The following is a 41,519-nucleotide window of genomic DNA, read 5'->3' as shown; positions in this document are numbered from 1 at the left end:
GGTAGAACTGGCCGGTCGCCTCGTCCCACTCCCATACGGAGGGGCTGAAGCAAGAAATCCAGTTGTTCGGCGGAATCGGCTTGCCGTCCTCGTCGAATCCCTTGGGATCGCGCCAGATGTAGTAGTCGCGGTAGGGGTTGTCCTTGGAGGAGCGTGCCTGCTTGAACCATTCGTGCTCGTCGGAGCTGTGGTTGACGACCAGGTCCATCATGAGCTTGATGCCGTGCTTGTGCGCGGTTTCGAGCAGCTCATCGAAGTCTTCCATGGTGCCGAACTCGGTCATGATGGCGCGGTAGTCGGAGATGTCGTAGCCGTTGTCATCGTTCGGGGAAGCGTAGATGGGGGAGAGCCACAGCACCTGAATACCGAGCTTGGCGAGGTACGGAATCTTCTCGGTAATGCCGGGCAGGTCGCCGATGCCGTCGCCGTTGGAGTCGTTGAAGGAGCGGGGGTAAATCTGGTAGACAACGGGTTCCTGCCACCACTGGGTCTGGGTCGTCATTGTTCTTCCTTCCCTTGGTATGGATGAGTGTTGTGTGGTGCCGCTCTGCGGGCGGCTAACGTCTGATGCCCCTTTAGGACTGGCTGGTGAGGGGCGTAAGGAGGCTCTCCGGCGCCCAGCTGGAGGGGTCAATCTCTAGCAGCAGGCCGCTGTGGTCGGAGATCGCCTCGGGGGAGTTGTCACGGAAGACAACCGCGTGGGATACCACGTCGACCAGGCGGTCAGCGAAGACAAAGTCGATGCGCTTGGCATCCGTGCTACCTTCCCAGCCGGCGATTTCGCGGTGGACGGTGTTCTCGCCGTCGGTGTGCTCCGCTAGGGATCGGGTATCCACCATGCCGCTGGAGGTGACCAGCGCGTAGCCTTCATTGCTCAGATGTGCTGCGGAGTTGAAGTCGCCGCCGAGCAGTACCGGTGCGGTGCGGGCGCACTCGGCAAGCTCCTGCGAGAGGTGTGCGTATTCCTGCGCGAAGAGGGGCTCGCCGTCGAAGTCCCACCAGGACATGTGGGTGGTAGCGCACCAGAAGGTGCCCGTCTCAGTTTCGATGAGCGTTGCCTGTGCTGCGCGGCGCTGCACCTGGTGGTAGCCGTAGCCGGGGGACATATTGATGGGCTTGATACCGCGAATCGGCAGGCGCGAGAGGATAGCTACGCATTCGTCGTAACGGTCCCAACCGATGTGGGTTTCGGTGAGGGTCCACTCGTAAGTGGCACCCATTTCGTTGAGCGCCTGCACGAGCAGCAGGGCGTAGTTGTCTTCGCGGACCGGAACGCCGGCGCCGCCGCGGTAGTTGAGGGGCTCCTTCACCACGGGGGTGGAGGTGAGCTGGTTGACTTCCTGCAACGCAATGACGTCCACCTGCTGTTCAATAATGAACTTGGCGAGGGTACGGATCTTGGCAATCTGGTGGATTTCGCACCAGCTGTGCGTATTGAGGGTGAGGAAGCGCATGTATTAAGTCCGGGGTATGTGTGAGGTTGAAGAATGATATGCGCACCGCGTATTGAGGTGGTGAGTGTTTATGCACTCTGACCTCTATGGGCGCACTGTTTATGCTATCGATTCTGTGCGCTAGGTAATAGGGAAAAAGTCTCATCTGCAGCAAGTATTTTTAACCAGTGCCGGGATATGTTTCAGGTTCTGAAAAACTCTTTCAAAACTCACAGTTTTGGTACCTGTGGGCAGGTATGACCTGGCATTATTGTTTCTGTCTAAAACACATTCGGCATTTAGCGCACGCAGGATATGTGGCACCCGTCTCATATACTTTCGTTTGAGGGTATAAAGATACGGCGTTGCCACCGCAGACCGGCAACGATCGCCGGCACCTGCGTCCGCTCACTCGACAACCCGAAAGGGCGTATAGCCTCATGATGGAAAAAGTACAGAGGTTCGGCTCTGCCATGCTGGCACCCGTTCTTCTCTTCGCATTCGCTGGCCTCGCGGTCGGTATTGCGATCATTGCACAGAACGGCGACCTGATTCCCCTCGCTGCTGACAAGGAAAGCGCGTGGAACCACTTCTGGTCCGTTTGGGAGTCCGGCGCATGGACCGTCTTCAACCAGATGGAACTGCTCTTCGTGATCGGTCTGCCCATTGCACTGGCAAAGACCGCTAACGCACGTGCAGTGATGGAAGCTGCAATGGTCTACCTGACCTTCAACTACTTCGTCGGCGCCATGCTCAAGGTATGGGGCAAGGGCGGCACCGGTTTCTTCGACCTGGACTACACCACCGACATCTCTAAGAGCGCGGCAGGTACCGGTCTGAAGATGATCGCCGGTATCAAGACCATGGACACCGGTATCTTCGGTGCAATCATCATCTCTGCAATCGTGGTGTGGGTACACAACCGCTGGTTCGACAAGAAGCTGCCCGACTTCCTCGGTATCTTCCAGGGTTCCCAGTACGTCTACGGCGTCTGCTTCTTCCTGATGATGCCCGTGGCATTCCTGTTCTCCTGGCTGTGGCCCTACGCTCAGCACGGCATCTCCTCCCTGCAGGGCTTCTTCATCGCATCCGGCGCACTCGGCGTGTGGGTTTACACCTTCCTCGAGCGCTTCCTGATTCCGACCGGTCTGCACCACTTTATCTACTCCCCGTTCGTCTTCGGTAATGTTGTTACCCCGAACGGTATTGCTAAGGACTGGCCGAGCCACCTGACCGAGTTTGCTAAGAGCGACAAGCCCCTGAAGGAACTGTTCCCCGGCGGCGGCTTCGCACTGCACGGTAACTCCAAGGTCTTTGCACCCATCGGTATCGCAGCGGCGTTCTACACCACTGCTCGTCCCGAGAAGCGCAAGGAAGTTCTCGCTCTGATGATCCCCGTCTGCCTCACCGCGATCCTGATCGGTATCACCGAGCCCCTCGAGTTCACCTTCCTGTTCCTGGCACCCCCGCTGTTCCTGGTTCACGCAATCCTGGCAGCAACCATGGCTGCAATCATGTACCAGCTGGGTCTGGTTGGTTACATGGGTGGCGGTCTGCTCGACTTCCTGTTCCAGAACTGGATCCCGCTGTGGGCAAACCACTCCGGCACCTACCTCATGCAGATCGGTGTGGGCCTGTGCTTCACCGTCCTGTACTTCCTGGTCTTCCGCTTCATGATCCTGAAGTTCGACTTCAAGACCCCCGGTCGTGAAGAAGACGGCGGCGAGACCAAGCTCTACAGCAAGGCAGAGTACAAGGCTGCTAAGGCTGCTGAGAAGGACGGCGGCGCAGCAGCTCCCGCAGCTGACGGCGACCTCTACGCACCCCGCGCAGCAGGCTTCCTCGAACTGCTTGGTGGCGCAGAGAACATCACCACCGTGAACAACTGCGCAACCCGCCTGCGTGTCTCCGTTGCTGATGAGTCCCTCGTCAGCACCTCGGATGCAGACTTCAAGAATGCAGGTGCTCTGGGCCTCGTCCGCAAGGGCAAGGCATTCCAGGTCATCGTCGGCATGGACGTTCCCCAGGTTCGCGAGCGTTTCGAGACCATGGTGAACGAAGCTAAGACCCTCTCCTAAGAGACTTCAGCTTTCAACCGCCTGACGGCATAACGCCTCATAAGGTATAGACTTCGCCGGCGGTATCGGATAACACCGATGCCGCCGGCGAAGCTGTACCCGGACACGTACCAGGCGCATACCCAGCTCAAATCTGTTGGCATACACACTCAAAGTGAGAGATGACCGTCCTCACCCGCCCTGGCCGATGACTCTAGAGCGTGTACTATTTATATATTGCTCACCATCGGATTCAGGAGCTTTGAGTGGATTTACAAGACGTCGTGAATGCGAACCAGCACCGATTCAGTGAAACTGAACGGGAAATTTTGGCATTCATGCTAGAAAACGAAGAGTTCGTTGCAGAGTCAACGATCAACTCTCTGGCACATAAAACCTATACTTCGACCAGCTCAATTATCCGCCTGACGAAGAAGCTGAACTTCTCCGGATTTGCCGAGTTGAAGTACTTCATTAAGTCCTCTCTGAACCGCAGCGAACCCTTCAACCCGCGGTTCATTGAGAGCGGCCGCGAAGACATTCAGCGCACCTACGACTACCTCGAGCACATGGAACTGAGCGGACTGCTCAAGCGCATCCATGAGGCTCGCACTGTGTACTGCTTCGGTACCGGCTACGCGCAGCGCAATGCCGTGCAGGAATTTGCCAAGTCCATGCAGGTTTGCGGTAAGTTCTGCCACGTCATTCCGGCACGTAATGAGTTCGAAAGCGCCATGAACAATATGACCCAGGACGATGTGGTCATCATTGTGTCTTTCTCCGGTCAGACCGAGAACATGCGCGAACACATTAAGATGCTGGCGCTGCGCCGCATCCCCATGATTGCGGTGACCGCCATTGGTGTGAACTACATGTCCTCGCACGCTGAGTACTCCCTGCACTACCAGACCACCCCCACCCACATCAGCACCCAGCGTAAGCCCTACTACTCCTTCGTTGCGCTGTCGGTGCTGCTGGACTACATCGTGCGCCGCTACATTGAACACGTTGAACATGAGCGCCGCGAGTCCCTGCAGGACCAGGTGGAAGACGCTCTCAACAATGGTGGCGAAATCGACGCCTGACAAGGCATTTACCGTGCCCGCCTGCCCCTTCACTCACTCCTCCTGAATCCGACCGAATCCGCCTGAGATCATCTGAAAGAGACACCCTGTGACCGCAATTTTCGCGCTCATCGAAAACACCGAGAAGATGCGTAAGTACCTGTTCTGGTACCTCATGATCATCCCCGCGCTGCTACTGCTGTGGATTGCTCTGGGCGCAGCGAACTCCCAGATGGACTTCCAAGCAGCCCTGAAGATTCCCTTCTTCACCGTGGCTTTCCTGAACGCATGCCTCAGCCTGCTGTTAGGCGGCACCCTCAAGTTCGCAGGTGCAGAGAACGAACGCACCGAACGAGCCTACGCCCTGTACCTGACCGTGCTACTGGTCATTATCGGTAACCTGCCCGGCGCAATTCTGAGCTTCTTCCTCTTCCGCTCCCTGCGCTTCGGCAACCTGGAAGGCGAACTAGCACCCAAGTACCGTTGGGCGCTCCTGCCCGCCCTGGTCTTCTACATATTGGTGACCGTGGTGCTACTCGCCGTGAACATCGCAATGTGGTCGAAGTAAGCACAGAGGAACAGACAGCAAGCATGCAGGCACACTAAGCACGCAGGCGTACGCTGACACCCGCCCCGTTTGAGGCACCCGGGCAGAGGACCCCGGAAGAACCACCATCTTCGGTGTGTACGCGCAAACGTACACCGCACTGACCCACAAGGACACTCACGACGTGAACCAGATTCCCGAGCCTACCGACGCGCAACACGCAACCGGCACTCCGGCTGATACTGCTCAGCCCGCCGCAGCCGCCGCGACCTCAGCAGAGGAAACCCACGAAGTAGCCGACGAAATCAACATCGCCGAGCTGCCCGCACACCTGAACCCCGCCCACGAGGACTTCGACCCCTCGGCGGGGCTTGAGCGCTGGGCAGAACAGATGGACGTCTACACCGGCCCGGACGCGATGCTCGACTTCAACCAGGTCGACTACGTGCACATCGACCTGTCCGAAGCGAACCCCTCCGGTCTGGCTCAGCTACTCGCCGGACGCAAGACCCGCCTCTCCACGATTCTGCGCGACAAGTCGCAGCTCGAGGCGGGGATGCGCTCTGCCCGCACCCTGCGCACCAAGATCTACGAACTCGCCACCGACCACGGCCTGGACTCCGGCTACTTCGTTGCGGGTACCGCCTCCTGGCTGTCACACGACACCCGCGAGGACGCCGCCGCCTACGAGAAGCGTTTCATCGCGCCGATTCTTATGGCGCCGCTGAGCATCACCCCGCACCCGAAGGACGACGACTTCGAGCTGCGCCTCGCCGGTTCCGCACGCCTGAACCCGGCGATGGTCCGCCAGATCAAGCAGGAGTACGGCATCGACCTGGGCACCATGGACGTGGCGCAGCTGGCGAACTCCATGTCCCGCCTAGACCCCGAGCCGGTTATCGAGCGTATGCGCGCATCCGCCGGTCGTATTCCGGGCATGACCATTGAGTCGAAGTACTTCATCTCCACCTTTGCGGACCTGAAGGAAAGCCTGGGCGAGCTGCCGCACACCGCCATCACCCCGCTGGTTCGTGACCTGGCGGCACTGAAGGTTCCCGGCGTGAAGCCGCGCGAGCTCAACGCCCACAACTTGCAACAGCCCCTGGACCAGCGCGACCCGGCAGAAGAAATGCTCCTGCTGGACGCTGACGCGAACGCCCAGGAGATTATCGACACCGCGGTCAGCGGTTTCTCCTTCACTATCACTGCGGCACCCGGCACCGAGCCGTTGCGCACCGCCGTGAACATTGCATCCGCGCTGATGGGTCGCGGTAAGTCCGTGCTCGTGGTGGGCGAGAAGCGCTCCACCCTTGCCGAGTTCTCGGCGCTGCTCAAGCGCACCGGCATTGAGAGCCTGCGCTACGACCTGCTCGCCGAGCACGACTCCGAGGCTCAGCGCGCCGAGTTCATTCGCGCCATTGTGCGCAATGAGAGTGCCGAAGAACCGAACTCCGAGGACCTGAACGAAGAGCTCGTCGCGACCCGCGCCGCGCTGCTCGACCACACCCGCGCCCTGCTGAACAAGGACGCGAACTGGCAGATTTCCGTCTACTCGGCGTTACAGCGTCTGGCTGAGCTGACCGCCTCCGAGGACGGCCCGGCAACCCGCGTGCGTTTTGACCGACCCATGCTTGATGCGCTCATGGAGCGCGAGCATGTGCGTGCCGAGCTGGTGCGCCTGGGCGAGATTGATGGTTTTGCGGCGGCTTCGCGTACCTCCCCGTGGTACCGCGCCCGCCTAGTCAATGACGAGGAAGCCGCCGAGGCGTACGCCCTGGTCATTACCCTCAAGTCCTCCCTGCTGAACCTGCGCGAGGCAATGAACCGCACCAGCGCCATGCTGGGTCTGCGCACGGGTCGTACCATCGCCGAGTGGGAGTCGCAGCTGGCGATTCTGATGCGCATCCGTGAGACGCTCAAGCGTTTCCGCGCAGACGTCTACGACCGTCCAGTGACCGACCTGATTGCGGCGACTGCATCCGGTTCGTGGCGTCGTGAGAACGGCATCGAGATGAGCAGTATGCAGCGTTCCCGCCTGCGCCGCGCGGCGAAGGAGTACATCCTGCCCGGCGTGAATATTGGTGACCTGCACGAGCAGCTGAAGGTGGTTCAGGCGGAGCGTGCCGAGTGGATTCGCCACATTGAGGCGCCCCGCACCCCGCAGATCCCGGAGAACCTGGATCAGCTGGCTGCCGCCCTGAACTCCCTGGTTTCTGAGCTGGCGGGCCTGGGTATTGTCCTGGCTGACACCGTTGAGGGCACCGACTTTGTGCGCACCGACCTGGACGCGCTGGATGCGCGCCTGGACGCCCTCATGGCGGACCGCGTGCTGCTGATGACCCTGCCTGAGCGTGACGCCCTGACCCAGAAGCTGCGTGAGCGCGGCCTGTCGGAGCTGCTCGATGACCTGTACGCACGTCAGGTTCCGACCGAGGTTGTTTCCGCTGAGCTGGAGCTTGCCTGGTGGCAGTCTGCCCTGGAATTCTTGCTGCAGCATCACGAGGGTAAGCTGCTGGACGGTGATCGTCTGCGCGATACGGAGTCCCGTTTCCGCCGTGCCGACTACGCCCACATGACCAGCGCCCCGGCGCGTCTGCTGGCGAAGGTTGCTCGCGTGTGGACTGAGCGTATTGAGTCTGAGCACGACCAGGCGGCGTACCTGAAGAGTCAGCTGCGCGGCTACGAGTTCGTGCTCGAGGAGCTGCTGACTCACGCCCCGGTCATGGCGCGTACCCTGTTGCCGCTGTGGACTGCGAGCCCCTTCGCCCTGGCGCGTAAGGTTCCCGCCTCCATGCGTTTTGATACGGTGCTGCTGCTGGACTCCGAGTCGACCCCGCTGGCGGCGAACCTGCCAGCGATTACCCGCGCCGACCAGGTGATTGCCCTGGGCGACCCGCATTCGGGTTACCCCTCGCCGTTCATCGTGTCCGCGCCGACTTTCGGTGCACCCGAGCCGACCGACGAGCAGCTGGACAGCACCTTCGATGTGCTCGCTACCGTACTGCCCAACCGCACCCTGGCGATGCTGCACCGCAGCATGGACCCGGTGATTCTGGACTACCTGAACCGTGAGTTCTACGGTTCGCAGCTGCATGCGGCTCCGGTGAGCCGCGCCTCCTCTCAGCCTGCCGGTTCGCTGACCGTTGAGTACATTGATACTCGCGGTAAGGTCAGCGATAACGCGAACCTGGATTCGCCCGGTGTTGAGGTGGAGCGCGTGACGAACCTGGTGCTTGAGCACGCCTACCGTACCCCGGATCGTTCGCTGGCGGTGGTGACGGCAAGCCCGAAGCACGCTCAGCGGGTGGCTGAGTCGGTGCGTCACGCCCTGAGCCTGTACCCGCAGCTGGCGCCGTTCTTCGCCGCCGGTGAGGAGTCTTTCCGCGTGGTTGATCTGACCCGCGCTGAGAGCCTTGAGCGCGATACCGTGATTTTCTCCCTGGGTGTGGGCCGTGCCCGCCTGGGCCAGGCGTCGTACGATTTGGGTCAGCTGTCTGCCGAGCATGGTCGCCAGGGCTTTGTGGTTGCGTTGACTCGTGCTCGCCGTGCCCTGCGCATCGTTTCGTGCATTGACCCGTCGGAGCTGGACCCGCAGAAGCTGCATCATGGTGCGGTGGACTTCTACCACCTGCTGCGTGAGCACGCGGAACGTCAGGCGCGTGAAGAGGTGGAGGCGAAGGCACAGCGCGTACCGGAGGCCCTGCCGCGTAACGCATTCTTGGCAGCCGACGACGCGGACACCCCGGATTTGGGCGACTGGCTGCTGAACGATTTGGTGGCGCGTCTGCAGGCTCGCGGTGTGCGTGTGACCCGCGGTGAGGGCGATATCGCTCTGATTGCGCACGCCCCGGAGAAGCTGGCGGCTGAGCCGGTTCCCGCGCTGGGTGTGGCTCCCGTGGTCTCTTCGAACCCGAGTGTTCCGGCGGCTATGCCGCTGGTGGCGTGCTCCGATGGTGAGCCGAATTATGCGCGTGCTTCGGTGCGTGAGCGTACCCGCCTGCTGCCGGAGCGTCTGAGCCGCACGGGCTGGAACTACATTACGCTGGGCACCCTGGAGGTTTTCGCCGATCCGGACGCTGTGGTGGCGCGCGTGCTGCACTACCTGGATATGGATGAGGGCGCTGAGGTTCGTGGCTAGTTATTCGTCGACGCCGAAGCCTCGCCGCGGTCACCGTCGTGTGAGCGGCGGCGGCTCGGTGAGCGGGGCTGAGCCTCTGCTGGTGGGTGTGACGACGCCTCCGGTTGTGGCTTCGGGTACTTCCTCTGCCGCGGGGGCTTCCCCGAAGAAAGCTGATGCCCAGAAGCAGAACCCCCAGAAGGCGAGTTCTCAGAAGGCGGCTGCTTCTGCGCAGCCGCTGACCCCGGAGGAGCGTGAGCGTCTGGAATGGATGCGTCAGCAGCGTCCTCCGCACTGGGGTAACAATATCGTGTAGCGTCTTCCTGAGGGAGAGCACTTCTTAAAACGCCGAGGGGCGGGGCAACCTGTGTTGCCCCGCCCCTCTTTTGGGCTGGTGTGGGACCCCGTTTAGGAGTTGCCCTTGTCGGTGCTGTAGAAGCCGGAGCCCTTGAAGGTCACTCCGACGGTGTTGTAGCGCTTGCGCAGGGTTTCTTCGCCGCACTGCGGGCAGATGCGCAGTGCATCGTCGCTAAAGGACTGGCGCTGTTCAAAGACGTGGTTGCAATTCTTGCACTGGTAAACGTAGACCGGCATTTTGTCCTTCTGTATCCGTTTTCGCTGGGATGGTTTATTAACGTGGTTTGAGTGTACCGCTTTTGAAAGGTTGGGAGCTATTTGCGTTTTCTTCTCAAATAGCTATTTCTGTTTCTTTTTACCTTTTTCCTGAGTGATTTTGTTGGTGTGTTCCTGCATATCTTTGCGTTTTTGCATAAAGATTTGGGTGTCAATCAAGAGCGAATCGGGCGTGGGTGAGCCGGGTGCTTTTAGCCCTGCTGGTGAGCGAGGAAAATGCCCCGCTCGGTGAGAATCACCGGTAGAATAGCGTCCCACTGGTCGTAGGGAATGGCTTCGTAGATTTCGTCGCTGAAGACAATGCCGATGCTCCGGCCGGTGAGCTGCTGGTCGCTGAGCAGGGGGATAATGCGGTCGTAGTAGCCGCCTCCCTGACCGAGGCGGTGCCCGCCTGCATCAAAAGCAAGGGCGGGGATGAGGCGCAGGTCGGCGTCAATGAATGCTTGCGTGTCTTGTTCTTCGCCTTCGGGTTCGGGGATGCCCATGGGGCTGAGCGGATGCTCAACGGTGGGGTCCCAGTGCACCCAGGCGAGTTTGCGACCGGGGCGTACGACGGGCACGAGGATGCGGTGTCCCTGCTCATGGAGAGCGTTTAGTGCTTGGACAATGGGCGGCTCAGATTTGGTGGGCAGATACGCCGCAATGGTACCGGGGGAGTGGACCCGCTGTGCGACTGCTTCGAGGATGTGGGCGGTGAAGAGCTCCTGCATCTGCTGCTGGCCGTGTTCGCCGCGGTGGCTGCGTGCGGTGAGGCGGCGCGGGCGGATTTGGGAGCGGAGAATGTCTTTGTCTAGGGAGATATCGTCTGCGCTGGCACCGGCGTCAGAGTTGCTGGTGGCGGGGGTTGTGTTGAGGTGCATGGTGTGTCCCATCGTCGTTGCGGGTCTTGTGTGAAGGGTTGGGGAGTGGCGCGTCCCGTAGGAAGTAAGGTGCGTTCACTCTATGCTGAGAGGTATCCGTGCGCAGGGTAAAACTGCCCTGGTGGGTGGTGAAAATTGACCTATATCTGCGGGGACGTGGATTCCACTTTTTAGTATAGGGTTTGAGAAAAATAGTGCTGAGTTCTGTGGGGTGCATTTTCTTTGCACACCGAAGAATGGGCCGCTGTGGATATGTAGTTAGTCACGTTGAAGATTTTTTCATGTCATAGTGTCTATAAATCGCCTTAAGTACTTTACAACTTAGGGTATTCTTGTGGCATGGCTACTGAAATTAAGTCTGTTACTAAGGCAGTTATTCCTGCTGCTGGTCTGGGCACCCGATTCCTGCCCGCAACGAAGGCAACCCCCAAGGAAATGCTCCCCGTCGTTGATCGCCCCGCGATTCAGTACGTGGTGGAGGAAGCAATCCGTGCCGGTCTGAACGACGTTCTGATGATTACCGGCCGTAACAAGCGCGCTCTCGAGGATCACTTCGACCGCGTTCCCGTTCTGGAGCAGCAGCTCGCTGAGCAGGGTAAGGACGCCCTACTCGCATCCGTGGTAGCTACCAATGAGATGGGTGGCGACCTGCACTACGTGCGTCAGGGCGACCCCAAGGGTCTGGGCCACGCTGTTCTGCGCGCAAAGCGCCACGTTGGTGACGAAGCATTCGCTGTTCTGCTCGGCGATGACCTGATTGACGAGAAGGAAGACCTGCTCGCTCGTATGGTGGAGGTCCAGGAGCGCACCGGCGGTTCTGTCGTTGCTCTGATGGAGGTTCCCCGCGAGGCTATTTCTGCTTACGGCGCAGCTGCTATTGAGGCTGTTGAGGGCGAAGACGGTTTCGTTAAGATTACCGGTCTGGTTGAGAAGCCTGCGGCTGATGAGGCTCCCTCGAACTACGCTGTGATCGGCCGTTACGTTCTGAGCCCGAAGGTCTTCGAAGTTCTGGAGAACACCGCTCCGGGCCGCGGCGGCGAGATTCAGCTGACCGACGCTCTGCAGACCCTGGCTCAGGGTGAGGGCGAAGGCGAAGGCGTCTACGGCGTGGTCTTCTCCGGCCGCCGTTTCGACACCGGTGACAAGCTGTCCTACCTGAAGGCAAACGTTATTCTTGCTGCTGAGCGCCCCGAGTTCGGTGACGACCTGCGCGCATGGCTGAAGGACTTTGTCGCAGAGAACTGCTAATTACTCTGCATCCGCTCTCTAAAGAGGGCAACCGATAAATACCAACCACGCTGAGGAAGGCGTTCTTTCCGGTGGGGCGTTTTAGCCCCAAGGGAGGGCGCCTTCCTTTGCGTCGTATGTGTCTATTATGTGCTTGGGGTGCTACTTGGGTGAGGGCCCAAGGCGTGCCTTGTGCAGGGACGCGACGACGTTGTAGTGTGCATATTCCTTCTGGGGTATATGTTCATATCCAGCCCGATTCTTGCCGCTTATGGAAAGCATTGGGAATATAAGGGTATGATTAAAGTCTAGGGATAAAGGGACGATAGAGGGCGACCTGAATATGACGCTTTTGAACACCTCCGGCGTGTTGGTAATTCTGACCGTGATTTTGCTGCTGTGGTTTGTGCCCAGGAGCCTGCGTCGCGCGCCCGCTGGCCCTGTCATGGAGCCTGAACGTCCCCTGATTAGTGCTGAGCGTACCGCGGAGGATATTCTCGCCTCCGCCGGTGTGCTGCTGAACGAGTCGGAGGCATACCAGTCCTCCGATCACGCGGTGGCACCGGGTACTTCTCTGCCGTCTTCTGCTCTTCCGCAGGTTTCTTCCCGTTCCTCCCACGCGGTGGAGGAATCCGCCCAGCCTGCGCCCGATACGGCTTCTATTTCGCAGATTCGCGAATCTTCCCCGACTGCCCCGTACACGGACGAGATTCCGGTGGTGGAGGACGCAAAGTCCTCGCCGCTGTCCTACTTTGATACTTCGAGCCCGAGCGGTATTGCCCTGCTGGTTGCTGCCGGTTTGGGTGTTCTTGCCCTGGTCACCGGCCTGTTGGCGCTCTTTGGAGTTCTGGCGTGGGGCTGGGCTGTTCTCTTGCTGATTCTTGCCGGCGGTGCATGGGCTGTGAGCCGTTTTGGTCTGCTGGAGTCTGTTGCTAACCAGGTCAAGGCAAGCCGTGATGCACGCCAAGCTAAGGCAGAAAATGATGAGGATGACGAAGCTGAGGACGAAGCCTACGAAGAGTCCGATGAACATGAAGAAGCCGGCGATGATGCTTCTGAGCCTGTAGAGGACTCGGCGGCTGAGGGTGTGGAGCCTGAAGTTGCTGAAGAGCCTGCACATCATGCTCGCCCCGCCACCCGTGAGGCTACTACCCGCAAGTCTATACACGGTGTGAACCGCGAGGCGGCACGCTCGAGCCGCGCGCACATTGCGGTGGACTCCTCTGAAGAGGCGCACCAGGCAGAAGCACCTGTAGCATCTGAGTCTTCTCGCGCTGCCCGTCCCGTACCTGCCCGTTCTGCCCGCGCGGCGGAGGCGCCCGTCGCACACCGTCAGGAGCGTCGCCAGCAGCGTCCGAGTCGATTCCAACCGATTCGCCGCGGTAGCGTGCTCTTTGATCAGGAGAGCGGTTCCGCTACTTCCTCCGGTGCACCGCGTACTGCGGCACAGCCTCAGCGGGTAGAGCAGGCTCCGGTTGATCCGAGCCAGCCTGTCCAGCCTCAGCCTGCACAGCCCGCTCAGGCACCCGTACAGGCTCCCGCCAAGCCGGTAGCAGCTCAGCCTGCACCAGCCACCCAGGCACCTGCACAGCCGGTAGCAGCTCCTGCTCAGCAGCCAGCTATTCAGTCGGATCAGCCGGTGGCTCGCCAGGCTCTGCGCGACGGCTCGCCCGTCCGTCAGGCACCTGCGGCACCTGCTACTCAGGCTCCCGCTCAGCCGATTCCCGAAGAGATTCCTCTGCCGGATGTCCTGGACGATTCCGAGTTCGATGCGCTGGATATCGCCTCGCTGAACGATTCGGTTCTTTCGACCGGTGCTACTGCGACCGGCGGTGTTCGTTCGACGAACCGTCACCCCGGTGCCGGCTCCTCCTTTGAGGCGGTTAGCAACACCTGGAACCCGGTTCAGCTGCCTAAGCCGCTGAGTGCACTGCACCGCCAGGACAAGAACCAGGGTAAGAAGTAGACTTTGCTCCAGATACGCATAAAACCCCGACAGTTCACACTGTCGGGGTTTTTGTATGCCTGGGGATGATTGGGAAGAAGTTAAAAAGAAAAGGAACCCCGTCCATGGGGTTCCTTTTCTAGCATCACACACAGGAAGAAAGTCTTCTAGACCGATTAGGAAGGCCTTCCCACAAGGCCTGCCCTATTCGGTAATAAAAATATATCCTAATTCCCGTGCGGGTGACAAGCTGAAAATAGCGACACCCTGTCAATAAACTAAGGTTGCCCTAAGTAAAATCCGCGCCATTGCAGGCGACAAGGGGCAATAACCCCCGGCTGAAAAAATTTAAAAAAATTTTCTGACCCCTCCAAAAGTCGAATAAGAAGCCTCAAAGAACCTTCAATCAGGTTAATATCGCCCACTCATGAGAGAATAGCCGGGTGAAAGATTGGTTTGACGCACTCCCGATTGAGGTTGCCCTAGCTTTCATGTGGGTGGTCGGAATCGTCCGCACCAGCATCGTGTACGCTCTTGGCGCGCTTGCTGCTGAAGGCGGTGCCCGCCTCGACCGCATCCGCAAAGCCATGGACAGCCCGCTCTACCGTAAAGCGCGCCGCTTGATTAATCGGTGGGGCGTTATTGCTGTGCCCCTCTGCTTTCTCACCGTGGGTCTGCAAACCGCGGTCATCATCACGACCGGCTTCACGAAAATGCCTCTGCGTCGCTGGGTTCCCGCGATGCTGGTTGGAACCTTCATGTGGGCGTGTATTTACACCACCATCGGCTTCGCAATTCTTGCGGCCCTCGGCCTGGAGCCGTGGATGTTCCCGCTCGCCCTTGCCATTGTTATCACGGTGCTGGTCATTGTGACTCAGCTGCGCGAACGCCGCATTAACCGCGAAACCGTTGAGAACACTGCGGATAACATCGCCGAGAACTAGTCCTACTTTCAGCGGGGGATAGGTGCACTATCTCGCCGGGTTGAGGCCACTCACCTACCCTCAATGCCCCCGCCCAAGATGTGCTAGCGTGGAGGGATGAGTTCATCCGCATCCTCCACCGCAGGCACCCCCGAAGAGCAGCCCGTCAACGACTCTGCCCTCACCGCAATCGACCCCGAGCAGAGCGCGCCCGAAAACGCTACCGACCAGGTAGAAAGCGAAGCGCCCACCGAGGCCCCCGCCCGCGTGTACCTGCATCCCGAGCAGCTGGCGATGATCCAGACCCCGGAGGCTCTGCCCATCCCCGTGCTCCAGCGTTCTATGCTGCGCATTAGCTACGTGCCCGCGATTATGCCCGGCAAGTGGTTCAACCGCTGGCACGAGCGTTACGGCGACCGCGTGCAGCTGGCGGAGGTGCCCGTGCGTGAGGCGCGCGGCCTGGACTCCCTGCATCAGGACCTGTGCCTGATTGATCCCGCCGCTAACCCCGCTGCTGGGTCCGCTACTGTATCCTCCGTTGAATCCGCCGCTGAGGCTGCAGAAGAGGGTGCTGCTGTCTCCGAGGCGCCCGCCGAGGTTAGCGCTGAGGCTACCGAGCACGCCCCCATTGAGCGTAAGGACGTACCCGAGAACCCCTTCGCACACATGAGCATTGTGCGCCCCGACCGCGAACCGGCAAGCACCGACGGCGAGAAGTACCACAGCATCCGCCTCTACGAGGAGCTGCCCGTGGTCATTCTGCCTGTGGACCACGTGCTCACCGTGCTTGATGAGGTGCCCGTGGAGGAGCTTGCCGAAGAGTTCCTGCTGCAGCCCGCCTCCGATATTCCCGCCTATGAGGAAGTCTCCCGTGCATGGCGTGAGAGTGCCGGTCGTATCGTGCCCGAAGGTCTGACCGATAAGGAAACCATCGAGCTGGTTGCCGCCGGTGTGGGCCTGTACATTGTGCCCATGTCCATTGCGCGTTTCTACCACCGCAAGGACCTCACCTACCGCCCCGTTGCGGGCCTGGACCTCTACCCGGTGCACCTGGTGTGGCCGCGTGCCCCCAAGGGCGAGCCGCGTAGCGAAGAGCTCGAAGCGCTCCTGCAGGACTTCATCGGTATTGTGCGTGGCCGCACCGCAACTAGTGAGCGCGGTAGCGAAACCCGACAGGCACGCGCCGAACGTATCGCCGCCGAAAAGGCAAAGGAAAAAGCGAAGGCACGAGCCGCCAACGCCCGCCGCGAAGCACGCGATAAAAAGCGCGCCAACGCCAAGAAAAACGGTAACGCGCGCCAGCACGCTCGACAGTCCGCCAAAGCCGCCAGCGCACGCCGCGGCAAGAAACGCTAACGAACGATAGACGGTAAAATCAAACCATGGCATTAGCAATGGAAACCCGACCCGCAGCCTACGCAGTGATCATTGAGCAGGGCAAGCTGCTCATGACCCGCTGGGTGCCCGAAGACCGCGCACTCAGCCCCCTCTGGTCCCTGCCCGGCGGCGGCATGGAACCCGGCGAACAGGCCGACGAAACCGCGCTGCGAGAGACCCTCGAAGAGACCGGCTACAGCGTCGCCATTGAAGACATTCTGGGCGTGCACGCCGGACACTTCCCCGTGCGTTCCACCCAGAAAGACCCGCAAGCGCTACCCTTCTGCGCCCTGCGGGTGGTTTTCCGTGCCCACATTGTCACCGGCGAACTGCGCCACGAAATCAACGGCTCCTCCGACACGGCACGCTGGGTACCCATCGCTGAGCTGGACACCATCCGCTACGGCACCCTCATCGACGAGGTCGCCTCCATGATGGGCTACTCCAACGCCGCCAGCTGGGCACGCGAATACCGCGAATTTCTTGCCGACGAAAACGCACGGAAGCTTCCCTAATGAACCGACTGATCCTCACCCGCCGTGCGGCGCTCACCTCCCTGGCGCTCATGCCGCTACTTGCCGCTTGCGGGAATAATGACGCAACCCCGCAGGTGGACCCTTCCGCGTCCAGCTACGGCACTCTGCGCATCGGCTACGGTGCTCTGCGTGAAATGCGCGCCGTAGCGCACGTGTACGCGCGCGCCCTGCGACAGATTGGCTACTCCGTTGAACTTGTTGACACCGACAACAGCCGCGCTACCGCCCTGCGCGGGCTCATGGTTCCTTCGGCTAACTCCGCCACCCCTACCGCTACTCTGCCCGACGATGAGGAAACCGGTAGCACCACTGCCGCCGCCCCTGAAGCGTTGGACCTGGTCATCGACTACAGCGGCGACCTACTGCTCTACCTGACCGACGACGGCAAAATCAGCCCCGCCGCCGCCCATAACGAACGCATCGCCGCCTCCGTGAGCGCCTCCGCTCAAGCGGCAGGCGTGACCCTGCCCCCGGCAGCTACCCCCACCGCGGAGGAGAGCACCGCCTCCGCGCATGCTACGGACGGCACCGCGAGCCCCACCGCAAGCTCCACCCGCTCCGCAGACCCCATCAACCTGCGCGCCATGAGCACCACCGACATGACCAACGCCATCTCGCGCATCCTGCCCGAAGAGCTCATGCTTCTCAACGGTGCTAGCGCCACCAACAAGGATGTGCTGGTCACTACCCGCGCCGTGAGCGCCCGCCACAAGCTCAACTCCCTCGCGAACCTGCGCGATGTGCAGTCTTCCCTGGTGTTCTCCATCCCGACCGGGTACTCCAGCGGCACCTACGGCGTGGATTCTTTGCGTAGCCTCTACCGTTACCGTGTGCACGACCCGAAGATTCAGGACGACCCCGCCGAGCGCGTCAACGCCCTCACCGCAGACACCGTGCAGGTGACCCTGCTGCACAGCAGCGACTCCGCGATTGAAGAGAATCGCCTGGTCACCCTGGAAGACCCCTCGACGGCGCTTTTGCAGCAGCAACTGGTGCCCATTATCCGCCGTACCCTGCCAGATAGCGCCCGGACGGCAATTAACCGCGTATCATCTACATTAGACACGGGTAACCTCTCGTTCCTGTTGCGTCTGACTAGCGGTTCCAACCCCATCGCAGATGATGACGCAGCACAATTCATTTTGGATCACCCTAGAAAGTAAATCATCATGACGAAGTACCGTCAGTCCTCAAAGTTGAGCAACGTCCTGTACGACATCCGCGGCCCTATTCTGGATGAAGCCAATCGCATGGAAGCGATGGGCCACCGCATCCTCAAGCTGAACATTGGTAACCCCGCGCCCTTCGGCTTTGAGGCGCCGGATGCCATCATGATGGATATCATTCGTCACCTGCCCGAAACTCAGGGCTACTCTGATTCCCGCGGTCTCTACTCGGCACGTACCGCCATTGTGCACCACTACCAGAACCGCGGCATCATGAACCTCGACACCGAGTCTATCTACTTGGGTAACGGTGTGTCTGAGCTGATCCCGATGACCTTGCAGGCACTGTGCGAGACCGGCGACGAAATCCTCGTCCCCATGCCCGACTACCCGCTGTGGACCGCAGCCACCGCGCTGGTAGGCGGCAAGCCCGTGCACTACCTCTGCGATGAGGAAAACAACTGGTACCCGGACATCGAAGACATTAAGTCGAAGATTACCGAGCGCACCAAGGGCATCGTGGTTATTAACCCGAACAACCCCACCGGTTCCGTCTACCCGCGTTCCGTGCTTAAGCAGATTGTGGATGTGGCACGCGAACACGGTCTGGTCGTGTTCTCTGATGAGATTTACGAAAAGATTACCTACGATGGTGCAGAGGCCATCAACATGGCAACCCTCACCGGCGACGACGTGCTCTGCCTGACCTTCTCCGGCCTGTCCAAGGCGTACCGCGTCTGTGGTTACCGTGCAGGCTGGGTCGCAATCACCGGCCCGAAGAAGGACGCCGCAAGCTACCTTGAGGGCATTCACCTGCTTGCCTCCATGCGCCTGTGCTCCAACGTTCCGGCGCAGCACGCAATCCAGACCGCGCTCGGCGGCTACCAGTCCATTAACGAGCTGATTGTTCCCGGCGGCCGCCTGTACGAGCAGCGCACCCTGGCGCACAAGATGCTTAACGAGATTGACGGCATCAGCTGCACCAGCGCGGACGGCGCGCTCTACCTGTTCCCGAAGATTGATGTTGAGCGCTTCGACATTACCGACGATGAACAGTTCGCCCTGGACCTGCTCAAGAGCCAGAAGATTCTCTTCAGCCACGGCCGCGCGTTCAATTGGAAGGACCCGGATCACTTCCGTCTGGTGTTCCTGCCCGATACGCAGACCCTCACCAGCGCCCTGGAGCGCCTGGGTAACTTCATGGCTGACTACAAGCAGAAGCACTAGCGAGCATTATGCTCTCCTCTGCTTTGTGACAGACGCAAATAGCCTGCCCCGCAGTTCTGATGAGCTGCGGGGCAGGCTATTTTTAGCGGCTTCGCGGATGCGCGCTACGCCAGAGGACGGAGCAACACGCCGGGGGGGGGGGAGGAGGGGAGAGAAAGAGGCGTGCTAGTTCGCTGCAAGCTCCTGACCAGCCTGTGCGCCGCGTGCCGCGTTCAGGCGCTCCTGCGCGCCCTGCAGCCACGCCTCGCAACGGGCGGCAAGCGCCTCGCCACGCTCCCACAGGGCGATAGAGGTCTCCAGGTCACTGGCGCCGGACTCCAGCTGGCGCACGACCTGCTCCAGCTCGGCACGCGCCTGCTCGTAGCCGAGGGTTTCGACGGGTGCGCCCAACTCGGCGCTGTTGAAGCTAATGTTCTCGCTCATTGAGGAACCTTTCAGAGGTAAAACCTAGGGATAAAAACTAGAGGTAAAACGTAGGGGTATCGATGTTTAGGAGATGTTTGAGGGATCCGTAGAAGTCACGGTTGCCTGCGCCGAACCGGTCGCCGCACGCACCGTAATCTGCTCGCCCTCACTCAGCGCCGAAGCGTCACGCACAATAGCGCCCGCGGCATCCTGAACGATGGAGTAGCCGCGGTTGAGCGTCTGCGCGGGAGATAGCGAACGCACCCGCGCCAACGTATGCGACAGAGTCGCCGACTCACGCTCCAAGCGGTGCTGCACCGAACGGTGAGCGCGCTCGCGCAGCTGGCTCAGCTCCTCCACACGCATGAGCAGGGAGGACTCCGGGTGGGTGAGCACCGGGCGGCTCCGCAGCTGGGCAATGTAGTTCATCTGCATGCCCACGTAGCCGAGTACCGCGCGGTCCAGGCGGGCGCGGGCCTCGGTGATGCGGGCGGTTTCCTCGGAAATGTCGGGCACAATGCGCTTACCCGCATCGGTGGGGGTGGAGGCGCGCAGGTCGGCGACCGCATCGAGGATGGGGGAGTCTGCCTCGTGACCGATTGCCGAGACTACCGGGGTGGCCGCCGCCGCGACGGCGCGGATGAGCGCCTCCTCAGAGAAGGGCAGCAGGTCTTCGAAGGAGCCGCCGCCTCGGGCGATGACGATGACGTCCACCTCCGGGTGGGCGTCCAGTTCGGCGAGCGCGGCAATGACCTCAGCCGCCGCGCCTTCACCCTGCACGCGGGTATTGCGCACCTCGAAGACCACGCCGGGCCAGCGCAGGGAGGCGTTGCGGATAACGTCCTTCTCCGCGTCAGAATCGCGACCGGTAATCAGACCCACACGATTCGGCAGCATGGGCAGCGGCTTCTTCCGCGCGTCAGAGAACAGCCCCTCAGCGGCGAGAGCTTCACGTAGACGCTGCAGCTGCTCGTGCAGGTTGCCGGTGCCGACCGCGTACACTTCCTTGCCGATGAGGGAGAGCTTGCCGTTCTTCCACAGGCTCGGCTTGGCGCGGGTGACGATGCGAGCGCCTACGGTCACATCAGCCGCCAGGCCGCTACCGGCACGCCCGAAGAGCGCGAGGGTGAAGGAGAAGTCTTCGTTGAGGTCTTTGAGCTCCATGAAGACGTTGCCGCCGCGGCCGTTGAGGGAGGCGACCTGCGCCTCCACCCAGAGCTCGGGAACCTTGTCTACGTAGTTTTTGAGGTTCTGCGCGAGCAGGGCGAGGGGCCAGGGGTTGGTGGCGGTGGTTTCCTGAGACTTCCCGGGAAGCTGCCGCTCGTGCACGGGCGGCACCACCAGTGCGGGTGCCGGCTGCGCTACGGAGGGGTTGTAGAAGTTCATACCTTCTATTGTCCCTGATTGGTCGGTTATGCGCCTGCGCACAGGTCAGCCTGGCGACTCGGGTAGCTTGCACGCAGTGCAGGCAGAACTTAGCTTCTGGCGCATTCTGCGGGTCTGAATCGGCTTTGAACACTGTGAGCGGGTACCCTAGGCTCATGCGCTCACCCGATCAGTCAGCACATCAGAACAACGCCCTCAACACCGCCGCGGCTTCGTCAGCGGCGGGTACTGGCGCGCAAAACTACCCGGCGGACGCGACCCGAGTCGTCGACACCCGGATTACCCGCACGGACGGCTACTATACGGCGGATGAAGACACCACCCTGCTACAGCCCACGCGCACGCTCGGCCACGCCACTGCCCCCACCAAGGCTGAACTGCAGGCCGCCCCAGAGCCTCCCTTCGCGGCAGGTCTGCGGAGGTTCCTGACCGTTGTGCTGTGCGCCCTGGCCCTGGTGACCGGACTGGGTGCAACCACGGGTGCCTGGGTGAACTCTAAGCTCATGTCAGAGCGCGGTTTCTCGCAGATTTCCTCCACCCTGGCGGAGGATTCGCAGCTCGCCTCGCGCATCGCGGACGGTGCGGTCGAAGACCTCATGAACTCCGAAGCTATGACAACCTTCCTCGACGGCACCAAACAAAGCGGCTTATACTCCATTCTTGTAAAGCCGACACAAGACGGCATACGTTCCCTGCTCAACCGTTCCGCGGCTGAGCTGTCAAAAACTGAAGAATATCGAAGCCTCTGGAAGGAAATAGCCGAGGAAACTCGCCGCTACAACCTCGAACACCAGGACGGCCCCGCCGTCATTGTGCTCACCCCCTTCTACCGTGCGCTGGATGCGAAGGTCGGCTCTATCGGCTCCTTCGACCCGGACCTGACGAAGCTCGGCCCTGAAACCCTCAACATTGACCGGTTGAAGGACGGCAACAACCAGCAGGAGCAGCAGGAGTGGTACCTGCACGCCGGCATTAACCGTGCCGCCGCGCTGGGCAAATCCACCGTGCCGCTGACCATCATCTCGGTGCTGAGCCTGCTGCTGGCTACGTTGCTGGCACCCAGGCACCGCATCCTGGTGCCGGTGGTCACGGCTCTGCTCTACGCCCTGCTGGGCTGGGGCGCCGCAGCCTGGTTTGGCGGCCAGAGCCCTGAATCTCTGGGAATTACCAGCCACAGCACCGCCGGAACGGCGCTGATTACCGGGGTATGGAACCAGCTTGCACCGTCACTGACCGGGCACTTGCAGGCGGCGGCAAGCTACGGGCTGGTCATGGCGATCCTCGCCCTGCTGCTCGGTATTCTGATTCGCCTCATCGCCCTGGGACGTAGCCCTGCGAGCGGTGCCACAGTCATCACACACTAAAAGTCCGAACAACGTAGGATAGTAACCATGTCCACTGAAACTATTGCCCTGGGCCTGCCGCCCGTACCCCGCGAGCGCCGCAGCCGCGCCGACGTTGAAGCCGCCGCACCCGTCACCGGTGAGAAGAAAGTCCTGCTCGCCACCCCGCGCGGTTACTGCGCGGGCGTCGACCGTGCCGTGATTGCTGTTGAGAAGGCACTGGAGCACTACGGCGCGCCCGTCTACGTGCGCAAGCAGATTGTGCACAACCGCCACGTGGTGGAGACCCTGGAGAAGCAGGGCGCTATCTTCGTTGATGAAGTGGACGAAGTCCCCGAAGGTTCCGTGACCGTGTTCTCGGCGCACGGCGTGTCCCCGGCGGTGGTTTCCGCAGCCGGCGACCGCTCCCTGAACACCATTGACGCGACCTGCCCGCTGGTGAACAAGGTGCACCGCGAGGCTGTACGCTTCGCCAAGCAGGACTACGACATCCTGCTCATCGGCCACACCGGCCACGAAGAGGTCGAGGGTACCGCCGGTGAGGCGCCCGACCACATCCAGATCGTGAACTCGCCCGACGAGGTGGATCAGGTGACCGTCCGCAACCCGGAGAAGGTCGTCTGGATTTCTCAGACCACCCTGTCCGTGGATGAGACCCTGGAGACCGTGGCGCGTCTGCGTGAGCGTTTCCCCTCGCTGCAGGATCCGCCTTCGGACGATATCTGCTACGCAACCTCGAACCGCCAGGGCGCTATCAAGGAGATCGCTCCGCGCGCCGACCTGGTCATCGTGGTGGGTTCCGCGAACTCCTCGAACTCCGTGCGCCTGAAGGAAGTAGCCCTCGAATACGGCGCTAATCGTGCCGAGCGTGTGGACTTCGCACACCAGGTCGACGAATCCTGGTTCGAGGGTGTAGCAACCGTGGGCCTGACCTCCGGCGCGTCCGTGCCCGAGGTTCTGGTTCAGGAGGTGCTGGCTCTGCTCGCCGAGTACGGCTACAACACCATCGAAGAGGTAGAGACCGCGAAGGAAGACATTCTCTTCTCCCTGCCGAAGGAACTGCGTTCCGCCCTGAAGAATGACGAGAACGTGGGCCGCCAGCTCGGTGGCCGCGGCGCTAAGCCCACTCGATAAAGGCTAGATAGCCCAAATACTGCGAATAATCCCCGTATCTTCCCCGTAGTGGGGCGGATACGGGGATTTTTGTATCTGATGTGCGGGATGCATGGGTAGGGGTTCTTGTGCAGCTTCGCCTTTGTGCAGCTTCGCGTTCACGCTACGCGGGGGAGTGCCCCCTCTGCGGCGCTGGGCGCCTTGAGGACGGAGCCCCCGCTCCGCGTGACCGCCTCCGCTGCTTCGTGGTCTCGCTACGCGGGGTTTTTCGTGCCTGAGGATGCATTGGGATGCACGGCTTGGGATGGCGGTACGCGCCGGTTTCCGCTCGCGGGGGAGTGCCCCCTCTGCGGCGCTGGGGCGCCTTGAGGACGGAGCCCCCGCTTCGCGTAACCGGCTCCGCTGCTGGGGGTGTGCCCCCTCTGCGGCGCCCCAACAACGATTGATACAGGCGCCTTGAGGACGGAGCCCCCGCTTCGCGTAACGGGCCGCGACGCTCGCATATCCTCAACTCATGACATTTGTCATGGGCAGCTCATGACACTCTGTACCGCAGCGGCGCGAAAACCGGAGGTGTAATAGAAACATGAACACCGCAGCACTTCAGAACAGCAAGCACAACACCGCAGAAACCGTTATTTCCGCCCGCTCCCTCCGCCAGGTTTTCTCCACCCGTGCGGCAGGCACAGTGGTCGCCGTCGACTCGATTGACCTGACCGTCAAGCGCGGCGAAATCATCGCACTGCTCGGCCCCAACGGTGCAGGCAAGACCACCCTCATCGACATGATTCTTGGCCTGACCCAGCCCAGCGGCGGCGAGTTGAGCGTCTTCGGTCGCAACGCCTCCGAGGCGGCACGCGCCGGTCTGCTCGGTGCGGTTCAGCAGACCGGTGGCCTGCTCAAGGACCTGACGATCCGCGCCACGGTCGAGATGATTGCGGCGCTGTACCCCAAGCCCATTGACGTGGATGAGGTGCTCGCCGGCGCTGACCTGACCGATATCGCTAAGCGTAAGGTCGGTAAGTGCTCGGGCGGTCAGCAGCAGCGTCTGCGTTACGCCCTGGCGACCATGCACTCGCCGGAACTGCTGATCCTGGACGAGCCGACCGCCGGCATGGACGTGAATGCGCGCCGCACCTTCTGGGAACGTATGGAAGCCATCGCAGAACGAGGAACGACCATTCTTTTTGCGACGCACTACCTGGAAGAAGCACAGAACTTCGCCCAGCGCATCGTGCTCATGGAATCCGGCTCCATCATCGCTGACGGCTCCTCCGACGAGATTCGCGCCCTGACCGGCCACCGCCACCTTTCCTTCCTCGCACCCGCACCCATCACCGACCTGGATGTGCCGGTCGAGGTGACCGAAGAGTCCGGCGGGTACCGCCACCGCATCTCCGTGCTGGAGATTGAGCAGGTACTGCGCACTCTGCTGAACAACTACAGCATCAGCGACCTGGAGGTCACCAAGCCCTCCCTGGACGAGTCCTTCACCCTGCTGACCGAGCAGGCCGCCGCCTCCAAGGCATCCGACGCCTAAACATTCAGACTGCCTAAACACCACACCATCTAAACGCTACGCCGCCGTTACACACCTCAAGGAAAATATCATGCTCCGCTACGCACTCTACGACATCCGCGCTTCTATTCTCTCGACCGACCGTTTCTTCTTCGGCGTGGCACTGCCCATCGTCTTCTTCCTGCTCTTTGGCGCGATGCAGGATTACTCCTCCCAGCCGATGGGTGACGGCAACGTAGCGGCGTACGTCATGATTGGCATGGCGCTCTACGGTGCGGTTCAGAACACTGTGGCGATTAGCGGCAGCACCGTCGCTGAGCTTTCCAGCGGCTGGAACCGCCAGCTGGCGCTCACCCCGCTGACCACCGGCAAGTACCTGGGCGCGAAGTCGCTGACCGCCCTGGTGATTTCTGCGGTGCCGGTGATTGCGGTGAACATTGTGGGCATGTTTACCGGCGTTGAGATCCCGGTGAACCAGCAGCTTGCCGCTGGCGCGCTGACGGTGCTGTGCGGTCTGGTGTTCGCCTTCTACGGCATCATGATGGGCCTGCTGATTCGTAACGAGAACGCCGTGTCCATTGCGAACGGTCTGCTGGTGATTATGAGCTTCTTCGGTACCGTGTTCTCCCCGCTGAGCACCGACCTGCTGAAGTACGCCCGCTTCACCCCGCTGTACGGTGCCGCTGAGATTGCCCGCTACCCCTTCAGCGCAGGTCAGACCATTATCTCGGGTGGTGCGGACTGGCTCGTGACCGAGCCGCTCTGGTACGCCGTGGTGAGCCTCATCGTGTGGGCGGCTATCTTCCTGGGTGTTTCTGCCCTGCTGATGCGCCGCGCAACCCGCCGCTAAATGCTTCTTCCCGCCGCAGCCTCAAATCCCGAGGCTGCGGCGGAAGCCGTATCCACTCGCACCGAACCCACGCTGTACCCGTTGAAGCCGCCGCACCGGTGGTATCTGCACCCGCGGTATTCTCACGTTAGGCTAGAACCATGACCGAAACCCACACCCACCCGCACAACACCGACCAAATTCGCACAGGGAACGAGGTGGCACCCTCCGCTGCGAAGCGCACCCTGGGCAAGAACCGCTTCCGCTTCCTCTACCGCGAACGCCGCGGCAGCGTGAACTGGCTGGCGTTGGGCTTCAGCGCCCCGTGGCTGGTGTTCCTGCTCATGCCGCTGGACAGCTTCCTCACCGCCCCGGAACTGGCGTCGGTGCGTTGGACCGGCGTGGCGCTGATTGTGCTGTTCGCGGTGGTGAACTGCTCGGCGTACGCGGTGCCGTGGCTGGTGCCGGTCGCCTCCACGGTGCGTCGAAGCGTCATCTGGACGGCACTGATGATTCTGCCGTTGGTAGGTATGGCGGTGTTGACCCCGAGTGACATACACGTAATTCTGCTGGGCTTCGGCATGTACTTTGTGGCGTTCTGGATTTTTGGCACGATTGCCCCGTACCGTCTGCGACTGACCGTCGCGGCGTCGATGGGCGCAATCTGCTGGTTGACATTCGTTACTGTGAGCGGTTTCGATTTCTCCTCTCACGGAGGCATTGCTCTCTTTATCGGCGCGCCGCTGCTGGGTCTTCTGGGCTTCTCCTACCTGATTGAGCTGGGCGAACGCGCGGACGTGGCGCGTGCCTCCCTGGCGCTCTCCGAGGAACGTGAAGAGATCGCCCGCGACGTGCACGACGTGCTCGGCCACTCCCTGACCGTCATCACCCTCAAAGCGGAGCTGGCGCAGCGCCTGCTGGAGATTGACCCCGCCCGCGCCGGCGCCGAGATGGAGGCAATCGCGCAGCTGTCCCGCGCATCCCTGGCGGAGGTTCGCTCAACCGTGACGCGCCTGCGCGTGCCCGACTTCTCGGGCGAGATTGAGGGGGCGGGACGTGCCCTGCAGACCGCCGGCATTCGCGCCGAACTGCCGGATGCTCAGAGTGCGCTCGCGGTGGCTGGTGTGAACGCGAAGCTGTTCTCTTGGGTTCTGCGTGAGGCGGTCACGAATATGGTGCGCCATTCGGGTGCGAACGCGGCGCGGGTGCGTCTGAGCGCAACCGGTCTGGACATCCTCGATAACGGTGTGGGTGTGGGCGATGCCCGCGGTAACGGCCTGACGGGTATGGCTCAGCGTGTGGCGGCGTCCGGCGGTAGCGTGGTGATTGAGGCGGCGCCCGAGCAGTGGCTGGCGGAGAACCCTGGCGGTGGGGTGGGTACGCGCATCCGTGTGAGCATGGACGGTGACACCTCACTGCTGTAGGTAGATTCTGCAGATTGTGGAACTTGGCGTCGCGCCCTGGACGGGGGAGCTACCCGCCCCTGTATGGTGGTGGTAGACAACCTCACGCGGTTGTTCCGCCCGCCGTTATCACCCTGTCTTCAGCCCTGGGAGGCTCCCATGATTCGTGTTCTGCTCGCTGACGATCAGCAGCTCATCCGTGAGGCTCTTGCCGCTCTGCTGGGGCTGGAGGTTGACCTGCAGATTGTGGGTCAGGTCGGTAGTGGTGATGAGGTGCTGGGCGCTGTCGCCCTGTTGAAGCCGGACGTGGTGCTGTTGGATGTGCAGATGCCCGGTACTTTGCTGGCTGATGGTATTGAGGCGGCTGCGGCGCTGCGTGATGCAGGTGCGGTGAGTGAGTCGGGTGAGCCGGTGCGCACGCTGATTGTGACGACGTTTGGCCGCCCGGGCTATGTGCGCCGCGCCCTGGAGGCTGGTGCGAGTGGTTTCGTGGTGAAGGATACGGGTGCTCGCCAGTTGGCGGAGGCGATTCGTCGTGTGCATGCGGGGTTGCGTGTGGTGGATCCGTCATTGGCGGCGGATTCTTTGGTGACGGGTGCTTCTCCGTTGACGGAGCGTGAGGCGCAGGTGCTGCGTGAGGCGGCGTCGGGTGGTACGGCTCAGCAGATTGCGTCGGCGTTGTTTTTGTCGGCGGGTACGGTGCGTAATTATTTGTCGGCGGCGATGGCGAAGACGGGTGCGTCGACGCGTCAGGACGCGGTGCGTATCGCCACGGAGAACGGCTGGCTTTAGCCCCCTGCTCTCATCAACCCGGGCGGCTCCTGCCCGAACACGGTAGAATGGTAGTGTCTATGCCCGCAGGCGCCCCGCACCCGTTTCTTCCTGAGACCGACGGTGCCGCGCTTGGAAGCGGGCACCATTTTCGCCCTGTGCCCGCCCGCACCCGCCGCATCACGTACGCGGCGCGTCCTGAACGTACGGCGGCACATGATTCGAAGGAAAACTTGTGGCTCTAACTATCGGCATTGTTGGCCTGCCTAACGTGGGCAAGTCCACCCTGTTCAACGCTCTGACTGGCAACACCGTGCTGGCGGCTAACTACCCGTTCGCGACTATCGACCCGAACGTGGGCGTGGTGAACCTGCCGGATGCGCGTCTGAACCGTCTGGCTGAGATTTTTGGTTCGGAGCGTATTCTGCCTGCGACTGTTTCGTTCGTTGATATTGCGGGTATTGTGAAGGGCGCTTCTGAGGGTGAGGGTCTGGGTAACAAGTTCCTCGCGAACATTCGTGAGGCGCACGCTATCGCCCAGGTGGTGCGTGCGTTTGATGACCCGGACGTCATCCACGTGGACGGCAAGGTCGACCCCGCCTCCGATATGGAGACCATTAACACTGAGCTGATTCTGGCTGACCTGCAGACTTTGGAGAACGCTATTCCGCGTCTGGAGAAGGCTGTGAAGATTAAGAAGGGTGACGCCGCTCAGCTGGAGACTTATAAGGCTGCGCAGAAGATCCTGGAGGATGGTGACACCATCATTTCTCGTGCGAAGGACGCGAAGCTGGAGCTGGCTCATTTGAAGGAGCTGAACCTGCTGACTGCTAAGCCGTTCATTTACGTGTTCAACGCGGATGAGGGCATTCTGGCGTCTGAGGAGAAGCAGCAGGAGCTGCGTGACATGGTGGCGCCGGCTGAGGCTGTGTTCTTGGATGCGAAGCTGGAGGCTGATCTGGTGGAGCTGTCTGAGGAGGAGGCTCGCGAGATGCTGGAGATGAACGGTCAGGATGAGTCCGGCTTGGACCAGCTGGCTCGTGTGGGCTTCTCGACCCTGGGTTTGCAGACTTACCTGACTGCTGGCCCGAAGGAGGCTCGCGCCTGGACTATTTATAAGGGTGATACTGCGCCGCAGGCTGCTGGCGTGATTCACTCTGATTTTGAGCGCGGCTTCATTAAGGCTGAGGTGGTGTCTTTCAAGGACCTGGACGAGGCTGGCTCCATGGCGGAGGCGAAGGCTCGCGGTAAGGTCCGTATGGAGGGCAAGGACTACATCATGCAGGACGGCGACGTGGTGGAGTTCCGCTTCAACGTCTAGGAGGAAGAAGTGAACGAAGAGAGCACGGGCGCTAGGGCGAGTACGAACTTGGAGTAGGGGGGTACCTTGAAGAATCATGCTTCACATGGTCCTGAGTGCGATCAGAGGCTTCTTGCGCAAGTTCGGGAGTCGTTCGGTCGGGTGGTCTATAGCCATAAGATCCATGAGAAGCAAGCAGACATCAGCTTCTCGAGGTATCAGTGGCAGCAGGGAATTTTGATTGCTCTGTCTGCAGTTAGCTCAGGAACATTTCTGACTCTCGTCTTTGGTCTGTTCGGCAACTCAACTTTGACCAGCATCGTCACTTCCTTCTGTGCGCTTCTGGTCAGCTGGATGAGCCTTGGTGCGAAGACTTTCAAGTTCGATGAAACCTCGGCAGCCCATCGTGACGTAGCTTCGAATCTCTGGGATGTCCGGGAGTCATACATCTCTCTGATTGCCGACATGATGTCGGGCCAGATAGCAGACATAGACGCGCGGAAGCGCCGCGACGAACTGCAGAGCCTCGCGCGAGATGTATACTCCGCAGCCCCGCGCACCTCAGGCAAAGCCTTCGTACGCGCGCAGGACGGACTGAAGAACAATGAGGAAATGACGTTTACGACTCGTGAAATCGACCTGTTCCTCCCCGAAGCGCTCCGTCTCGGTGGGGAGGAAGGGCAACTATGAAAACGGCAGAGATGTTCGATGGGTTGCTGAGCGCTCTTAAGGTGGGCGACACAGCCTCTGTGATCGCCAGCCGACGTGATGAGATCGCCAAGGCACTCAACAAAGATTTCCGCAAGAAGGATGGCTGTAGCGACTACAATCTCATGGTTGGATCCTTTGGTCGGCACACGGCGATCAAGGGTGTCTCTGACCTCGACATGATTTATATTCTGCCGACAGGTATTCGTGAGGACTACACAGGAGATAGTGGGCCTCGTCGCATGCTTGAACGAGTCCGCGACGATCTGAAGGCTCGGTACCCGAAAACAGATATCCGGGTCGATCAGTGCGTAGTTCGCGTGCAGTTTGCGGCCAATGCCTTCAAATTCGATGTCCAACCAGCGTTCGAGAATACAGACGGCAGCTTCTCCTACCCTGATACAAAGTCCAAGAGCTGGAAGACCACTAAGCCCCGCGACGAGATTCAAGCTATCCGTGAGAGCGTCGACCGCACCTCCGCCAACATGCGTCACCTCGCGCGTATGGCCCGCGCATGGAAGAACGCCAACGGGGTGGTCATGGGGGGCCTCCTCATCGACACGCTGGTCTACCACTTCTTCGAGCAAACGCACGAGTTCGACGCAGCGGGTAGCGGCTCATTTGATCGGATGGCTCGCGACTTCTTCGAGTTCCTCAAGAACGAGCCGGAAAAGGACTACTACTTGGCCCTTGGCAGCCATCAGCGCGTCTACGTGAAGGCCAAGTTCCAACCCAAGGCGAAGAAGGCCTACAACCGCTGTGTTGGGGCTATAGAAGCCGAGGGCAAGTCTATGGCAAATTCCATCTGGCGCGAAGTATTCGGTACATTCGTCCCGCGAGCGAAGAGCCCGAACGATGTGCGGTTGTTCAAGAACACTGAGGAGTTCGTCGAGGACCGCTACCCGGTTGACATCTCGGAAACTGTCTCGATCGATTGCAGAGTGACTCAGGACGGTTGGCGACCGATGAAACTGCGAGAGATGTTGCGCACTGGGACGTGGCTGAAGGTCGATAAGAAGTTGCGCTTCATGGTGGTCGAGTGCTCTGTTCCACAGCCATACAAAGTGAAGTGGAAGGTCCTTAACCGTGGTCCGGAGGCGGAGCGACGCAACAGCATCCGCGGTCAGATCGTCGACTCCACAGTATCCGGTGTGCGGGACGAGCGGTCGGACTTCCCAGGGGAGCACCTTGTGGAGTGCTACATCGTCAAAGATGGCATCGTCGTGGCACGGGATCGCATCGACGTTCCCATCAGCAGTACGAGTACCCGTTCTTCCTCCTCGTAAGCCGTCTGTTAAGCCCTCTGAATGGTGTAGTCTGTGAGTAGTCTCATTTGACGTGAGAACTAGGTGGAGTTCCGCTTCAACGTCTAAGCGATACAAACATAAAAGCGGAGCCCCGCACTGTGAATGTACAGTGCGGGGCTCCGCCCTATTAACCCTCGCGCGCCACAAAAGGCAGCCGCCCGGGTATAAGCCTTATCGACCGGGATTAGTGGTCAGCACCAACCATAACGTTGGAAGCCTTGATGACTGCGTAAGCGGTCTCGCCAACCTTCAGGCCCAGTTCCTTAATGGACTCGTTGGTGATGGACGCGGAGATAATAACCTCGGGAGCGATCTCAATCTTAACGATGCCGTTGGTTGCACCCTCGGTGATCTCAACAACCTTGCCAGCGAACTGGTTACGTGCAGAAAGCTTCATGAAGCCGTGCCTTTCACTCAATAAACGTACAAATGCTCTAGATACTTTACACGCCTTATCTTCTGCATAATGAGCAAAAACCCGAATTTTCGTAAATATTACGCACAAACCAGGCAAATTTTATTTTCGGTTTCACCCACGCCCCGCACCCACCCCAAAAGACCGGCAAAAACCAGCCCCGCACATGCGGTTCACACCCGCCAAATGGTATAGTCAGCACGAACGCGAGAACCCTCGCACCCCACCACCGTCGCACCCCTTGCCTGGCTGACGCGCGCCCACACGCCGCAGCCACACACCGTAGGGGAGCGGCCCATCCGCACAGATCGAAGAAGGAACCATGAGCGAAAATCTCAACGAAATCGAAGCACCCGCCTGCCCCGAATGTAGCGAAAACTACACCTACGAAATGGGCGAGCTCTGGGCATGCCCCATGTGCGGCCACGAATGGGAACGCACCGCAGCAGATGAAACCGAAGAAGAAGCAGGCGCCAAGGTTCTCGACTCCGTCGGTAACGAGCTCGTCGACGGCGACTCCGTCACCATCGTCAAGGGCCTGAAGGTCAAGGGCGGCGCAGACATCAAGGCAGGCACCAAGGTGCGCGGCATCCGCCTGCTCGAATCCCCCGTCAACGGCCACGACATTGAGGCGAAGGTCCCCGGCGCAGGCCAGATGTACCTGAAGTCCTCCGTCGTCAAGAAGGCATAAGCGAAGAAGGCATAAGCCAAGGCGATATAAGCCAAGGCGATATAAGCCAAGAAGACGTAATGCCTCCTGCGAGGCGCAGAAAAGGCGGCACCTCCCGCACTAGCTCACGCTAGGGGAGGTGCCGCCTTATGCTTTATAAAAATTGCTTAGGTTTTAAAAGAAAATTGACGAATATTTCTTTACTTTTTACCGGTCAATCCCATGTACAGGGAAATGGTCAGCATTGCAGCAATAATTGAGATAATCCAGCGAATCCAGTCAATGCCGCTAGTGTCTGCAACACCCAGCTGGGTCGCTGCCCAGGTACCGATTGCTGCGCCGACAGCACCGCAGATAATGGTCCAAAGAATCGAAATGTTCTGGCGGCCTCGCATAAAGAAGCGTGCAAGTGCACCAATAATTGCGCCGGTAATAATGGTGCCAATAAAAGTACCCATTGTAATCTCCTTGGGTTTATATATCTGCCACTGTGGCAGATAGTATGTTGTTTTCAATTATACGTAAATATGATATAAGAAGAGCTTATATGAGCTTTTATTAAGCTAAAAGCACCTTAGTGTTTTATCTCTAAAACGCTAAGGTGCTTTTCTCGTCAATGAGATGAGTGTCGAATGTATCGAATGGTGAATGTATTGACTACTTCGACTTACGCCAAATCTTCAGAGCGCTACAAATCATCGGCAACTGCAGGGGCAGACGACCGTACGCAATAGCCTTACGCTGAGTGGACTGGTTACGTGCATCCAGAGCCATCTGAATGTTCGCGGGGAACACCGCAACAAACAGCAGAGCCGCAAGCAGGCCACCGGCACGGCGGGTCTTGTCATTAGCCAGCAGGGCAGCGGTGCCCAGCTCAGCTACACCCGAAGCGTGAGTGTACGCGTGGGGAGGGCCCGGCAGGTACTTCGGCACAATCGAGTCAAAGGGATCCGGGATGATGAAGTGCAACGCACCCATCACAGCGAGGGCGCGAGCCATGCGAGTAGCCGAGCGCTCAGCGCTGTACTCTTTCTTCTTAAAAATACTCATGCTCCCATTATGCGCCCGTCAGAGGCATATTCCCCGCCTCAACGATGCGCTGAACCGCTGAGTGTTTGACTGTCTAAAATGCGGACTTGGCACGTCAAACAGAAAACGTTGTTCAAAAGCAGGTAAGATAGGGAGCAACGGCACCACGTGCGGATGACACCCCGCCTGCCCTCACCTTCAGGTGAGTCGCCAGACGGAGTAAAACACCGGGTGCCCTTCAGAACAATCAAAGGAGTACATCATGAAGAAGATTCTGTTCATCGCTATCCTGGCAGGCGCCGCATACTTCGGTTACAAGAAGTTCGTTGCCTAAATAGCTAGCCCTCGGGCACTCTACATATCCTTAAGCAACGGAAAACCCGCCGTCTCACATATGCACCATATGCGAGACGGCGGGTTTCTCGTATGCCCAACTTCTTGGGCATCAAACACGTAGCCTATAAGGTGAACCGGCTATTCGCTCGGCGGAACCTCACCGGTCATCACAACCTTATTCTGCGAAGAGCTCCAGCTGAACTCAGCGGTCGTGCGACCGCTCGCGTTGTGTACCTTCTCGTCTTCCTTCATATAACGGTAGGTCACGCTAATCGAGCTGTCCGAGGTACGGGTAATCACCGGAGAGAACGAGTACGGCTCATAGGTTGCGGTACCAATGAACTTGCCGCGGTGGAACAGCAGAATGTGGTGCGCCATCGAGGAGATGCAGCAATCAGACGGGGAAGAACCCGGAATCGCGTCAATCCACGACAGCTCAGCACAGGGGTCGTAACCCTCGTACGTGCGCGAAACGTTCGTCCACTGATCCCACTTGCTCTTATTCTTCAGCTCGCGCAGAGCCTTAGACACCACGGTCGATGCAGAATCAGACGCGCAGGTGGAATCCTTCTTAGACTCAGACTTAGCCTCAGACTTGGAATCCGACTTCGACTCGGATGCGGTCGGCTCAGCATGAACCGTAATCGTCACCACCGACGGCATCGGAGCAGGCGACGAAGCACTCGGGGTAGCGCTCGGGCTCGCCGACGGGGTCGGGAACAGTGCCTGAGTGGAGGTCGCGCTCGCGGAGGCAGAAGCGCTACCAGAAGAAGACACCACGGTACCCGAAACAGCAGAATCAGTGCTTGCCGAGCAGGAAGTGACAACAAGAGCTAGAGCGGCGCCCAACGCAGGTAGAGCCAAAGCGGTACGGCCGGTGAAACGGCGGCGATTAGAAGACATGAATACTCCTGAAGATGCGCGGCAACGCGCATCGGTGCTGGTCAAGAAGTGAATAGTGTGAACTCGTCCAGTATAGGGAAAAAGAGGCGAGCACGCGGTGCGTGCAGTCAGTGCCGTTCGTTACCGTAGAGTCACAGACCAGGATTACCGCTAGACAGCCGCTACAGCAGGGCCAGAAGAAGTGAAGCAACGTAGCAGAAAATCAGCTATGCGGAAACTCTGCCCGCTAGTGCCTGTGTCCCCTTGCACACCCGCCCTATCCGGGGGACAATGAAGGCATGGCTGAAGTAACTCTACAGAACGAACTCGTAATCCACACCAACGGCGACCTGCCCGCAGTCGGCGCAAAGCTGCCCGAATTCTCGGTTCTCGCGGCTGATCTCTCCGAGATTTCCTCCGCAGACTTCGCAGGTAAGAACCTGGTGCTGAACATCTTCCCCTCCGTCGACACCAGTGTTTGCGCAACCAGCGTCCGCACTTTCAACAAGCAGGCTGCAGGCCTGGAGAACACCGTCGTGCTGTGCGTCTCCAACGACCTGCCCTTCGCAATCGGCCGCTTCTGCGCAGCCGAGGGCATTGAGAACGTCGTGACCTCCTCCGCTTTCCGCTCCTCCTTCGGTGAGGACTTCGGCGTGAAGCTCGTGGACGGCCCCCTGGCTGGTCTGCTGGCACGCTCCGTGGTCGTCGTGAACCCCGACGGTGAGGTTGTCTACACCGAGCTGGTTCCCGAAACCACCAACGAGCCCAACTACGAAGCAGCCCTGGCAGCTATCAAGTAAGCCCTGATAGCTATCAACTAGTAGCTATCAAGTAAGCTTAGTACGGGAGCCGGACGTAACGCCGGCACCCGCATAGTACTTCCGTCAGGGACACTTGGCGGTACACAGCACAGCAGATACTGAACGTCTACAGCGCATGGGTTCAACCACACATGCGGCTGGCGACAGCATAACGCCCCGCCCACCCGGTATTTCGGGTGGGCGGGGCGCTTTACTATATCCAGACTTAGTGCGCGATTTAGACTTAGTGCGTGGAGGCGCCGGGCTTGCCGGAAGTGTCGGAGGTTTCGGCGGGCTCCTCGTCCGCGACCAGCATATGCTCCGGCAGGGTGCCGCGGCGCTTAGCCACCACAAAACGCGACACCAGCAGCAGAATGTACACCACCATCGAAATCAGCAGCATCGACTGCGGCGCCACCAACAAACCAACCGCCGCAGACACACCTGCAATAGCGGCAGTCGTGCGGTCCTTAGAACTGCGATACGCATCGATAGCGAGCACCGCAAAGAGCGCAGTCATCACAAAATCCACGCCCTTGAGGTCACTCAAGAAACTTGCACCCAGCACGTAGCCGAGCGTAGCGCTCGCTAAGACGCTCAGGTGCAGGCCCGCATGAATCCACAGGATGCGGGAACCACGCAGCTTATGGCGGTCCGGTCCGGTGTTCAGCGCGTACGCCTCATCAATGAGGGTGTACACGGTGTAGAACTTCGCCAAACCACCACGCACCCGCTCAATCGGGTAGGACAGGCCGTACATGAGGTGGCGGGAATTAATGAGCAGAGTCATCACCGCAATAGAGAACAGCGACGCATGACTCGACATCATATCGATCAGCACGAATTCCACCGAACCGGCAAAAACCAGAACCGGCAGCAGGGGAGCCACCCAGAACGGCAGGCCGTAACTGTGCACCAGCACGCCCAGACCAATACCGACAAAGAACAGACCCAGCATGATGACACCGGCAACGCGCATCGCCTCGGCGAAGCCGCTCTCGCGCGGCTGCTGAGGCTCCTGTGCATCGGGGGAGGCGGGAGCCTCCACCACGGGAATCATTCCGGTTAGCGGAAGCGCAGAAGCAATGACCTGCTCCACCTGCTCGGGAGAAGCCTGATGGGGCGCGGGTTGGCTCGCCTGCTGAGGTGCGGGCTGAGAAGAAGCAGCAGGGGAAGTAGTAGCGGAAGAAACAGAGTTCTTAGAGATGTTCATCGTGCCCCCCCCTAGAAAACCCAGTTAGCCAGCACAACACAGGTGACGGTACCCGCCACCATGCTCAGCACCATATTCTTACGCCACAGGTGCGCACCCACGGTCACCACCAGGCCCGCAAGGTACGGTGCCGCCGTTTCAACGGAAGAATAATTAATCTTCGCCACCGCATAGATGGCAAGCAGCGCAACCGCGCCGAGCGGAATCCAGTGGCTGAGCGCATCCAAAAGTTCTGAGCCAGCCAGAGCCTTCTTCAGACCGAAGGGAAGCAAACGAAGCAGGAACGTAATACCTGCAGCCACAAGAATCGCGGCAAGAATATAGCCGGTGGTCACTTCACTGTTCATGAAGATTTTCTCTTTCTGCACATACTCAGCGAAAGACCCCGAAAAAGTGCCCCGAAAAGAGCGGAAGGGCCCCGAAAGAGGCGCGCGGGTGAAGCCGTGAAAGCATCCGCGAAAAAGGGTAGGGAGAGCCCAACCGAAGAAGAGGCTGGGGGCTAAGTAGTGCGGTAGGTACGTGAGTTGATGAAAGCCGCGAAACATGGAGGCGGAGGGTCGTTCCTCCTACACGAGTTTTCTGCGTGGATAGTTCTGTGCAGATAGTTCTGCGCGGGTAGTTGCGCGCGTCAGTAGTTCTCGTGCGTGACCTCGGGTGATGCCGCTCCCGGTGCGGTGTTACTCCGGGGCGGCACAGCGTTCTGCGTCGCTAGTTTCCTTAGCGGTGTCTTTCATCTGAGTCATGGGGTACCTTCACCTCTGGGAGCCTCCGTGCAGGTTCGCGCGGGAGGCATTTTAGTAATCCTAGAAATAGAAAGAGGGGAGAGCGAAGCTCCACTCATCTATCCTAACCGGTTTCGAACACGTATGTAACGTTCTTATCGCTGTGTGGAAGCGGGCGCATCAGCGGTAGCGGCGCTTTCAGCCTCAGCCGCTACCTCATGCACAGCACGATGCGGCAGAGTACCGCGGCGCTTCGCCACCGGGAAACGCGCCAGCAGCAGCACCACATACGAACCCAGAGTCACCACCAGGAACGAGGACGGTACAAAAATCAGCGCAACCGCCGCCGAAACCGCCACAAAGAGCGCCGTCACACGATCCGGGTTGGCGCGGTAGCCGTCCATCGCAAGAACCGTGAAGATGGCCACCATGACGAAATCCATGCCCTTCAGACTGCTGAGGAAACTCGCGCCCAGCACATACCCGAGGATTACGCTCAGAACCCACGACACGTAAATCAGCACGTTCACCCACAGAATGCGCGCCCCCGAACGCTCATGACGGTCGGGACCGGAGTTAACCGCGAACGCCTCATCGCAAAGAGTGTGAATCGCCAGAGCCTTAGCCCAGAAACCCTTCACATTGTGCAACGGGTAGGAAAGACCGTACACCAGGTGGCGCGCATTCACCAGGAACACCGTCAACGCAATCGACGCTAGGGGCGCGCCACCACTGACCATACCCACCATCAAAAACTCCACCGAACCGGCAAAAACTAGGGCAGATAGCAGCGGCGCAGTCCAGATCGGCAGACCGTGCGCATTGAGGATAATACCCAAACCCAAACCCAGCACAGCGATACCGAGCATCACCACGGAAGAATCCGCAACAGCCAAGCGGAAATCATTCTGCGTGCTCGTACGCTCAGTGCCGGGACGCCTCGTACGTTCAGTGCCGGGACGCTCAGCGCCGGGGGTCTGTGCCATAAAAGAGTTCCTTGTGCCTGTTGTGCTCTTCAAAAAATCTACTGTGTGCGTGAGGGACTTCGAAGCTCCGCCGCGGTTTTCCAGTGTATAGGAGCAAGCGGTTGACCGACGAGAAAAAGAGTCCGGGAATAAAATAATGAGAAACACGCTTATAGTGAATGACGCTAAACAACGCGGCGCTGAATAACCTAGCGACCGTGCAGACAACCCGAAAGGAACCTCAATGGCTGAACAGAACAACGCTGAGCAGAACAACAGTGTGCAGACTGCTGAAGAGCAGAAGAAGGTGTACTCGCGCCAGCAGGAACGCCGCGAACTCGACAACTACCGCCAGACCAAGATTGAGCGCATCGACCGACTGCGCTACCGTGCCTACGGTGCCAACGGCGCAACCCTCGACTTCGGTGTGGGCGAGGGCCTGCTGACCCCCGTCGAGCTGCTACTCGCCGCGATTGCCGGCTGCTCCTCCGTGGACGTGGACGCGGGCACCTCCCGCCGCTCCACCCCCGAGGTGTTCGAGGTGCTCGCCTCGGCGCTGAAGCAGACCGAAGACGGCGCGGTGCGCCTCGACGACGTTGAGGTGGACTTTGATGTGCGATTCCCCGCCGATGAGCAGGGTGCCAAGGCGCAGAAGATGGTGGACCGTCTGATTCAGCTCAGCGAGCAGAAGGACTGCACCGTTTCTCGTACCGTGGAGCACCCCACGAACGTTTCGTTCCACAACCTGGCTGACTAAAGCCGGGTGAGCTAAAGCCTGGCGAAGTAGATAAGCTAGAGGCACCCCGTAAACAGGATTTGAACCCTCCCGTACCGCTTATGCATGAGCGGTGCGGGAGGGTTTTTCTGTGTTTTTGTGGTTTTGGGTGGAAAAGAGCCTCAAAAGCGAGTAGGATTGACCCTCAGATTAGGAAAACTTACGGTACGTAAGAAATCCTTATGATTGAAGAATTTCTTGACCCAGGCACAAACCTTCGGCGGCACCACCCGCAGCAAGACTAGACTGGACACCAGACTAGACCGCTAGCAAACGCACGAAGCAATAGCCTCAGAAAGAAGACCTGACATGGCACAGCCTACAGAGACTTCCGGCGCTGCATCGGAAGCCACCCCCGCAGAGGGTGAGCTGAAGCGAGGCCTCTCCGCCCGCCACATGCAGATGATCGCAATTGGCGGCGCAATCGGCACCGGCCTCTTCGTCGCCTCCGGTAAGACCATCTCCACCGCAGGCCCCGGCGGCGCAATCCTTGCCTACGCCCTCATCGGCATCATGGTGCTCTTCCTCATGCAGTCCCTCGGCGAGATGGCTGCGCACCTGCCCGTCCCCGGTGCATTCCAGACCTACGCGGCACGCTACGTGTCCCCGTCCTTCGGCTTCGCCATGGGCTGGAACTACTGGTTCAACTGGGCGATTACCGTCGCCGCTGAACTCGTCGCCGTCGGCGAGGTGATGAGGTACTGGTTCCCGGACATCCCATCCTGGGTGTGGGCGGCAGGATTCCTCGTGCTGCTGACCGGAATCAACGCCCTCTCGGCACGCTCCTACGGTGAAAGCGAATTCTGGCTCGCCACCATCAAGGTCGTCACCGTGGTCGTCTTCCTCATCGCCGGTATCGCCATGATTTTCGGCATCCTGGGTGGTAGCTCCCCGGGCGTCTCCAACTGGACCGTCGGTGAGGCACCTTTCGTCGGCGGCGCACCCGCCGTACTCGCCATCTTCATGGTGGCAGGCTTCTCCTTCCAGGGCACCGAAATGATCGGTGTGGCTGCCGGTGAATCTGAGAACCCCCGCCGCGATGTGCCCCGCGCGCTGACCAGCGTGTTCTGGCGCATCATGCTCTTCTACATCGGTGCGATGGTCGTCATCGGCTTCCTGATTCCTTACTCCGACCCGAACCTACTCACCGCAGCGGACGGTAACATCAACATCTCCCCGTTCACCCTCATCTTCGAGCGTGCGGGCATCGCCTTCGCGGCCGCCATCATGAACGCCGTGATCCTCTCCGCAGTGCTCTCTGCAGGTAACTCGGGCCTGTACGTTTCGGCTCGTATGCTCTTCGCGCTCGCCCAGGAGGGTAAGGCACCGAAGATGTTCACCCACATCAACTCCGGCGGCGTGCCCATGAACGCGCTGCTGGCAACCGCAGCTATCGGCGCGGTCGGCTTCATCGCCGCACTGCTCTCGCCGGACGGCGCGTACCTGTGGCTGGTGAACGTGTCCGGTCTGGCTGGCTTCATCACCTGGGTGGGTATCGCCGTGGCTCACTACCGTTTCCGCCGCGCATACCTGAAGCAGGGCAACAGCCTGAAGGACCTGCCCTACGTGGCGCCGTTCTTCCCCGCGGGCCCGATTATCGCCTTCCTCATGTGCCTGGTCGTAATTGGTGGCCAGAACTACGAGGCGTTCCTGAGCGGTGACTGGGCTGGCGTGCTCAGCTCCTACATTGGTCTGCCCGTGATTATTGCGGTCTGGCTGGTGCACCGCGTGGTTACTCGTGACCGCATCATTCCGCTGGAGCAGATTGACGTGAGCGGCATCGAGGTTAAGGCTTCGAAGTAACGCGAACGCCAGCTGATAACGCCTGCGTCAGCTGATTGAATGAGCTGATACGTGAAGAGCCGCCGGTTCCCCATAACGGGGGAGCCGGCGGCTCTTTGCTATCCGCAGTTTATTCCGCACGGGAAAGCTAGGCTGTATGCCCAGCAGCTCTTAGGAGCGGCGGCGCGAGCGCAGAACACTCAAGCCAAGACCAGCACAGATTGCAGCAACACCAATGCCAACAATCACACCAACACTGGATGCACCGGTGTTCGCCAGGGTAGCCTTCTTGGGGCTGTCCTTTGCCGGGGTGTTCTTTGCCAGCGTGTCCTGAGCCGAGCGGGCGGCGGTCACCGAAGCCTCCTGAGCGGGCTTGCTCTGAGCGGGCTTGCTCTTGGGATGCGCCACGGTTGCGTCCTCCAGCTTGTCAGCGTTGGGGGTCTTATCGGCAACCGGTGCTTCCGGCAGTGCAGGAACCGTCGGTGCGTCGGTCGGGTTTACACCGATGGTTGCTTCCGGCAGTGCAGGAACGGTCGGTGCATCCGTCGGGTTTACTCCGATGGTTGCTTCCGGCAGGGGAGCCACGGTGGGTGCATCGGTGGGGTTCACGCCCACGGTTGCCTCGGGCAGGGGTGCCACGGTGGGAGCATCGGTCGGGTTTACACCCACGGTTGCCTCGGGCAGGGGTGCCACGGTCGGCGCGTCGGTCGGGTTTACACCGATGGTTGCTTCCG

39 protein-coding genes are annotated in these 41,519 nt (G+C 60.1%); 25 read left to right on the top strand and 14 right to left on the bottom strand.

Annotated features, from left to right (window positions below):
- Together HMPREF2942_RS05130 and HMPREF2942_RS05125 are read right to left on the bottom strand one after the other, a co-directional pair.
- Positions 1-502 (bottom strand): alpha-amylase family glycosyl hydrolase (locus HMPREF2942_RS05130; protein ID WP_246824368.1); only part of this gene is annotated, 502 nt, incomplete at its 3' end.
- Between the two features lie 73 nt (positions 503-575).
- Positions 576-1,454, bottom strand: a complete 879-nt coding sequence (locus HMPREF2942_RS05125; RefSeq protein WP_049346414.1) for an endonuclease/exonuclease/phosphatase family protein — start codon at positions 1,452-1,454, stop codon at positions 576-578.
- 419 nt (positions 1,455-1,873) lie between these two features.
- Here HMPREF2942_RS05125 and HMPREF2942_RS05120 point away from each other — a divergent pair, with 419 nt between their 5' ends.
- The 5 genes from HMPREF2942_RS05120 (at position 1,874) to HMPREF2942_RS05100 (ending at position 9,534) form a co-directional block, all read left to right on the top strand.
- Positions 1,874-3,511: an alpha-glucoside-specific PTS transporter subunit IIBC gene (locus HMPREF2942_RS05120; protein ID WP_070633805.1), complete on the top strand. Its 1,638-nt coding sequence runs from the start codon at positions 1,874-1,876 to the stop codon at positions 3,509-3,511.
- Positions 3,512-3,756: 245 nt separating this feature from the next.
- Positions 3,757-4,575, top strand: coding sequence for a MurR/RpiR family transcriptional regulator (locus HMPREF2942_RS05115; protein ID WP_070688565.1), 819 nt, complete (start codon positions 3,757-3,759; stop codon positions 4,573-4,575).
- An 88-nt stretch (positions 4,576-4,663) separates the two neighbouring features.
- Complete coding sequence (locus HMPREF2942_RS05110) at positions 4,664-5,122, top strand: cell shape determination protein CcmA (protein ID WP_070688564.1); 459 nt, start codon at positions 4,664-4,666, stop codon at positions 5,120-5,122.
- A gap of 115 nt (positions 5,123-5,237) precedes the next feature.
- On the top strand, positions 5,238-9,239 hold the full coding sequence (locus HMPREF2942_RS05105) for a DEAD/DEAH box helicase (RefSeq protein WP_070688563.1): 4,002 nt from the start codon (positions 5,238-5,240) through the stop codon (positions 9,237-9,239).
- Positions 9,232-9,534: a hypothetical protein gene (locus HMPREF2942_RS05100; protein WP_141744676.1), complete on the top strand. Its 303-nt coding sequence runs from the start codon at positions 9,232-9,234 to the stop codon at positions 9,532-9,534. The genes HMPREF2942_RS05105 and HMPREF2942_RS05100 overlap by 8 nt, the downstream gene beginning before the upstream one ends.
- A gap of 92 nt (positions 9,535-9,626) precedes the next feature.
- On the opposite strand, the gene HMPREF2942_RS05095 is transcribed toward HMPREF2942_RS05100, so the two are convergent.
- Entirely contained in the window at positions 9,627-9,812 is a 186-nt protein-coding gene (locus HMPREF2942_RS05095; protein ID WP_005508445.1) for an FmdB family zinc ribbon protein, read from the bottom strand.
- A 230-nt stretch (positions 9,813-10,042) separates the two neighbouring features.
- Positions 10,043-10,711, bottom strand: a complete 669-nt coding sequence (locus HMPREF2942_RS05090; RefSeq protein WP_246824365.1) for a 5-formyltetrahydrofolate cyclo-ligase — start codon at positions 10,709-10,711, stop codon at positions 10,043-10,045.
- 339 nt (positions 10,712-11,050) lie between these two features.
- Here HMPREF2942_RS05090 and galU point away from each other — a divergent pair, with 339 nt between their 5' ends.
- The 7 genes from galU to HMPREF2942_RS05055 all read left to right on the top strand — a co-directional run bounded on the left by galU (position 11,051) and on the right by HMPREF2942_RS05055 (position 19,112).
- Positions 11,051-11,959, top strand: coding sequence for a UTP--glucose-1-phosphate uridylyltransferase GalU (galU, locus tag HMPREF2942_RS05085; RefSeq protein ID WP_005508447.1), 909 nt, complete (start codon positions 11,051-11,053; stop codon positions 11,957-11,959).
- Positions 11,960-12,281: 322 nt separating this feature from the next.
- Entirely contained in the window at positions 12,282-13,904 is a 1,623-nt protein-coding gene (locus tag HMPREF2942_RS05080) for a hypothetical protein (protein WP_070688561.1), read from the top strand.
- A gap of 422 nt (positions 13,905-14,326) precedes the next feature.
- Positions 14,327-14,827 carry a DedA family protein gene (locus HMPREF2942_RS05075; RefSeq protein ID WP_049341824.1) on the top strand — a complete coding sequence of 167 codons (501 nt, stop codon included), beginning with the start codon at positions 14,327-14,329 and terminating at the stop codon, positions 14,825-14,827.
- A gap of 96 nt (positions 14,828-14,923) precedes the next feature.
- Positions 14,924-16,162: a LysR substrate-binding domain-containing protein gene (locus tag HMPREF2942_RS05070; protein WP_070593701.1), complete on the top strand. Its 1,239-nt coding sequence runs from the start codon at positions 14,924-14,926 to the stop codon at positions 16,160-16,162.
- 38 nt (positions 16,163-16,200) lie between these two features.
- Positions 16,201-16,698, top strand: coding sequence for an NUDIX domain-containing protein (locus HMPREF2942_RS05065; protein ID WP_005505097.1), 498 nt, complete (start codon positions 16,201-16,203; stop codon positions 16,696-16,698).
- Positions 16,698-17,882 (top strand): glycine betaine ABC transporter substrate-binding protein, encoded by a 1,185-nt coding sequence (locus tag HMPREF2942_RS05060; RefSeq protein ID WP_070688560.1) that lies wholly within the window; start codon positions 16,698-16,700, stop codon positions 17,880-17,882. Before HMPREF2942_RS05065 ends, HMPREF2942_RS05060 begins: the two co-directional genes overlap by 1 nt.
- Positions 17,883-17,888: 6 nt before the next feature.
- Positions 17,889-19,112, top strand: a complete 1,224-nt coding sequence (locus tag HMPREF2942_RS05055) for a pyridoxal phosphate-dependent aminotransferase (protein WP_005505099.1) — start codon at positions 17,889-17,891, stop codon at positions 19,110-19,112.
- A 165-nt stretch (positions 19,113-19,277) separates the two neighbouring features.
- On the opposite strand, the gene HMPREF2942_RS05050 is transcribed toward HMPREF2942_RS05055, so the two are convergent.
- Together HMPREF2942_RS05050 and xseA are read right to left on the bottom strand one after the other, a co-directional pair.
- Entirely contained in the window at positions 19,278-19,535 is a 258-nt protein-coding gene (locus HMPREF2942_RS05050; RefSeq protein ID WP_049346943.1) for an exodeoxyribonuclease VII small subunit, read from the bottom strand.
- A 66-nt stretch (positions 19,536-19,601) separates the two neighbouring features.
- The gene (gene xseA / locus HMPREF2942_RS05045) at positions 19,602-20,903 is read right to left on the bottom strand and encodes an exodeoxyribonuclease VII large subunit (RefSeq protein WP_070688559.1); all 1,302 of its coding nucleotides are present in this window, start codon (positions 20,901-20,903) and stop codon (positions 19,602-19,604) included.
- 155 nt (positions 20,904-21,058) lie between these two features.
- Between xseA and HMPREF2942_RS05040 the strand changes: the two genes are divergently transcribed.
- The 9 genes from HMPREF2942_RS05040 to HMPREF2942_RS05000 all read left to right on the top strand — a co-directional run bounded on the left by HMPREF2942_RS05040 (position 21,059) and on the right by HMPREF2942_RS05000 (position 31,175).
- Positions 21,059-22,267: a dehydrogenase gene (locus HMPREF2942_RS05040; protein WP_070688558.1), complete on the top strand. Its 1,209-nt coding sequence runs from the start codon at positions 21,059-21,061 to the stop codon at positions 22,265-22,267.
- Between the two features lie 27 nt (positions 22,268-22,294).
- Positions 22,295-23,380, top strand: a complete 1,086-nt coding sequence (locus HMPREF2942_RS05035; RefSeq protein ID WP_070688557.1) for a 4-hydroxy-3-methylbut-2-enyl diphosphate reductase — start codon at positions 22,295-22,297, stop codon at positions 23,378-23,380.
- A 565-nt stretch (positions 23,381-23,945) separates the two neighbouring features.
- On the top strand, positions 23,946-24,899 hold the full coding sequence (locus HMPREF2942_RS05030) for an ABC transporter ATP-binding protein (protein WP_070688556.1): 954 nt from the start codon (positions 23,946-23,948) through the stop codon (positions 24,897-24,899).
- A 70-nt stretch (positions 24,900-24,969) separates the two neighbouring features.
- Positions 24,970-25,728, top strand: a complete 759-nt coding sequence (locus HMPREF2942_RS05025; protein ID WP_070688555.1) for an ABC transporter permease — start codon at positions 24,970-24,972, stop codon at positions 25,726-25,728.
- Between the two features lie 197 nt (positions 25,729-25,925).
- Positions 25,926-27,131 (top strand): sensor histidine kinase, encoded by a 1,206-nt coding sequence (locus tag HMPREF2942_RS05020; protein WP_246824363.1) that lies wholly within the window; start codon positions 25,926-25,928, stop codon positions 27,129-27,131.
- Positions 27,132-27,269: 138 nt separating this feature from the next.
- Positions 27,270-27,902, top strand: a complete 633-nt coding sequence (locus tag HMPREF2942_RS05015) for a response regulator transcription factor (RefSeq protein ID WP_005508461.1) — start codon at positions 27,270-27,272, stop codon at positions 27,900-27,902.
- Between the two features lie 214 nt (positions 27,903-28,116).
- Positions 28,117-29,202 carry a redox-regulated ATPase YchF gene (gene ychF, locus HMPREF2942_RS05010; RefSeq protein WP_005505132.1) on the top strand — a complete coding sequence of 362 codons (1,086 nt, stop codon included), beginning with the start codon at positions 28,117-28,119 and terminating at the stop codon, positions 29,200-29,202.
- A 66-nt stretch (positions 29,203-29,268) separates the two neighbouring features.
- The gene (locus tag HMPREF2942_RS05005; protein ID WP_070688553.1) at positions 29,269-29,871 is read left to right on the top strand and encodes an SLATT domain-containing protein; all 603 of its coding nucleotides are present in this window, start codon (positions 29,269-29,271) and stop codon (positions 29,869-29,871) included.
- Positions 29,868-31,175, top strand: a complete 1,308-nt coding sequence (locus HMPREF2942_RS05000; RefSeq protein WP_070688552.1) for a nucleotide-binding domain-containing protein — start codon at positions 29,868-29,870, stop codon at positions 31,173-31,175. Before HMPREF2942_RS05005 ends, HMPREF2942_RS05000 begins: the two co-directional genes overlap by 4 nt.
- Positions 31,176-31,380: 205 nt before the next feature.
- On the opposite strand, the gene HMPREF2942_RS04995 is transcribed toward HMPREF2942_RS05000, so the two are convergent.
- Positions 31,381-31,593, bottom strand: a complete 213-nt coding sequence (locus HMPREF2942_RS04995) for a TOBE domain-containing protein (RefSeq protein ID WP_044150246.1) — start codon at positions 31,591-31,593, stop codon at positions 31,381-31,383.
- Positions 31,594-31,933: 340 nt separating this feature from the next.
- Here HMPREF2942_RS04995 and HMPREF2942_RS04990 point away from each other — a divergent pair, with 340 nt between their 5' ends.
- Complete coding sequence (locus tag HMPREF2942_RS04990; RefSeq protein WP_070688551.1) at positions 31,934-32,302, top strand: zinc ribbon domain-containing protein YjdM; 369 nt, start codon at positions 31,934-31,936, stop codon at positions 32,300-32,302.
- A gap of 179 nt (positions 32,303-32,481) precedes the next feature.
- On the opposite strand, the gene HMPREF2942_RS04985 is transcribed toward HMPREF2942_RS04990, so the two are convergent.
- The 3 genes from HMPREF2942_RS04985 to HMPREF2942_RS04975 all read right to left on the bottom strand — a co-directional run bounded on the left by HMPREF2942_RS04985 (position 32,482) and on the right by HMPREF2942_RS04975 (position 34,549).
- A complete protein-coding gene (locus tag HMPREF2942_RS04985; protein WP_044150247.1) occupies positions 32,482-32,739 on the bottom strand; it encodes a GlsB/YeaQ/YmgE family stress response membrane protein in 258 nt (85 codons plus the stop codon).
- Between the two features lie 199 nt (positions 32,740-32,938).
- Entirely contained in the window at positions 32,939-33,331 is a 393-nt protein-coding gene (locus tag HMPREF2942_RS04980; protein WP_049338133.1) for a DoxX family protein, read from the bottom strand.
- A 453-nt stretch (positions 33,332-33,784) separates the two neighbouring features.
- Positions 33,785-34,549 carry an LppP/LprE family lipoprotein gene (locus HMPREF2942_RS04975; RefSeq protein WP_070688550.1) on the bottom strand — a complete coding sequence of 255 codons (765 nt, stop codon included), beginning with the start codon at positions 34,547-34,549 and terminating at the stop codon, positions 33,785-33,787.
- 278 nt (positions 34,550-34,827) lie between these two features.
- Between HMPREF2942_RS04975 and tpx the strand changes: the two genes are divergently transcribed.
- Positions 34,828-35,328: a thiol peroxidase gene (gene tpx, locus HMPREF2942_RS04970; protein ID WP_070688549.1), complete on the top strand. Its 501-nt coding sequence runs from the start codon at positions 34,828-34,830 to the stop codon at positions 35,326-35,328.
- A 244-nt stretch (positions 35,329-35,572) separates the two neighbouring features.
- On the opposite strand, the gene HMPREF2942_RS04965 is transcribed toward tpx, so the two are convergent.
- The 3 genes from HMPREF2942_RS04965 to HMPREF2942_RS04955 form a co-directional block, all read right to left on the bottom strand.
- The gene (locus tag HMPREF2942_RS04965; RefSeq protein WP_070688548.1) at positions 35,573-36,541 is read right to left on the bottom strand and encodes an AzlC family ABC transporter permease; all 969 of its coding nucleotides are present in this window, start codon (positions 36,539-36,541) and stop codon (positions 35,573-35,575) included.
- Positions 36,542-36,552: 11 nt separating this feature from the next.
- Complete coding sequence (locus tag HMPREF2942_RS04960) at positions 36,553-36,888, bottom strand: branched-chain amino acid transporter permease (RefSeq protein WP_005505182.1); 336 nt, start codon at positions 36,886-36,888, stop codon at positions 36,553-36,555.
- A 530-nt stretch (positions 36,889-37,418) separates the two neighbouring features.
- A complete protein-coding gene (locus HMPREF2942_RS04955) occupies positions 37,419-38,249 on the bottom strand; it encodes an AzlC family ABC transporter permease (protein ID WP_070688547.1) in 831 nt (276 codons plus the stop codon).
- Between the two features lie 223 nt (positions 38,250-38,472).
- On the opposite strand from HMPREF2942_RS04955, the gene HMPREF2942_RS04950 reads away from it, so the two are divergent.
- Both HMPREF2942_RS04950 and HMPREF2942_RS04945 read left to right on the top strand, forming a co-directional pair.
- Entirely contained in the window at positions 38,473-38,985 is a 513-nt protein-coding gene (locus tag HMPREF2942_RS04950; protein ID WP_210399426.1) for an OsmC family protein, read from the top strand.
- A 327-nt stretch (positions 38,986-39,312) separates the two neighbouring features.
- Positions 39,313-40,806, top strand: coding sequence for an amino acid permease (locus tag HMPREF2942_RS04945; RefSeq protein ID WP_070688546.1), 1,494 nt, complete (start codon positions 39,313-39,315; stop codon positions 40,804-40,806).
- Positions 40,807-40,956: 150 nt separating this feature from the next.
- On the opposite strand, the gene HMPREF2942_RS04940 is transcribed toward HMPREF2942_RS04945, so the two are convergent.
- Positions 40,957-41,519 (bottom strand): LPXTG cell wall anchor domain-containing protein (locus HMPREF2942_RS04940; RefSeq protein WP_141755595.1); only part of this gene is annotated, 563 nt, incomplete at its 5' end.

Source organism: Rothia sp. HMSC071C12 (genome assembly GCF_001813895.1).
Taxonomy (GTDB): Bacteria; Actinomycetota; Actinomycetes; order Actinomycetales; family Micrococcaceae; genus Rothia; species Rothia mucilaginosa.
This window is presented reverse-complemented; position numbering and strand designations above follow the sequence as displayed.

What these genes read in the sequence shown, in the direction of transcription:
- HMPREF2942_RS05125 (WP_049346414.1), bottom strand. Translation starts at nt 1,454, where the DNA reads ATGCGCTTCCTCACCCTCAATACGCACAGCTGGTGCGAAATCCACCAG.
- HMPREF2942_RS05120 (WP_070633805.1), top strand. Translation starts at nt 1,874, where the DNA reads ATGATGGAAAAAGTACAGAGGTTCGGCTCTGCCATGCTGGCACCCGTT.
- HMPREF2942_RS05095 (WP_005508445.1), bottom strand. Translation starts at nt 9,812, where the DNA reads ATGCCGGTCTACGTTTACCAGTGCAAGAATTGCAACCACGTCTTTGAA.
- HMPREF2942_RS05090 (WP_246824365.1), bottom strand. Translation starts at nt 10,711, where the DNA reads ATGCACCTCAACACAACCCCCGCCACCAGCAACTCTGACGCCGGTGCC.
- galU (WP_005508447.1), top strand. Translation starts at nt 11,051, where the DNA reads ATGGCTACTGAAATTAAGTCTGTTACTAAGGCAGTTATTCCTGCTGCT.
- HMPREF2942_RS05080 (WP_070688561.1), top strand. Translation starts at nt 12,282, where the DNA reads ATGACGCTTTTGAACACCTCCGGCGTGTTGGTAATTCTGACCGTGATT.
- HMPREF2942_RS05070 (WP_070593701.1), top strand. Translation starts at nt 14,924, where the DNA reads ATGAGTTCATCCGCATCCTCCACCGCAGGCACCCCCGAAGAGCAGCCC.
- HMPREF2942_RS05065 (WP_005505097.1), top strand. Translation starts at nt 16,201, where the DNA reads ATGGAAACCCGACCCGCAGCCTACGCAGTGATCATTGAGCAGGGCAAG.
- HMPREF2942_RS05060 (WP_070688560.1), top strand. Translation starts at nt 16,698, where the DNA reads ATGAACCGACTGATCCTCACCCGCCGTGCGGCGCTCACCTCCCTGGCG.
- HMPREF2942_RS05055 (WP_005505099.1), top strand. Translation starts at nt 17,889, where the DNA reads ATGACGAAGTACCGTCAGTCCTCAAAGTTGAGCAACGTCCTGTACGAC.
- HMPREF2942_RS05050 (WP_049346943.1), bottom strand. Translation starts at nt 19,535, where the DNA reads ATGAGCGAGAACATTAGCTTCAACAGCGCCGAGTTGGGCGCACCCGTC.
- xseA (WP_070688559.1), bottom strand. Translation starts at nt 20,903, where the DNA reads ATGAACTTCTACAACCCCTCCGTAGCGCAGCCGGCACCCGCACTGGTG.
- HMPREF2942_RS05040 (WP_070688558.1), top strand. Translation starts at nt 21,059, where the DNA reads ATGCGCTCACCCGATCAGTCAGCACATCAGAACAACGCCCTCAACACC.
- HMPREF2942_RS05035 (WP_070688557.1), top strand. Translation starts at nt 22,295, where the DNA reads ATGTCCACTGAAACTATTGCCCTGGGCCTGCCGCCCGTACCCCGCGAG.
- HMPREF2942_RS05030 (WP_070688556.1), top strand. Translation starts at nt 23,946, where the DNA reads ATGAACACCGCAGCACTTCAGAACAGCAAGCACAACACCGCAGAAACC.
- HMPREF2942_RS05025 (WP_070688555.1), top strand. Translation starts at nt 24,970, where the DNA reads ATGCTCCGCTACGCACTCTACGACATCCGCGCTTCTATTCTCTCGACC.
- HMPREF2942_RS05015 (WP_005508461.1), top strand. Translation starts at nt 27,270, where the DNA reads ATGATTCGTGTTCTGCTCGCTGACGATCAGCAGCTCATCCGTGAGGCT.
- HMPREF2942_RS05000 (WP_070688552.1), top strand. Translation starts at nt 29,868, where the DNA reads ATGAAAACGGCAGAGATGTTCGATGGGTTGCTGAGCGCTCTTAAGGTG.
- HMPREF2942_RS04995 (WP_044150246.1), bottom strand. Translation starts at nt 31,593, where the DNA reads ATGAAGCTTTCTGCACGTAACCAGTTCGCTGGCAAGGTTGTTGAGATC.
- HMPREF2942_RS04990 (WP_070688551.1), top strand. Translation starts at nt 31,934, where the DNA reads ATGAGCGAAAATCTCAACGAAATCGAAGCACCCGCCTGCCCCGAATGT.
- HMPREF2942_RS04985 (WP_044150247.1), bottom strand. Translation starts at nt 32,739, where the DNA reads ATGGGTACTTTTATTGGCACCATTATTACCGGCGCAATTATTGGTGCA.
- HMPREF2942_RS04980 (WP_049338133.1), bottom strand. Translation starts at nt 33,331, where the DNA reads ATGAGTATTTTTAAGAAGAAAGAGTACAGCGCTGAGCGCTCGGCTACT.
- HMPREF2942_RS04975 (WP_070688550.1), bottom strand. Translation starts at nt 34,549, where the DNA reads ATGTCTTCTAATCGCCGCCGTTTCACCGGCCGTACCGCTTTGGCTCTA.
- tpx (WP_070688549.1), top strand. Translation starts at nt 34,828, where the DNA reads ATGGCTGAAGTAACTCTACAGAACGAACTCGTAATCCACACCAACGGC.
- HMPREF2942_RS04965 (WP_070688548.1), bottom strand. Translation starts at nt 36,541, where the DNA reads ATGAACATCTCTAAGAACTCTGTTTCTTCCGCTACTACTTCCCCTGCT.
- HMPREF2942_RS04960 (WP_005505182.1), bottom strand. Translation starts at nt 36,888, where the DNA reads ATGAACAGTGAAGTGACCACCGGCTATATTCTTGCCGCGATTCTTGTG.
- HMPREF2942_RS04955 (WP_070688547.1), bottom strand. Translation starts at nt 38,249, where the DNA reads ATGGCACAGACCCCCGGCGCTGAGCGTCCCGGCACTGAACGTACGAGG.
- HMPREF2942_RS04950 (WP_210399426.1), top strand. Translation starts at nt 38,473, where the DNA reads ATGGCTGAACAGAACAACGCTGAGCAGAACAACAGTGTGCAGACTGCT.
- HMPREF2942_RS04945 (WP_070688546.1), top strand. Translation starts at nt 39,313, where the DNA reads ATGGCACAGCCTACAGAGACTTCCGGCGCTGCATCGGAAGCCACCCCC.